The 57,014-nt window shown below is 56.3% G+C and carries 54 protein-coding genes and 1 tRNA gene; 40 read left to right on the forward strand and 15 right to left on the reverse strand.

Translation table 11 applies throughout. The annotated features are described in order from the left end of the window. Window positions 1-332 precede the first annotated feature (332 nt). Entirely contained in the window at window positions 333-731 is a 399-nt protein-coding gene (locus tag ACR0NZ_RS08640) for a cupin domain-containing protein (RefSeq protein ID WP_480518273.1), read from the reverse strand. Between the two features lie 299 nt (window positions 732-1,030). Next, the gene (locus ACR0NZ_RS08645) at window positions 1,031-1,942 is read right to left on the reverse strand and encodes a LysR family transcriptional regulator (protein WP_480518276.1); all 912 of its coding nucleotides are present in this window, start codon (window positions 1,940-1,942) and stop codon (window positions 1,031-1,033) included. Window positions 1,943-2,063: 121 nt separating this feature from the next. Between ACR0NZ_RS08645 and ACR0NZ_RS08650 the strand changes: the two genes are divergently transcribed. The 9 genes from ACR0NZ_RS08650 to ACR0NZ_RS08690 all read left to right on the forward strand — a co-directional run bounded on the left by ACR0NZ_RS08650 (window position 2,064) and on the right by ACR0NZ_RS08690 (window position 11,025). Next, window positions 2,064-3,119 (forward strand): dipeptidase, encoded by a 1,056-nt coding sequence (locus tag ACR0NZ_RS08650; RefSeq protein ID WP_480518278.1) that lies wholly within the window; start codon window positions 2,064-2,066, stop codon window positions 3,117-3,119. Window positions 3,120-3,153: 34 nt separating this feature from the next. Next, the gene (locus tag ACR0NZ_RS08655) at window positions 3,154-4,749 is read left to right on the forward strand and encodes an ABC transporter substrate-binding protein (protein ID WP_480474887.1); all 1,596 of its coding nucleotides are present in this window, start codon (window positions 3,154-3,156) and stop codon (window positions 4,747-4,749) included. Beyond that, entirely contained in the window at window positions 4,750-5,808 is a 1,059-nt protein-coding gene (locus ACR0NZ_RS08660) for an ABC transporter permease (RefSeq protein WP_480518280.1), read from the forward strand. Beyond that, on the forward strand, window positions 5,805-6,716 hold the full coding sequence (locus tag ACR0NZ_RS08665; RefSeq protein WP_480474889.1) for an ABC transporter permease: 912 nt from the start codon (window positions 5,805-5,807) through the stop codon (window positions 6,714-6,716). Before ACR0NZ_RS08660 ends, ACR0NZ_RS08665 begins: the two co-directional genes overlap by 4 nt. After that, on the forward strand, window positions 6,713-7,561 hold the full coding sequence (locus tag ACR0NZ_RS08670) for an ABC transporter ATP-binding protein (protein WP_209506685.1): 849 nt from the start codon (window positions 6,713-6,715) through the stop codon (window positions 7,559-7,561). The genes ACR0NZ_RS08665 and ACR0NZ_RS08670 overlap by 4 nt, the downstream gene beginning before the upstream one ends. A gap of 1 nt (window position 7,562) precedes the next feature. Next, entirely contained in the window at window positions 7,563-8,318 is a 756-nt protein-coding gene (locus ACR0NZ_RS08675) for an ABC transporter ATP-binding protein (protein WP_480518282.1), read from the forward strand. Window positions 8,319-8,527: 209 nt separating this feature from the next. Next, window positions 8,528-9,268, forward strand: coding sequence for an outer membrane protein (locus ACR0NZ_RS08680; RefSeq protein ID WP_480518284.1), 741 nt, complete (start codon window positions 8,528-8,530; stop codon window positions 9,266-9,268). Between the two features lie 416 nt (window positions 9,269-9,684). After that, on the forward strand, window positions 9,685-10,080 hold the full coding sequence (locus ACR0NZ_RS08685; RefSeq protein ID WP_480518286.1) for a hypothetical protein: 396 nt from the start codon (window positions 9,685-9,687) through the stop codon (window positions 10,078-10,080). A 324-nt stretch (window positions 10,081-10,404) separates the two neighbouring features. Next, on the forward strand, window positions 10,405-11,025 hold the full coding sequence (locus ACR0NZ_RS08690; protein WP_480518288.1) for a hypothetical protein: 621 nt from the start codon (window positions 10,405-10,407) through the stop codon (window positions 11,023-11,025). 584 nt (window positions 11,026-11,609) lie between these two features. Here the strand turns inward: ACR0NZ_RS08690 and ACR0NZ_RS08695 are convergent. After that, window positions 11,610-11,699 (reverse strand) — tRNA-Ser (locus tag ACR0NZ_RS08695). Between the two features lie 434 nt (window positions 11,700-12,133). Between ACR0NZ_RS08695 and ACR0NZ_RS08700 the strand changes: the two genes are divergently transcribed. Then, the gene (locus ACR0NZ_RS08700; RefSeq protein ID WP_480518290.1) at window positions 12,134-14,116 is read left to right on the forward strand and encodes a phosphatase PAP2 family protein; all 1,983 of its coding nucleotides are present in this window, start codon (window positions 12,134-12,136) and stop codon (window positions 14,114-14,116) included. 184 nt (window positions 14,117-14,300) lie between these two features. Then, window positions 14,301-15,509 (forward strand): hypothetical protein, encoded by a 1,209-nt coding sequence (locus ACR0NZ_RS08705; RefSeq protein ID WP_480518292.1) that lies wholly within the window; start codon window positions 14,301-14,303, stop codon window positions 15,507-15,509. An 8-nt stretch (window positions 15,510-15,517) separates the two neighbouring features. Here the strand turns inward: ACR0NZ_RS08705 and ACR0NZ_RS08710 are convergent, their stop codons facing one another. Continuing rightward, window positions 15,518-16,459 carry a YcaO-like family protein gene (locus tag ACR0NZ_RS08710; protein ID WP_480518294.1) on the reverse strand — a complete coding sequence of 314 codons (942 nt, stop codon included), beginning with the start codon at window positions 16,457-16,459 and terminating at the stop codon, window positions 15,518-15,520. Window positions 16,460-16,527: 68 nt separating this feature from the next. Between ACR0NZ_RS08710 and ACR0NZ_RS08715 the strand changes: the two genes are divergently transcribed. After that, window positions 16,528-16,839: a hypothetical protein gene (locus ACR0NZ_RS08715; protein WP_480474903.1), complete on the forward strand. Its 312-nt coding sequence runs from the start codon at window positions 16,528-16,530 to the stop codon at window positions 16,837-16,839. A 32-nt stretch (window positions 16,840-16,871) separates the two neighbouring features. Then, window positions 16,872-18,491, forward strand: coding sequence for a hypothetical protein (locus tag ACR0NZ_RS08720; RefSeq protein ID WP_480518296.1), 1,620 nt, complete (start codon window positions 16,872-16,874; stop codon window positions 18,489-18,491). Window positions 18,492-18,497: 6 nt separating this feature from the next. Here the strand turns inward: ACR0NZ_RS08720 and ACR0NZ_RS08725 are convergent, their stop codons facing one another. From ACR0NZ_RS08725 to ACR0NZ_RS08735, 3 genes are all read right to left on the reverse strand, one after another. Further along, a complete protein-coding gene (locus ACR0NZ_RS08725) occupies window positions 18,498-18,881 on the reverse strand; it encodes a carboxymuconolactone decarboxylase family protein (protein ID WP_480474905.1) in 384 nt (127 codons plus the stop codon). Window positions 18,882-19,118: 237 nt separating this feature from the next. Continuing rightward, a complete protein-coding gene (locus ACR0NZ_RS08730) occupies window positions 19,119-20,207 on the reverse strand; it encodes an aromatic ring-hydroxylating oxygenase subunit alpha (protein WP_480474906.1) in 1,089 nt (362 codons plus the stop codon). After that, window positions 20,204-21,091: a MurR/RpiR family transcriptional regulator gene (locus ACR0NZ_RS08735; RefSeq protein ID WP_480518298.1), complete on the reverse strand. Its 888-nt coding sequence runs from the start codon at window positions 21,089-21,091 to the stop codon at window positions 20,204-20,206. Before ACR0NZ_RS08735 ends, ACR0NZ_RS08730 begins: the two co-directional genes overlap by 4 nt. A 68-nt stretch (window positions 21,092-21,159) precedes the next feature. Here ACR0NZ_RS08735 and ACR0NZ_RS08740 point away from each other — a divergent pair, with 68 nt between their 5' ends. From ACR0NZ_RS08740 to ACR0NZ_RS08765, 6 genes are read left to right on the forward strand one after another with little or no spacing between them, the layout of a single operon-like run. Next, complete coding sequence (locus ACR0NZ_RS08740) at window positions 21,160-23,613, forward strand: FAD-dependent oxidoreductase (protein ID WP_480518300.1); 2,454 nt, start codon at window positions 21,160-21,162, stop codon at window positions 23,611-23,613. Continuing rightward, window positions 23,613-24,695 carry an alcohol dehydrogenase family protein gene (locus tag ACR0NZ_RS08745; RefSeq protein ID WP_480518302.1) on the forward strand — a complete coding sequence of 361 codons (1,083 nt, stop codon included), beginning with the start codon at window positions 23,613-23,615 and terminating at the stop codon, window positions 24,693-24,695. Before ACR0NZ_RS08740 ends, ACR0NZ_RS08745 begins: the two co-directional genes overlap by 1 nt. Continuing rightward, window positions 24,692-25,270, forward strand: coding sequence for a dimethylsulfonioproprionate lyase family protein (locus ACR0NZ_RS08750; protein WP_480518304.1), 579 nt, complete (start codon window positions 24,692-24,694; stop codon window positions 25,268-25,270). The genes ACR0NZ_RS08745 and ACR0NZ_RS08750 overlap by 4 nt, the downstream gene beginning before the upstream one ends. Continuing rightward, window positions 25,267-26,373: a mandelate racemase/muconate lactonizing enzyme family protein gene (locus ACR0NZ_RS08755; protein ID WP_480518306.1), complete on the forward strand. Its 1,107-nt coding sequence runs from the start codon at window positions 25,267-25,269 to the stop codon at window positions 26,371-26,373. The genes ACR0NZ_RS08750 and ACR0NZ_RS08755 overlap by 4 nt, the downstream gene beginning before the upstream one ends. Next, window positions 26,370-27,473, forward strand: coding sequence for a mandelate racemase/muconate lactonizing enzyme family protein (locus tag ACR0NZ_RS08760; protein ID WP_480518308.1), 1,104 nt, complete (start codon window positions 26,370-26,372; stop codon window positions 27,471-27,473). Before ACR0NZ_RS08755 ends, ACR0NZ_RS08760 begins: the two co-directional genes overlap by 4 nt. A gap of 1 nt (window position 27,474) precedes the next feature. After that, the gene (locus tag ACR0NZ_RS08765) at window positions 27,475-28,746 is read left to right on the forward strand and encodes an aspartate aminotransferase family protein (RefSeq protein ID WP_480518310.1); all 1,272 of its coding nucleotides are present in this window, start codon (window positions 27,475-27,477) and stop codon (window positions 28,744-28,746) included. A 223-nt stretch (window positions 28,747-28,969) separates the two neighbouring features. On the opposite strand, the gene hemC is transcribed toward ACR0NZ_RS08765, so the two are convergent. Continuing rightward, window positions 28,970-29,935 (reverse strand): hydroxymethylbilane synthase, encoded by a 966-nt coding sequence (hemC, locus tag ACR0NZ_RS08770; protein WP_480518312.1) that lies wholly within the window; start codon window positions 29,933-29,935, stop codon window positions 28,970-28,972. 106 nt (window positions 29,936-30,041) lie between these two features. Here hemC and hemE point away from each other — a divergent pair, with 106 nt between their 5' ends. Further along, window positions 30,042-31,076, forward strand: coding sequence for a uroporphyrinogen decarboxylase (hemE, locus tag ACR0NZ_RS08775; protein WP_480518314.1), 1,035 nt, complete (start codon window positions 30,042-30,044; stop codon window positions 31,074-31,076). An 81-nt stretch (window positions 31,077-31,157) separates the two neighbouring features. Here the strand turns inward: hemE and ACR0NZ_RS08780 are convergent, their stop codons facing one another. Beyond that, on the reverse strand, window positions 31,158-32,246 hold the full coding sequence (locus ACR0NZ_RS08780; protein ID WP_480518316.1) for a CaiB/BaiF CoA transferase family protein: 1,089 nt from the start codon (window positions 32,244-32,246) through the stop codon (window positions 31,158-31,160). A 170-nt stretch (window positions 32,247-32,416) separates the two neighbouring features. Between ACR0NZ_RS08780 and ACR0NZ_RS08785 the strand changes: the two genes are divergently transcribed. The 6 genes from ACR0NZ_RS08785 to uvrC all read left to right on the forward strand — a co-directional run bounded on the left by ACR0NZ_RS08785 (window position 32,417) and on the right by uvrC (window position 39,104). Beyond that, entirely contained in the window at window positions 32,417-33,346 is a 930-nt protein-coding gene (locus tag ACR0NZ_RS08785; protein WP_480474917.1) for an ABC transporter ATP-binding protein, read from the forward strand. Beyond that, entirely contained in the window at window positions 33,343-34,104 is a 762-nt protein-coding gene (locus ACR0NZ_RS08790; RefSeq protein WP_209598717.1) for an ABC transporter permease, read from the forward strand. The genes ACR0NZ_RS08785 and ACR0NZ_RS08790 overlap by 4 nt, the downstream gene beginning before the upstream one ends. 114 nt (window positions 34,105-34,218) lie before the next feature. Continuing rightward, window positions 34,219-35,016 (forward strand): S49 family peptidase, encoded by a 798-nt coding sequence (locus tag ACR0NZ_RS08795; protein ID WP_480518318.1) that lies wholly within the window; start codon window positions 34,219-34,221, stop codon window positions 35,014-35,016. Window positions 35,017-35,187: 171 nt separating this feature from the next. Continuing rightward, window positions 35,188-36,150 (forward strand): calcium/sodium antiporter, encoded by a 963-nt coding sequence (locus ACR0NZ_RS08800; protein ID WP_480518634.1) that lies wholly within the window; start codon window positions 35,188-35,190, stop codon window positions 36,148-36,150. 21 nt (window positions 36,151-36,171) lie between these two features. Continuing rightward, entirely contained in the window at window positions 36,172-36,951 is a 780-nt protein-coding gene (locus tag ACR0NZ_RS08805; RefSeq protein ID WP_480518320.1) for an SDR family oxidoreductase, read from the forward strand. Between the two features lie 290 nt (window positions 36,952-37,241). After that, window positions 37,242-39,104, forward strand: a complete 1,863-nt coding sequence (uvrC, locus tag ACR0NZ_RS08810) for an excinuclease ABC subunit UvrC (protein ID WP_480494396.1) — start codon at window positions 37,242-37,244, stop codon at window positions 39,102-39,104. Here uvrC and ACR0NZ_RS08815 read toward each other — a convergent pair. Then, window positions 39,101-39,985: a DMT family transporter gene (locus ACR0NZ_RS08815; RefSeq protein WP_480518322.1), complete on the reverse strand. Its 885-nt coding sequence runs from the start codon at window positions 39,983-39,985 to the stop codon at window positions 39,101-39,103. The genes uvrC and ACR0NZ_RS08815 overlap by 4 nt on opposite strands. A 174-nt stretch (window positions 39,986-40,159) precedes the next feature. On the opposite strand from ACR0NZ_RS08815, the gene pgsA reads away from it, so the two are divergent. From pgsA to ACR0NZ_RS08830, 3 genes are read left to right on the forward strand one after another with little or no spacing between them, the layout of a single operon-like run. Beyond that, the gene (gene pgsA / locus ACR0NZ_RS08820; RefSeq protein WP_480518324.1) at window positions 40,160-40,828 is read left to right on the forward strand and encodes a CDP-diacylglycerol--glycerol-3-phosphate 3-phosphatidyltransferase; all 669 of its coding nucleotides are present in this window, start codon (window positions 40,160-40,162) and stop codon (window positions 40,826-40,828) included. 3 nt (window positions 40,829-40,831) lie between these two features. Beyond that, the gene (gene moaD / locus ACR0NZ_RS08825; RefSeq protein ID WP_480474923.1) at window positions 40,832-41,077 is read left to right on the forward strand and encodes a molybdopterin converting factor subunit 1; all 246 of its coding nucleotides are present in this window, start codon (window positions 40,832-40,834) and stop codon (window positions 41,075-41,077) included. 3 nt (window positions 41,078-41,080) lie between these two features. Further along, window positions 41,081-41,524 (forward strand): molybdenum cofactor biosynthesis protein MoaE, encoded by a 444-nt coding sequence (locus ACR0NZ_RS08830; RefSeq protein ID WP_480474924.1) that lies wholly within the window; start codon window positions 41,081-41,083, stop codon window positions 41,522-41,524. 54 nt (window positions 41,525-41,578) lie between these two features. Here ACR0NZ_RS08830 and ACR0NZ_RS08835 read toward each other — a convergent pair whose 3' ends face one another. The 3 genes from ACR0NZ_RS08835 to ubiA form a co-directional block, all read right to left on the reverse strand. Next, complete coding sequence (locus tag ACR0NZ_RS08835; RefSeq protein WP_267365430.1) at window positions 41,579-41,899, reverse strand: hypothetical protein; 321 nt, start codon at window positions 41,897-41,899, stop codon at window positions 41,579-41,581. Between the two features lies 1 nt (window position 41,900). Beyond that, on the reverse strand, window positions 41,901-43,820 hold the full coding sequence (locus ACR0NZ_RS08840; protein ID WP_480518326.1) for an OmpA family protein: 1,920 nt from the start codon (window positions 43,818-43,820) through the stop codon (window positions 41,901-41,903). A gap of 64 nt (window positions 43,821-43,884) precedes the next feature. After that, window positions 43,885-44,847: a 4-hydroxybenzoate octaprenyltransferase gene (ubiA, locus tag ACR0NZ_RS08845; protein ID WP_209598711.1), complete on the reverse strand. Its 963-nt coding sequence runs from the start codon at window positions 44,845-44,847 to the stop codon at window positions 43,885-43,887. Window positions 44,848-44,858: 11 nt separating this feature from the next. On the opposite strand from ubiA, the gene ACR0NZ_RS08850 reads away from it, so the two are divergent. The 8 genes from ACR0NZ_RS08850 to pheT all read left to right on the forward strand — a co-directional run bounded on the left by ACR0NZ_RS08850 (window position 44,859) and on the right by pheT (window position 53,521). Further along, window positions 44,859-45,584 (forward strand): 16S rRNA (uracil(1498)-N(3))-methyltransferase, encoded by a 726-nt coding sequence (locus ACR0NZ_RS08850; RefSeq protein WP_480518328.1) that lies wholly within the window; start codon window positions 44,859-44,861, stop codon window positions 45,582-45,584. Between the two features lie 9 nt (window positions 45,585-45,593). Beyond that, window positions 45,594-46,322, forward strand: coding sequence for an endonuclease NucS domain-containing protein (locus ACR0NZ_RS08855; RefSeq protein WP_480518330.1), 729 nt, complete (start codon window positions 45,594-45,596; stop codon window positions 46,320-46,322). Beyond that, window positions 46,319-46,846 (forward strand): hypothetical protein, encoded by a 528-nt coding sequence (locus ACR0NZ_RS08860; protein WP_480474930.1) that lies wholly within the window; start codon window positions 46,319-46,321, stop codon window positions 46,844-46,846. Before ACR0NZ_RS08855 ends, ACR0NZ_RS08860 begins: the two co-directional genes overlap by 4 nt. Window positions 46,847-46,912: 66 nt before the next feature. Continuing rightward, window positions 46,913-48,283 (forward strand): glutamate--cysteine ligase, encoded by a 1,371-nt coding sequence (locus ACR0NZ_RS08865; RefSeq protein WP_480494383.1) that lies wholly within the window; start codon window positions 46,913-46,915, stop codon window positions 48,281-48,283. Window positions 48,284-48,354: 71 nt separating this feature from the next. Next, complete coding sequence (gene pheS, locus ACR0NZ_RS08870; protein ID WP_480518332.1) at window positions 48,355-49,428, forward strand: phenylalanine--tRNA ligase subunit alpha; 1,074 nt, start codon at window positions 48,355-48,357, stop codon at window positions 49,426-49,428. Next, window positions 49,425-49,994, forward strand: coding sequence for a hypothetical protein (locus tag ACR0NZ_RS08875; protein WP_480518334.1), 570 nt, complete (start codon window positions 49,425-49,427; stop codon window positions 49,992-49,994). The genes pheS and ACR0NZ_RS08875 overlap by 4 nt, the downstream gene beginning before the upstream one ends. 494 nt (window positions 49,995-50,488) lie before the next feature. Beyond that, the gene (locus ACR0NZ_RS08880; protein WP_480518336.1) at window positions 50,489-51,046 is read left to right on the forward strand and encodes a CE1 family esterase; all 558 of its coding nucleotides are present in this window, start codon (window positions 50,489-50,491) and stop codon (window positions 51,044-51,046) included. Window positions 51,047-51,124: 78 nt separating this feature from the next. Next, window positions 51,125-53,521, forward strand: coding sequence for a phenylalanine--tRNA ligase subunit beta (gene pheT, locus ACR0NZ_RS08885; protein ID WP_480518338.1), 2,397 nt, complete (start codon window positions 51,125-51,127; stop codon window positions 53,519-53,521). Between the two features lie 43 nt (window positions 53,522-53,564). Here the strand turns inward: pheT and ACR0NZ_RS08890 are convergent, their stop codons facing one another. After that, entirely contained in the window at window positions 53,565-54,449 is an 885-nt protein-coding gene (locus tag ACR0NZ_RS08890; RefSeq protein WP_480518340.1) for a LysR family transcriptional regulator, read from the reverse strand. An 86-nt stretch (window positions 54,450-54,535) separates the two neighbouring features. Between ACR0NZ_RS08890 and ACR0NZ_RS08895 the strand changes: the two genes are divergently transcribed. Continuing rightward, on the forward strand, window positions 54,536-55,168 hold the full coding sequence (locus tag ACR0NZ_RS08895; protein ID WP_480518342.1) for a class I SAM-dependent methyltransferase: 633 nt from the start codon (window positions 54,536-54,538) through the stop codon (window positions 55,166-55,168). A 75-nt stretch (window positions 55,169-55,243) separates the two neighbouring features. Continuing rightward, window positions 55,244-55,693, forward strand: coding sequence for a YtoQ family protein (locus ACR0NZ_RS08900; RefSeq protein WP_480474946.1), 450 nt, complete (start codon window positions 55,244-55,246; stop codon window positions 55,691-55,693). Window positions 55,694-55,740: 47 nt separating this feature from the next. Here ACR0NZ_RS08900 and ACR0NZ_RS08905 read toward each other — a convergent pair whose 3' ends face one another. Then, complete coding sequence (locus tag ACR0NZ_RS08905) at window positions 55,741-56,439, reverse strand: glutathione S-transferase N-terminal domain-containing protein (protein ID WP_480474948.1); 699 nt, start codon at window positions 56,437-56,439, stop codon at window positions 55,741-55,743. Window positions 56,440-56,582: 143 nt separating this feature from the next. Between ACR0NZ_RS08905 and mscL the strand changes: the two genes are divergently transcribed. Next, window positions 56,583-57,011: a large conductance mechanosensitive channel protein MscL gene (gene mscL, locus ACR0NZ_RS08910; protein WP_480474950.1), complete on the forward strand. Its 429-nt coding sequence runs from the start codon at window positions 56,583-56,585 to the stop codon at window positions 57,009-57,011. Window positions 57,012-57,014 lie beyond the last annotated feature (3 nt).

Raw genomic sequence — 57,014 nt, forward strand, 5'->3', positions numbered from 1 at the left:
GTCCATCAAAATGATGATCCCAAGCCAAAAAGGACACAAAAGTCAAAACCGATTGGACGCTCCGAGATCAACCAAGTTTCCACACACCCTCTCCGCTCAGCGGAAGTCTAGTCGTAGAAACTATGAAGTCCGCTTGGCGCTTCAAATCTGACATCTCAATTGCGTTCGGCAACGGTGGTTGTGCCCTCCCGCAACCATTCTTCTAGGCCGAATATCAAACACTTAGCCTCGCAACCCGCGGGGCGTTTTGCATTGGAGCTTTGGCGCTGGAAGCACCGTGGAAGCAATAGGGGTTAGAAAACTGCGCAGCTGGCCCCCAACAGTATTTTGCGTCACCTCGGTACAAGGTCCTCAAGTTCAGGCATTAGAACAACGCTTTCCTGTTCGTTCGGGTCCGTGCGCGCGATAACTGCAACTGCGGGTTCATTCCCATCGTTGAACGGAAGGTGCGGAGTGTTTGCCGGTATATAGATCAGGTCTCCTGCTTGCGTTTCCATAACGTGTTCCAGCCTGTCGCCCCAATACATCTTCGCAGACCCGGAAATCACATAAATCGCGGTTTCATGTGTCTCATGTTTATGCGCCCTGGCGCGCCCTCCGGGCGGGACCGTAAGCAGATGCATGCAGATAGCTTGGCTTCCTACCGTCTGTCTGGCGATGCCTTCGAAGTAATCGAACCCCTGTTTCCCGGTATAGGTTTCGCCGGGGCGCAGTTTCACACAATCCGCCATTTAGGTATTCCTTCCTAAGACTTGAGCGAGATAATGATACGCCAGCTTCGCTACGAAACGTAGGGAAATCACAGGCGGGTTGCGGGTAGAGGAACTTAAGAGCCAAATAAACGAACCGCATGCCGGGGGATACGGCCTGAGATAAATAAGGACAAAGAAAGCCATATTCGCGGACGTTACTCATACCAAACTGTGCACGTAGCCATTTCAGGTCTGCACCTCGAACAACCCCCTCCAAAATCATCCCTGTTGGGCGGCCACATGGAGTGTTGCCAGTGAAGAACCTTGGAAAGATTTCATTATCTCGGGTCAGAAAAAGGGTCCGGAGGGGTGTTCAATCGCAGATGCCGCATGAATGCCCGTGCGATCCTTGGAACCGGTTTTTGATCCGAGACCACAAAATGGCCCCGGTACCGCATTGGAGATTCAAATCGGACAAATGCCAGATCGGGAGATCGGTAATGGTAGACGGGAAAGGGATTGATAACAGACAGCCCCAATCCTTCGCGCGCCATGTCGGCAGCGGCAAATGAGGTTGAAACTTCGGCAACGATCCTCGGTTTAGCGCGCACCTGTTGAAGCAACCGGTCCAGCTGCCCGCGCCGCCCGTGTCGATATGTCAGTGCGATCAACTCTTGCTCATGCAAGTCTGAAGGCGTCAGAACGGTGCGTTCAGACAGAGGATGTTCAGGGCGCATGACGCAAACGGCTGGTGACTCGCGAAATGGAATAAGTTTGATGCCAGCGCGGCTTTGTTCAATCCCGGTCACGGCAAGATCAAATCGATTCTCAAGCACGCCTAGCGTGACCATATCTGATGTTGTCACCTCAAGGTTTACGAAAAAACCGGGATTCCCGCGAATGAAACTGGCGATGAGGGAAACGATGTATCGATGAGCGTAGCTGGGTGGTGCAACGAGACGCAGTGTTTCTTGCACTGTTTCGCCCGGGCCATCGATCCTGTCCAAAGCCTCGAACAAAGGATCCAATCGCATATTCAGCCTTACGGCTTCTTGCGTCGGTCGCAATCTGCCTGCATCCCGTTCGAACAGTGTTCTACCCAACCGATCCTCCAGGCTGCTGACCGAGCGACTGACCGCAGACTGAGACAAGCCGAGCTGTCGTGCGGCGGCTGCTGTTGTTCCAGACTGCATGAGCGCACGGAGCGCCTGGTATTCCGGCAAAGAATGCCAGTTGCGAGGTTTCTTCATTGCTGGGCACCCGCATGATTCCGACTAGCTCTATGAGTAAAACTCATCAAGATTTTTTACAATTATGATGATTACGTCTGTTAGCGTGTGTCGAAATGACACTAACCTGGGTAAAGTGAGTTTGAGCACCTCCCCTCTTATCTTTGATGGGCACAATGATGTTCTGTCAAAACTGGCCTCGTCAGGTGGTCTGCCCGAAGCGGGCCGTTTCCTGACCGGGCTCGAAGGTGCGATTGACTCTGTTAAATCCAAGGCCGGTGGATTTGGCGGAGGCTTCTTTGCCGTTTGGGTGCCTTCGCCTATCGATGCCGATGCAAAAATGGAAGAAATGGTCCAGCCCAGCTATGACCTGCCGCTTCCCAATCATATTGACGCTGAAGATGCTCTGCCTTCAGCGCTGGGGCAGATTGCGATCCTGCTGGAACTGGAACGTTTGGGGGCGTTGAAAGTGGTTCGATCGGTTTCGGATATCCGGAACAGCATGGCGCAAGGCCAGATGGCGGCCATTTTTCACATTGAGGGTGCCGAGGCGATTGATGCCGATCTGCATTCGCTTGACGTGTTTCATGCAGCGGGGTTGCGATCGCTTGGGCCAGTGTGGAGCCGACCCAACATTTTCGGCCATGGTGTGCCGTTTAGATATCCATCGGGGCCGGATACTGGCCCTGGATTGACAGATCATGGACTGCGGCTTGTTCAGCGTTGCAACGCGCTGGGGATCATGCTGGATTTGTCGCATCTCAATGAAAATGGTTTCTGGGATGTAGCGCGGTATTCGGATGCGCCTTTGGTCGCCACGCATTCGAATGCCCATGCCATCTGTCCGCACGCGCGGAATCTGACCGATGACCAGCTTCGCACCATCGCGGAAAGCGACGGGATGGTCGGGTTGAATTTTGCCACTGCGTTTCTGCGCGAGGATGGTCGGATGCTTTCCGATGTGCCGTTGACGCAGGTTCTGAAGCACCTTGACCACCTGATCGGGATAATGGGTGAAGACCGGGTCGGGCTTGGGTCCGATTATGACGGGGCAGTCGTGCCGGACGACGTGAAGGACGTCTCGATGCTGCCTCGATTGAGGGATGCCATGGTGACCCATGGATACGGCGAAGAGCTCATCAAGAAGCTCTGCCACGAAAACTGGTTGCGTGTTCTTGAGAAGACCTGGGGATCGTAACCGTTAGTGAAGACTTGATGACAGAGAGGACAAAATGAACGCATTTAACAGATTGCTTACCGGTGCGGCGCTGGGATTGGCGCTGGCCGTGACCTCGACTTCGGCAATGGCCGAAACGCCGCCGAACATGCTGGTTATTGCGCATCGTATCGACGATATCACGACGCTGGATCCGGCCGAAAGCTTTGAGTTTGCGGGTTCGGATGTCAGCCGGAATGTCTATCAGAAGCTGGTGAACTTCGACCCGCTCAATCTGGATGCCGGCTATCAGCCCGACATCGCTGAAAGTTGGGATGTGTCTGAAGACGGCAAATCGATTACCTTCAATATCAGGGAAGGACTGACCTTTCATTCCGGGAATCCGGTGACGGCCGAAGATGTTGAATTTTCACTGCGTCGTGCGATCATTCTAAACAAGACCCCGGCATTTATCCTGACCCAGTTTGGGTTCACGCCGGAAAATGTCGAACAAACGATTGTCGCGGATGGCAACACTCTGACAATCACAACGGACAAACCCTATGCGACATCCTTCGTTCTGAACTGTCTGACCGCTACCATCGGCGGCATTGTCGATAAGAAGACGGTGATGGAACACGACAAGGATGGCGATCTGGGCAACGAATGGCTCAAGACCAATACTGCTGGATCTGGTGCTTATAGCCTGGTCAGTTGGAAGCCCAATGAAAGCGTAACACTGAAGTCGAACCCTGATTTCTACTTGGGTGCTCCGGCCATGGAGCGTGTGGTTGTCCGCCACGTTCAGGAAAGCGCCAGCCAGCGCCTGTTGCTGGAACGTGGTGATATCGATGTCGCGCGCAACCTGAACCCAGAAGATGTTGCCGGCGCTTCATCTGTTGCCGGCGTAAAGATCGCAGACGAGCTTAAGGGCCGCCTGATGTATGTTTCGCTGAGCCAGAAACACCCCGAGCTTAGCAAGCCTCAGGTTCGGCAGGCGTTCAAATACCTGGTTGACTATGAAGGGATGCGTGACAGCTTCCTGAAGGGGCAATACACGATCCACCAAAATTTCCTGCCCCAAACCTATCTCGGTGCCTCTGACGAAACGCCGTTCAGCTTTGATGTTGAAAAAGCCAAGGCACTGCTGGATGAAGCAGGTGTAAGCGGGCTTGAGATTGAAGTTGGTGTACGTGAAGCGCAGGAACGGATCGAAATCGCCCAGTCGCTGCAGAATGCGCTGAGTCAGGTTGGCATCACGATGAACATCACCGTGGGAACCGCCAAACAAATTCTGGCGCGGTATCGTGCGCGGGAACTGGATGTTTATCTTGGCGCATGGGGGCCGGACTATCCCGACCCGCAGACGAACGCAGGTACCTTTGCCTATAACCCGGATAACTCGGACGAAGCCAATGCCACAGGATTGCTGGCATGGCGGAATTCTTGGGATACCGGCGGGCTGACCGACAAAACGGACGCGGCTGTTGTCGAAAACGACACCGCGAAACGCGCTGACATGTACAAGGAAATCCAGGCCGAGTTCCGCGAGACTTCGCCGTTTGTCATCATGTTCCAGCAGATCGAGCAATCGGCCCTGCGTGAAAACGTGACGAATTTCTCAACCGGTCAGGCGATAACTTCGGCGTCGTATTGGCAGGTGACCAAGTAAATGGCACTGGCCGAAAGACCAACTGAGGGGCGCCGCTCGGCGCCTCTTATCCATTGGATCAAGAGTATCCTGAAAACTATTGGCACCATCGCAATTACAATGCTGGGTCTGCTTTTCGTGACCTTCATTATCGGTCGCGTGATGCCGATCGACCCGGTGCTGGCAATCGTCGGTGAACGCGCATCGCAATCGACTTATGATGCGGTCTATCAACAGCTTGGTCTTGATAAGCCGCTGTTGGTTCAATTTGGATATTACCTTTGGGATGTTCTGCACGGTGATTTTGGCGATTCACTTCTGAATGCCCGCCCGGTTTCTCAGGATATTGCCCGCGTCTTCCCTGCCACGCTGGAATTGGCGACTTTGGGCGTTCTGATTGGAATCTTTCTGGGTGTTCCGCTTGGTGTGATCGCCGCAGTCAAGCGCGGATCATGGATCGATCAGATCGCCCGTGTGGTCGCGCTTGTCGGGTATTCAATGCCAATCTTCTGGCTGGGGCTCATGGGGCTTCTGGTCTTCTACGGGATACTCGGCTGGGTCGGTGGCCCGGGCCGCCTGGATATCTTCTACGAGGACATAGTGCCCTCACGCACTGGGCTGATTTTGGTAGACAGTGCCTTGGCCCAGGATTGGGATGTCTTCCGCAATGCGTTGTCCCATATCATCCTGCCCGCAGCTTTGCTGGGGTACTACTCGCTTGCCTACATCAGCCGGATGACCCGATCCTTCATGCTGGAACAGTTGTCAGCCGAGTATGTCATTACCGCTCGCGTTAAAGGGCTGTCTGAAAGACAAGTTATCTGGCGCCACGCCTTCAAGAATATCCGGGTGCAGCTGATCACAGTGATCGCACTCAGCTATGCCAACTTGTTGGAAGGATCAGTTCTGACCGAGATCATCTTTAGCTGGCCGGGGATCGGCAGCTATATCACGACGGCCTTGCTGAGCGCCGATATGAATGCCGTTCTTGGAGGAACCGTTGTGGTCGGGCTGATCTTTATCTGCCTGAACATATTCTCGGATCTTCTTTACCGTTTCTTTGATCCGAGGTCGAAATGAGCGACATGACCCTGCGCCAGTGGCTGCTGACCGACGAGCCGACTTCGCGCCGCCATGCCAGATTGGCCAGCTTCTACAAAGGCTGGCTGACTTTGCGATCAAACTCGATGGCAATGGTCGGGTTTGCGATCCTTGTAATCCTTGTTCTGACAGCGGTCTTTGCGCCTTTTCTCGCGCCGCATGATCCCTTTGTTCAGAGCCTGTCCAGCCGTCTTCTTCCCATCGGGGCTGAAGGGCACTTGCTGGGAACCGACAGCCTGGGGCGGGATATTCTGTCACGCCTGATTTATGGGGCCCGAATTACGCTGTACATCGTAGCGCTTGTGGCGCTCATCGCACCGATTGCGGGGCTTCTGGTCGGGACGGTTGCGGGATATGTGGGGGGATGGACGGATGTAATCCTCATGCGCATCACGGATATTTTCCTCGCTTTTCCACGACTTGTTCTGGCGTTGGCGTTTGTCGCGGCGCTTGGGGCAGGGATTGAAAACGCGGTTCTGGCAATCTCGCTCACGGCATGGCCGCCCTATGCGCGTATGGCACGTGCAGAAACCCTGACCATCCGGTCAACCGACTATATCAACGCGATCCGCCTTCAGGGTGCCGGGCCGCTGCGCATCATCACCCGGCATATCTGGCCACTGTGCATCTCATCTTTGATCGTGCGGGTCACGCTGGATATGGCCGGGATCATCCTGGCCGCCGCCGGCCTTGGTTTTCTGGGGTTGGGGGCACAACCTCCAAGTCCGGAATGGGGTGCCATGATATCCGAGGGTCGACGTTTCATCCTTGATCACTGGTGGGTGGCAACGGTGCCGGGGCTAGCAATTTTCACGGTTTCGCTGGCCTTCAACCTATTGGGTGATGGCCTGCGGGACGCGCTTGATCCAAAGGACGGTGGCCAATGAACTTACTCGACATCGAAGATCTGTGGGTTCGTTTCCCAACCCGTCAGGGCGTGTTTGACGCCGTGCGTGGCGTGTCGTTTTCGCTCGGGCGCGAGCGTCTGGGGATTGTCGGCGAAAGCGGCTCGGGCAAGTCGATGACGGGACGGGCCATTCTGCGCCTGATCCGAAATCCGGGTATCGTCGAGGCCAAACACATCAATCTGGAAGGCCGAGACCTAATGAAGCTCAGCGAGCGCGAGATGCGTGAGGTGCGAGGCAAGCAGATCTCGATGGTGATGCAGGACCCCAAGTTTTCTCTGAACCCGGTGGTCACGGTTGGCGAGCAACTTATGGAGGCATACCTCCAGCACAATTCCGGCTCTAAGGCCCACGCGAAAAAGATGGCTATCGAGATGTTGGATAACGTCTCAATCCGTGATCCTGAGCGGGTGATGCGAGCATACCCGCATGAGGTGTCTGGGGGTATGGGGCAGCGCATTATGATTGCGATGATGTTGATTCCCAATCCCAAGATTCTGATTGCCGACGAACCAACTTCGGCGCTTGATGTCAGTGTTCAGCGGCAGGTGCTGAACATCATGGATGGATTGGTCAAGGAACGGGGGATGGGCCTGATATTCATCAGCCACGACCTGAATCTGGTGTCTGAGTTCTGCGACCGTGTCCTCATCATGTATTCTGGTCGGATCGTCGAGGTTTGCGAGGCTGACAAGCTGCATCAGGCCCAACATCCCTATACCCAGGGCTTGCTAAACTCGCTGCCGCGCCTTGATGAAAAATGCACCCACCTGAGTGTTCTCACACGCGATCCGTCTTGGTCCGAAGCCCCGAGCGTGAGGGGCTGAAATGAAGGCACTGGAAATCAACCATCTGAATGTCTGGTTTGGTCACGCGCACGACCGGGTCGATGCAGTGAAAGACGCAAACCTTGAAGTCGCGCAGGGCGAGAGTTTTGGCCTTGTGGGCGAAAGCGGGTCCGGCAAGTCGACAATTCTGAGGGCAATAACGGGGCTTGCACCGCAATGGTCGGGCACAATCCGCGTAGAAGGTCTGGCTATATCCGGGTCCCGGCGGGATCGGTCATTCTTTCGGACCGTCCAGATGGTGTTTCAGGACCCCTACGCGTCTCTGCATCCGCGGCATACTGTTGATCAGGTCCTCAGTGAAACAATTCATCTGCATGGGTTTGGAGATATCGATAAACGCGTGAGCGATTTGCTCAACGACGTCGGACTTGGGCGAAGATTCCGGTTTCGGTATCCACACCAGCTTTCCGGTGGTCAACGACAACGCGTGGCAATCGCAAGGGCGTTGGCAGGTGAGCCGGACATCTTGCTTTTGGACGAACCCACGTCAGCTTTGGATGTCAGCGTTCAGGCCGAGGTGCTCAACCTGCTGACTGACCTGCGCAAACAGCGCGGATTGACCTATCTTATGGTATCTCATGATCTTCCGGTTATCGCACATATGTGCGAGCAATTGGCAGTTATGAGAAATGGTGAAATTGTTGAGGTTATGTCCTCTGAAACTTTGCGTTTGGGGAACCCAAGCCACGAGTATTCCAAGCAATTGTTGACCGCCTCTGTTGCCCCAAACCAGTAGCGACTTCGTTAGAAGCGGGATTTATCCTTCGTATGATCAGTTCGGGTGACGCGCGACAGCGGCCTTTAGCATTTCCTGTGTGAACGCATCCTGTGATTGATAAGGACCGTGTTGGCGGTACAGCGATCGAGATATTGGAAAAGGCTACAAATTGTGTAACCGTGAAGTATGCAAGGAATGCAATATAAATTCTGGCAACGAGGTCACTGATGAAAAGCAAGGTGCAATACTTGGCGATAGCGTTTGCGTTACTGATCGCACCGCCTATTTCAGCCCAGCAATCTGACTGGTCTTTTGCGGGGACCGCTTACCTGTTCATGGCCGAAACGGATATTTCCCTTAGAACACCAAGTGGAACAATCGACGGCACGTTGAGTTTTTCAGACGCTCTCGAAAACTTGGATTTTGCGTTTATGGGCGGCATTTCCGCGTCTAACGGGCGCTGGTTGTTGCTTGCTGACTATAACTACACCGATTTGGCGTTCAGTAATTCAACTCCCGGCCCGGCGTTTTCGAATTTGGACACCTTCGCCACCACGCAATTTCTCAGCGGCTATGTCGGATACCATGTTTATGAGACACCCGCGATCAGCGTGGCCCTTGCCGGTGGGTTCAGGTGGTTCAGCACGGAAACCACATTCCGATTGCAACCGGGGATCGTCGCCGGGCGAAGTGTGACGATCGACGACAACTGGACTGATCCGGTCGTCGCTGCCCGCGCACGAGTTCGGATTTCTGACAAATGGTCAGGGACCGGATTTGTGGATTACGGTGGATTTCGGAGCGGTAGCGAAACCTGGCAAGTTCTGCTGACCGCGGATTATGAAATCAATGACAGATGGCTGATCCGGGGCGGCTACCGCTATATCTCCTTTGATCATGAGATCAACGGCAATGATTTCAGGTTTGACCAGTCAGGCCCGTTGCTGGGGGCAACATACAGGTTCTGAAGATAACGTCAGGCGCATCCTTTGATACTAACCTGTTACGTGTTGGGGGTTGGACGATGACTTGGGGAAACGGATGGCGCTCGGATGGTGCCTGGCCATTGCGGATCGTGTTGACCAATTCTATGGGCCTGTCACGGAATTGTGCCGACCCTTTTACTTGGTATTTTGCCAAAATGGCGTGACATCATGGCATCAAAACCAACTCCGCAATTTCGCGCTGAAGCGGTGCGTGTAGCATTGCCGTTCGAATGTCAAAAAAGTGTTCGACAGCGGTGTTCCGTTGGCACCTGTGTGGAATAACCCCGTCAAATTAGTAGCCCAATAAAGGTTCTGGAAAAAAGTATGAGAACGAGATCGAAGTCGAAAAATTCCTAACAGTGTTCAGCGCAGATAAGTGGAATTGGCTTTGGCGACAAATGACCAATATGCAAGGGGGCGGTCCGAAAAATTGGGTTGCAGGTACTTTGGAAGCAATGCTTGGGTCGCAGCAATTCTACTTTCCTGAGGTCGCCCACATTCCGGCAGAACGCGATTTGGGGGAAGGCGCTACTGGTTTCAAAATCCGGAACGAAAAGACACTCATTGATGAGTTAGCGGAACTCCAGAGCCCGGATCATGATCAACGTGAAGACAGACTGTTGTTTGACAAGATAACCAGCTTCGTTCGGGTTGTGACGGGAAAGGACGACGTGACGATAGAGGTACCTCACGATAGAAAACACATTCTGGTCCACATCGACAACAAGGTGCTTCCACTGTTTCGGCTTGGGACAGGTAGCCACCCTGTTTCCGCAAGACACGCAATCCCGTGAATTCTGGCTTAAGGAATTTTACCCATTGGCCTCCATTGGGAATGACAAGGCTTATTCAGGGCCAAAGAAGAAGAAGTCCAAGAAGAAGGCCAAAAGGCTTCCTGAACAAATCATAGCCAGCTTGGAACCCGCTGTGTGACCTTCGATTTTCCATTAGACCGATTAAAAGCACAGTTAGATCGCACGGTTGGTCCCGCACCTGCCATCTAGCGTTCATTCGCAACCACCCCAGAACTACCATTTCGGGCGACCCCTTGGATGAGCGGACATAGCTTGTTCGTGTAACGGTTGCCCACTTTTCCACAATTCAAAGGAAACCAAATATTGACTACCTCTACAGTCGTAGTGTGTCCGCACTGCGGCGAACAATTCACACGTAAGCGTTCGAATAAGAAATACTGCCAAACAAAGTGTCAAAAGGCGGCACACCAACGGAAAGACAGACAGGCTAATCCTGTCAATGCTGCATCAAGCCCAAATAAGAAAAGAAGCCAGCTAGAGTTGTTTGATTCTGCTCATAGGTTAGCAGAGATGTTATATTCAATCCCGGTCGAAAAAAGGCTTGGCTTCGTAAAGGACTTGATCGACTCTGCCAGAGACGGAAATCAAATGCTTCGCAACATTCTGACCAACAAGTACCTTCTATGTGCGGGCAATTCAGATATGATCAAGAAGTTGTCTCGCCCACATTTGGTTTTTCACAGCCAGATGATGTTGAGAAATACAGTTACTGGAAAGCTACTGCCTGTGCAGGATGATTTTGACCCGTCTCTATATTGGAGAAAAAATCCATCCTATCCCAACATTACGCAAGTGGCGGAACTGTACTGTCAGAGATATTGGGGCGTATCCACTCAGCCAGTTGTTTATGGAAAGACACCTGAACCAGACACAGGCGAAGTCTTAGAAACGATGGATTTCTTGAGCAACAGAGTAGCCGCCTGAAACATCCTCACCATATATAATATACCCAGAGATTGCCTAGGATCGGTCTTAGGGTGATTACATAAAATGGCTACCTAAGATACTGACTTGTATTGCGAGGGTGTTAGCCCCATTACCCTAGGTAGCTCACCTTAACCCATGCTTCTGGGTTTACTTTACCAATGTCAAAACTGGCCTAGGTCGAGGATCAACCGTCAATTCGGAACCAAGATCACTTAGAAGTCGCCACAGGCGGTTCATGTCGGACATATCCAGCATTCCGCCTTTGGACATCACGTTTTCAAGCATCTGAAACATTTCCCGGTTCACTTGGTTTTCTGAATTCATTGTCTTGTGCCTTTACCTATTCAGTTCTTGCTTTGTTTTCATGACGCAAGTGTATCCCGGCATCTTCAATTGCCCCACTTCGATATCAAACTCCAACAATCTCAAGCTGTGTCTGTATGTTTACCGATTCACGTAGCCCGTGTTTGACCTTCCCTAAAATGTATGGGGAGAACGTGTGGGGGAAACGTGTGGGGTATCTTTACGTTGCCCTGACTTAAGTCGTTGTTTTATATGTGCTTTATTCTAGTCTTGGTGGATGGCGGAGACGAAGGGATTCGAACCCTCGAGACCCTTCCGGGCCTACTCCCTTAGCAGGGGAGCGCCTTCGACCACTCGGCCACGTCTCCGCCGACGGGTATATCCGTGCAAGCAACGGAAATACAAGGTCAATTCCGCAGTGTTTGGTTTTTTTTACAGATCCATCCGAACTCTTTGAAATAGAACGGAATCGCACCGGTTTGCATCCACCATTGGTACGAACTGGTTCACTTTCTTCCGGACTGATGCAGTTCGCAATGTCTTTAGAATCGCGGGCCTTGCCTGTGGCATCTGGCCTGATTTGCGAGAATCTGAGACGTGGCAAGTCTACAGCGGCGTTCAAGTGCTCGGTTGGCTTTGCAATGTGAAATCGGGTCACGTTTTTTTTGCGTGATAGCGTTGTGTACGCCGGCGCGAAGCTAGCAACTGATTGAAAAGATGTAGAAAACACATTCCCTTTTTGGAAGTCACGATCCGGTAACGCCGTGATGCGATTCGTTCTGGTGTCGATGAGGAGAACATCATGTCGCAACATACCGTTCCGTCTGAACCATGGCAGAACCCTTATGAAGCCCATCAAAAGGTAGGCCGGGGTCGACGCCGTTTGAGTGTGTTGGCGCGCTCCTCTCAGGAGGTTTTCAAGGATCACAACGGTGAATCGGACCTTTTTGAAGGAACATGGCCCACGAATTTCTCGAAGGGGTTGCGTCATGACGTAAACGGAATTGTCGACGCGCAGGTCTATACCGAGTTTCTGGAAGAAGTGGCTGATCCGACCTGCACCGACAATTTTGGCAATCGGTTGGCGTTGTTCGACATGCCAGCCTATTCCGGGCCCTTCCGCACCGCGCCATCAGAGGGTGGTGAATTTAGGTGGCGTGCGTGGGAAGGGCCAATCCTGGGCCACCGGCTTGGTCTCAACGGATGTGACGCCGGGGGTTTGGGTATTGCCCCCGCGCCCCGGCTTGGCTCGGATGAGCTGGCGGCGGAGATGGCCGAGATCTACGCGATGGCCATTCTGCGGGATGTACCGTTCGAATCCATCAGGGATGGTGCCGGTGATGCGGCCAACGTGGCTGGTGCCCTTGGTCAGTTGGAATGGTTCCGGCGCGATGGCAGCCCTCGGGAAGCCGATGGCGCTGAGATTGGAAAGGTTTCGGCGGCGCGGCGGGTTCGGGATGGTGGCGGCCTGACCCCTCAAACCCTGTTTCGTGGTTGCTCGCAGGGCTGTGCGCAGGGGCCGTATCTGTCGCAGTTCCTGGTACAAGGCCACGATCCACTGACAGCAGATCAAGCGCGCCGGCAGAAGCATAAGCTGACGCAGGCAATGGCCGCCGGGCCTGTTCCCTTCGGCGCTTTGAGGATCGACCAGAAGATCTTGCCGCAGGCGGCGGGCGTGGACTATCTGCGGGATTGGGCTGAGTGGCTGGACGTTCAGAACGGGGCGGACACGACGGCCGAACAAGCCTTTGAGAGCGACGGAACGAAATTCATTGAAACACCGCGCGACCTTGCCTCTTACGTGCATTTTGACAGAATTTATCAGACTTTTTTCAATGCCTGCCTGCTGATGCTTGGACAGGGCACTCCGACAGACGAAGGTCTGCCTGACGATGGATATGCCGGTGTGCGTGATCCTGGCTCTGCCTGGGGCGGCGCGCATGTTTTGTCCCTGCTGACGGAAGCCGGAGCACGGGCCCTGAGGGCCGCGAAACGTCAGACGTTTCAGGTGCACAATCGTGCCCGGCCTGAAAAGCTGGGCAGTGTGACGAGTTTGATGGCAAACGGTCACGGCGCAACTCTTGGCGCGGCCGAGCCTTTTGCCGCGGCTCATCTGAGTAAACTCGAAGCTGCGGCAAGCGAAGGTTTCAGTCTTATGGATGCAATCGCCGCCTCGCCTTCGGTTAAGAGGTTTGCGCATAACGCCATTTCCCATAAGGGCCTGCCGCGAAATGACCGTAACTTGCTGCTTCCGGTTGCTTATCCCGAAGGGTCGCCAATGCACCCGTCTTATGGGGCGGCTCATGGTGCCGTTGCCGGGGCGTGCGTCACTGTGCTCAAAGCTTTCTTCAGAACGCACGCTTTGGATGGATCACGGGTGTCTTTGGCCTCGGCCGGTCTGCCTCGGGTCCTTGTGCCAGCTGCGGGGGGTAAGACCCTGATCGGCTCGACCCGACCGGAAGACAGTGCAGACTGCCTGACGCTAAATGGCGAGTTGAACAAGCTCGCTGCGAATATTGCACTTGGGCGCAACCTGGCGGGCGTTCATTTCTACAGCGATTATTTCGACAGTATCCGGATGGGTGAGCGTATCGCGGTCGGCATTCTGGCAGAACATATGGCAAAATCACCGACGTCATCGAAAGTGTCGCTTGAGACTTTTGACGGCGATCATCTCAGCATCTTGGGTAATCGGTCTTCTGGCAGTGAAATCCACGTTGCCAATAGTTCGCCTGAATTGTGGTGGACCCGCCACCTGCCAGAACAGGCAGGTTGGGGCGGATGAAGTTTCAATTTTTTTCGGAGGGAGATTTTTCATGATGCTTCCGTGCCCGTCAACGATGATGATCTCTCGAACCAGGCTGGAACTGCCGTGGCAATTATTGATGGCAGATCAGCCCTGCATTTCAGATACGGATCGGTGTTCGGTGATGGCTGTTTTTCAATCGCCAGGTTGCGCCGATAGGGGGGTGAGTGAAGCTGCCCTGTCGGATTGGAACTCGAGAATTGAAGGGATGTTCGATGGCAATGGAGTGAGCCCGTTCTTGGTCATGGACCCAGACGACATCGTCGATGGTCAGATATCGACGGGGTTCAAATGGTCTGCCAACCCGCGCGAACCCCGGGATTGTCTGGGCGAGGAACTGGCCGCCAGTCTTTCGGATCAGGGATGGGCAAGCCGGGCTGAACTGCACAATGAATTTTTGGAATATGCGCTGATTTTACGTCCCGATTCCGACGGCAAAATGCGGCCGAAGCGCTTTGTCGCCACGACCGAACTGATGGAGTGGTGGAGAACCATGGCAGTGTTCGATCTGAATCACTTCCTTTCGGTCGTCGAAACCGTATCCAGATGTTCATATTCCTGCGAAGAGCTGTTCGAGGTTTCGCGAGCAGATTGGTGCGAGATGGATGTGCCTCAACGCATCGCTCGTTTTCACAAAAGACTGGTGGGAACAGATTTTGCCCATCCACCAGAGCATCCGTTGAATATCGAACATGCTTTGTTCATGACCACAGAGACAAACAGCCTGAGCGACCTGATCGCCACAATGCATCTTTCCTCATTTCCCTATGTTGTCGGCCATGGTGAAAACAGAAGGCCCGCGCGGCTTTGTGAGGTGTTACATTTTGCCAACCGACAGGATCTGTATTGTCGCCATGCGGGATCTGGTTTGGCGGGTGAAGCCCTTGATCTGGCCTTCTCCAAGGGCACGGCGACACCGACAGGGCGCGCGATGGCATTCGTGAATCCTCTGGGGCTTTATTTTCGGGCGTTTCACATTTCCGAACTCTTCGTGGATGCGGTGAATGTGCCGACAGATTGGGTGCGTTATCAGCGCGGTGAAGCTGGAATGCCCATGCGCCTTGAGTTCGGGCCGGGCGACGATGATCCCCGGTTTCTGGACGATATCACCATGGGAACTGGGCCAACCGCACGGCCTGTGTCGGGTTACGCGCTTGCCAGCCTGATCGAAGTTGGCCCCTTGATAACAGTAGCGGCCAAACCACGCGCGATCACAAGGGTCGAATTTGTTGAAGTCCCGCCTGTTGATCCAGGCGACATCGTTTGTGGACTTCCAGAAACCCAAAGATGCAAACAGATCTCTGAATTTGTGGACCGGACCGAAACCGAGGTCATTGGCAACGTAGCGCTAACTCGCCAATTCAGTCACTGACAAAGGTTTCAAACCGGCACGGCTTTGACCACGGGCAAAGGTATTTCCGGCGCCGTCATATCGAATATGGCAATCGGATGCCCGGCAGCGTTGGCCGCCGCTGTCAATACAGCCATCAGCGTCGGGTCGGGGCTTTGCCAGGCATCCACATCGAAAGAGGATGCCGGAGTTGCCGGGCGATCCTTTCGCGCGCCGCGATACAGTCGAAACAAGCGTGCCTGTTCCTCATTCATCGAGTCATCTGTCACGCCGGTGTGGTCAAGCGTCACCATATTGCGCCAGGACACAACCGCTTCGCATGCCGCGTGCCAGACACCTGTCGCCAGATCGGCGGAAAAAGCCGTTCCGTAAGTTGGCCGCCCGCCATCCGCATCGGCGCAGACCGCACGCAGTAGCAAGCCGACCGCCGGAACCACGCGAAGGTGAACGCTCAGATTGCGCAGGTAAGTGTTCAGCCAGCGGGTCAGATCGCGCGGCAGCGCTGTTTCGGGCAACACTTGGTCGAACCCACGTGGTCCAAGCGCGTGTTCCAGACATTCAAGCGCGGCCCATAGCGCAGCGGCCTCATGCGTTGGTCCCGCTGCGGCCCCCTTCGACGTGATCTGCCCGTCGCTGCCCGGCGCACCCAGAGCAAGGGCATCACGTGGCAGAAAATGCGTGGCACCGTCCGATGAAATCAGGCTCTCGCGGGTTTCAGGCGAATCCGCGCTGTATTGCAGCGCATAACGTTCGATCGCCTCGAAACCCGAAAGCCGCGCGGCTTCGTCCCGGTTACGCGCAGTGCCGAAGGACACGCGATGTTTCATTGCGCCAGCGGGTGGCACTGTTCCGTTTCGCAAATTGATCATGCGAAAGGCGGTGTGGATCGGAGCACCTTTGGGAAATTCAGCAAAAGAAGGTCCGGAAATAAGCCCTGCGTTTTCGGCCAGTTCAATCAGCGCGTCGGTCATTTTTGTTTCCGGATAGGTATGTAACGAGTTATACAAATGGTTGTGGTTGTTAAGAAAGGACTTTTAGTATGGCTCGTTTGACTATTAATCCGAAATACACACTTAAGGATCTTGGGTGTGAAGTTTTGAACGCCGCCCGGAGCAACGCGCTGGGGTCGCCAGAAGATCGCGATGCGGCTGAGCAGAAGATACATGACATCCTTTCGGATGTCGGTAATCCTGCGGTGGAGTTCGTCTATGATTCCAAGGACAGGGTTCACATTGTCATCCCCGATCTGAGCGAAAAAGAGCCAGACCCAAATCCCGATCACCAGTCATGGTGCTGCAAGCTGGCCTATGAAGCGATGGGTGGCATTGTCGTTTATGGCTGTGGTTCCTGACCGCAGTGTCTGAACTTGCCTGAGGAGTTTATTTGAGTAAGGCAAAAACCAAGATATTCCTGACCGGTCCGTTTCAGGTGATTTGCGACGACGGCCAGGATGCAACACCACGCGGCACCAAGGCGAAAGCGCTTCTCGCCTTGGTGTTGTTGTCTAAAAATGCTGTTCGCAGCAGGGCCTGGCTGCAAGACAAGCTTTGGAGCAAAAGCTCACCCGCACAGGGTGCGGCATCGTTGCGCAAGGAACTTAGTGTCTTGACCAAGCATCTGGCCGGGTTCGGTCTGGGGTTTCTGGACATCGGGCGCGAGAATGTCTCCATCGACCTGAAAGCGCTTGAAATTGATTTGTTTGATGAACCGCTTCAACCGGATCGCGCCGAGCTTCTGGAAGGGTTGGATGTTGCAGACCCGGAATTTGAAGACTGGTTGGCCGTTGAACGGCAAGCTTATTGGGATGTTGGTTTTGATGAAAACGCGCCCGTTCCGGTTGGCGCGCGCTTTCCATCCCATTGGGGGCGCCAGAGACCAGCAATTGTTGTCGAGCCGTTTGAAGTAATTGGTGACGATAACAACATCAACGTGGCGGCGGCCTCGATCCGGGACGAATTGCTTTTCCTTTTGGGCACGTTGTCGGATGTCATTGAATTGCGCGATGCGCGAAGACAGGAAGGGCCTGTCGACGGTTATATGCTAAGCGGCAGCGTGGTAGGGGCCGAAGGGCTGCGCGTGGCAGCACAATTGACGTCAACTGTGGATCAGGTGTGCCTGTGGACCGAACGTTTCCGGTTTCGGGAAAAGGATACGTTTGACGCCGTTGAAGAAATCGCAATGAAAGTTGTCGAAGCGCTTCAGTTGCGGCTGCGGGATGGTCACTGGTCCGATATCTGGTCAGCACACGCTACATCCACCGAAGTTTGGACGGCATTTCAGAATGGCCGCATTCAGGAAAGCCTTACGACCAAGGACGGCCTGTTTCGTGCCATCCGCCAGTATGAGGTCTGTTTGCGGCGCGATCCGGACTATCTGCCTGCGCGGATCGCTGTCGGATTCTGCCGCCTGGATCTGATCCGGTTGGGCATGGAAGATTCGCCGGAACAAACGCTGGCTCTGGTCGAGGCCGACTGCGCCATCATGCGTGAAAAACACCCGGCGGATCCCTATTGTGCCGCGCTCGAAGCGTTTACCCAAAATGTTGCTGGCCATTCTGCCAAGGCTTGCCAGCTGATGCGCAAGGTTCTTGAGCGGTTCCACAGCAGCCCCGAATTGCTGGGCTATTATGGTGTCTTGTTGATGTATGACGACCGGCTTGAGGACGGAATAGCCACGTATCGGCAAGCTCTTGCGTTAACTCCGCACCCGCCGATCTGGATCGAGGCGAACTTGTCAATGACCCTTGCCCTCTCGGAAGACAAGGCAGCATGGCAGCACGCGCATAATGTCTTGCGAGTGGACCCCGGCAGCGTGCGGGCGCGGGTCGTGTTATGCATGTTGTCCGCTGCGGCAGGCAACCAGTCACTGGCACGTCGGCACGCCCGTCGCATCCTGGAATTGCAGCCCGGATTTACGGCCGAGCGCTGGGCCTGGCCCGGCTGTTTCAAAAACAGAAAATACTATGACGAAGGCGCGCGACTGTTGGCCGAAGCTGGTCTTTGATGGCGTTTATTTGTCTTCCAGCACTTTACGGGCGACGCGGAAACACTCCAATGCTTGCGGAACGCCGCAATAAATCCCGACCACGTGGATGATGGCGCGTATTTCTTCTTTGGTGACCCCGTTGGTGATGGCGCCGCGGCAGTGGATTTCCCATTCATGCATCTTTCCCAAAGCGCCGATCATGGACAGGTTCATCATCGACCGCGTTTTTGCGTCGATCACGTCATCCCCCCAGCCAAAACCCCAGCACCAGGCGGTCATGGCTTCCTGAAACGGGCGGGTGAAATCGTCAGCCGCTGCAAGGTTCTTTTCTACATACTCTGCGCCCAGTGTATTCTTCCGTTGTTCCAACCCTTTCAGGAACAGGTCTTCGTCAAATAAGTCGGCCATTGTGGGTCTCCGGTTTGTCAGCGTGTCAGGCGGTGTTTGTATGCAGGATCGTAGTGCGAAATTATCAACTGGTGCATCTGTTTTAACCGGTGTGGCTGGTCCACTATGTCGTTATACCTGCGTGGCTTTAGGCCAGGGCCGGTCGATTTCGCAAGGGTGCCATTCCTTGAGCATCAGCGTGGTTGATCTATCCGCTCAAGGGCAGGGCAAACAGGTTATGTCTGCCAAGGGCGGGTTTCATTCCACGGCCTCGCGCATCCATTGTTGCAACTTGGCGATTGAGTGTTCGGACATCACACCGCAACCCGGATCCAGCACCAGCGGGCCGGGGCGGTAACCGCGAGATCTGAGGCCGCGATGGACGGATTCCACAAGCCGGATGTCTTCTTCGACCGTTGTTTCCCTGTCCTGAACGGCCAGTTGCCGGATCACCGCGCTTTCCGAACCACCTTCAGTGTACCAACCGCGCCAGACGGTGCAGTGATCCGTGTCACTTGCGTGCCAGTGATATGTGTTCAGCACATTGCCCGGGTAGCACTGGAACGAAAACATAGGCCACAGGAACCAAGACTGGTAATCGCCCGCATGAGGCACCGACAGGTCGATAGGGTAAGTCATCTTGTCGAGACTTTGACATTCGGTCGTGTGGCGCAGCACGAAACCGCCGCCTGCATCGGGTTGGATGTCGTAGGTTTCGGGCTTGACGACACCTTCAGCAAAAGTCGGGTGGTTGGTCGGGCAGTGATAGCATTCCGAATAATTCTCGACGCTGACCTTCCAGTTGCAGTGTTCAGGGATCTCGACCCATTCCAGCGGCTCAAGCTCGTCGATATGTGGGACAAATGTACGGATTTCCTGCCGCACTCCGGGATACCAGTCATCCATCGGGGCTGCGTTTTCGTCGAGATTGACGAAGATGAACCCATTGAAGATTTCGGTCCGGACCGCCGTCAGGCAGATTGCACTGCGGTCAAATCCGGGGACGGATTTGATATTTGGACCCGCGCGCAGCTGGCCGGACAACTCGTAAGTCCACGCGTGGTAAGGGCAGACGACGACGCGGGTGTTTCCTGCGCCCGAGACCATTTCGTGCGCGCGGTGCTGGCAGACGTTATAGAAAGTGCGAATTTCGCCATCGCGTCCGCGAATGCAGAACAGGTTTTGCCCGGCGATCTCAAAAGCAAAGTAATCCCCTGTTTCCCGAACCTGCGCGACATGGCCTGCGAACTGCCATGTTCGGGCCAAAAGCCCCTGCATCTCCTTCTCGAAAATGGCGGGGTCGGTATAATATCGCGCGTCCAGTGAGTGGGTCAGCGGTACGTTCATTCGGGTTCCTCCGCATAGATTCCAAGCTGATGGCGACGACGATGGAAACGTTCGACCCGTTCGACGATCTCGTCGCTGGATACCGCGATCACGAAAGACAGCAGCGTTTCCAGCAGCGCGATGGTCGAAACGGATGATGGGAAAAACTGCGGCGTATCTGCTGCGACGACAAACCCGTGATGGGCGTTCCGGATCACAGGGCTGGCCGGGCTGTCTGAGATACCTATGACAGTCAGGCCCTGCTGACGTGCCAGTTTGACTGCCTCGATCACTTCGGTTCGGTAGGGATGACAGGTGATCGCAATCAGCACGTCCTGTTCATCCGCCCATGCCAGATCGTCTACCGGGGTTGAACCGGGGCGGGGGATTGCATGAAACTGCTTCATCCCGGTCGAAGCCAGATAGGTAAAGTTGCGCGCGTTGGAATTGTTGACGCCCACGCCGAGTGTGAAAATCTGGCGACAATTCCAGATGACTTCGGCAGCAGATTTCAGGCGGTTCGCGTCGATCCCTGCAAATGTTTCCTCGATATTCCGGATCGCGGCGCCGATCATATCGGCATACAGGCCGCCCAATTCACCGGATTTGCCGATGTCCTGAAGCCATCTGGCACGGTCTGGAAACGACACGCGCCCTTTTCGGATCGCGTCGCGAAAGGGTTCGCGAAAATCTTCGTACCCTTCAAAACCCACTTGCCGTGCCATGCGCACGAATGTGTTGGGTTTGACCTTTGCCGCCTCGGCAATTTCGCGCACGGTTGAGACCCCTACATCCGTAGGGTTCTCCAGAACGTAACGCGCGGCTTTCTGCGCCTCAGGGGTCAGGGCGTCCCACTCTTCGGTCAGGCGGTCCAGAACAGTTGATGATACATTTGTGTCATTCATGATTGACGATGGTACAAATGTGGAATTAGCCTGTCGAGCAGAAAAGCGACTCGGGAAGAGGAAAAATCATGTCCGGGAATGAACTGCCGTCACACGCACGTGTGGTCATCGTCGGAGGCGGCGTCATGGGCGTTGGTCTGGCCTACCATCTGGCCCATGAAGGCTGGGGCGAAGAGACTGTTCTGCTGGAAAAGGCCGAGCTGACCAGCGGCAGTACATGGCATGCGGCAGGGCAGATTACGCATTCAACCTCAAGCTTTGGTCTGGGCAAATGCGTCGATTACAACATCAGTTTGTATTCCGGCCTGCTTGAGGCCGAGACAGGTCAGCCTGTCACATGGCATGGCTGCGGCTCGTTCCGTCTCGCATATACCGAGGATGAGATGGATTGGCTGCGCCATACCCTGTCGGTGGGCCGGTCGCTGGGTTTCAATATCGAACTTGTCGGTCCCGAGAAGGTGGCTGAACTGCATCCATTCTATAACCTTGATGGTGTTCTGGGCGCGCTGCATACACCGGATGACGGGCATGTGGATCCGACCAATGTGACCATGGCGATGGCAGCCGGGGCACGCCAGAAGGGCGTGCGCATCTTCCGCAGCTGCCGGGCGACGAACATCACGCAGGGCGCAAACGGCGAATGGATTGTTGAGACCGAACAGGGCACCATCATCTGTGAGCATGTGGTGAACGCGGGCGGCACCTACGCGCGCCAGATGGGCGAATGGTCCGGGCTGCAACTGCCCATGACGTCAATGACGCACCATTATTTCGTGACTGAGCCAGTGCCCGAATTCCAGAACTTGGACAAGGAACTGCCGGTGATCCGCGATGACCGCAAAGTCTCGGGCTATATCCGGATGGAGCAGCAGCGCGGCCTGATCGGAATATACGAGAAAGAGAATCCGAACTCGGTCTGGCATGATCATTGCCCTTGGGAGTACGAGAACTGGTTGTTCGACGCGGATTATGACCGGGTAATGCCATGGCTAGAGGAAAGTCTGAACCGGATGCCGATTTTTTCCGAACTGGGCATTCAACGTGATGTGCATGGGGCGATATCACATCCGCCGGACGGCAACCCCTTGATCGGTCCTGCGCCGGGTGTGCGAAATTACTGGTGCTGTTGCGGAACGCAGATCGGCATCGGCTGGGGGCCGGGTCTGACCCGTGAACTGGCCCGCTGGATGGTGCATGGGGCTGCCGATATCTCGATGCGGGATTTCGATCCGCGCCGCTTTGGCAGCTATGCCAGCAAAGACTGGCAGGTGATCAAGGCCGAGGAAGATTATTGCTTACGTCACGAAATCCCGTTTCCACACTTCAATCGACTTGCAGGGCGTCCGATCAAGCCGTCGCCACTGTATGAGTTGCTGAAGTCCAAGGGCGCGGTACATGAAGAGGTCTATGGCTTCGAACGCCCCCGCTGGTTCGCCCGCGATGGCGCGGAACAGCGCGATCACTATTCCTTCCGCCGCACTCCTGCCGACGACATGGTCGCGGCCGAGGTCAAGGCAGTGCGCGAACGTGTCGGCATCATGGATGTCACCGCCTTCACCAAAGTCGAAGTATCGGGGCCGGATGCCTATACCCTACTTGATCGGTTGACTGCTAACAGGATGCCGCAAAAGGTTGGCTCGATCACGCTGACCCATATGTTGAACCGCCGTGGCCGGATCGAGTTGGAGACTACGATTGTCCGCATCGCCGAAGACCGCTTCTATCTGGTCTGTGCGGCGTTCTTCGAACAGCGCTTGCTTGATCACCTGGCGCATCAGCGTAAGGGTGAAGTTGTGCAGATCACCGCGCTGTCTTCTGATTGGTCGGCCTTGTCGCTAAACGGCCCCAGATCACGCGAAGTTCTGGCGCGCTGTACGGATACCGATCTGAGCAATGCCGGGTTCCGCTGGCTGTCGGCGCAAGAGGTCACGATTGCCGGTCATAAACTCTGGGCGTTTCGCATGTCTTATGCGGGCGAACTGGGTTGGGAACTGCATATGCCTAACGCTGCCTGCCTTGATGTCTACAATGCGCTATGGGCTGCAGGCGAGGTGTACGGCATCGCAGACTATGGCAGTTTCGCCATGAACGTGATGCGGATGGAGAAGGGCTTCAAAGGGGCAGGTGAGCTGACCAACGAGGTCACGCTGGCCGAAGCTGACGCGCTGCGCTTTGCCCGTACGGGCAAGGACTACCTGGGCAGGGACAAGACGCTGAACACCGATTTGCCATGGATATGTGCCTATTTGCAAATCGAGCCGGATGGCGAAATTGACGGCCATGGAGGCGAGGCGGTGATGCTGGACGGGCGTGTCATAGGCTCGACGGCTTCGGTCGCGTTCGGTCACACGGTCGGTAAGATATTGGCCTTTGCATACATCAAACCCGAAGCAGCAAAAGCGGGAACCGAATTGGAGGTCGTGATTCACGGCAAGCCGCGTCCGGCCCGAGTACTGGATAAGCCCGCCTACGATCCAGACAGCCTGCTGCCCCGCATAGACGCAGTAGTGGAGACCGCCTGATGAACCTGCCCACCACAATGAAAGCCATGGTCACGATGGGCCATGGAGGTTTAGAGCAGATAGTTTGGCACGATAACTGGCCGCGTCCTGAACCTGCGGAGGGTGAAGTGCTGATCAAGGTTGCGGCATGTGGGCTGAACAATACGGACGTCAACACGCGATCAGGTTGGTACTCCAAGACGGTCACAGCCGCGACGACCGGTGGTGCGTTTGAAGAGGTTGGCGAAGATGATCCCACCTGGGGCGGTAATCCGATCACCTTCCCGCGAATTCAAGGGGCCGATATCTGCGGGCATATCGTTGTCGTCGGCGAAGGTGTTGACCGGGGGCGTATTGGAGAGCGTGTTATCACGGATGGCTGGCTGCGCGACCCGGTGGAACCCGACAATATGGACAAGACTGGCTATTTCGGCTCGGAACGGGATGGCGGATTTGCCGAATACGCGACAACTCTGGCGGTGAACGCTGTGGCAATCACCTCGGACCTGACGGATGCTGAACTGGCAACTTTTTCCTGCTCTTACTCCACCGCCGAAGGCATGTTGACCCGTGCCAATGTGACCGGCGAGGATACGGTTTTGGTTCCAGGTGCTTCCGGCGGTGTGGGCGGCGCGCTTGTGCAACTGGCCAAACGGCGCGGTGCGCGGGTGATCGCGATGGCATCCGAATCCAAACACGCGGACGTGGCCAGACTTGGCCCCGACGTCATTCTGCCACGCGCACCTGCGAACCTGCGCAAGGTGCTGGGCTCGGAAAAGATCAGTGTGGTTGCCGATGTCGTGGGCGGGCCATACTGGCCGAACCTGATCGACATATTGGAACGGGGTGGCCGTTACACCTGTTCGGGCGCAATTGCAGGCCCGATCGTCGAACTTGATCTGCGCACATTCTACCTGCGCGACCTGACCTTCACCGGTTCGACCGTCATTGATCCTCAGGTCATGAAGAACCTCGTAACATACATCGAGGCTGGTGAGATCAAGCCAGCGCTTGCCGCGACGTACCCGTTGGAGGATCTCCGAGATGCGCAAGCCGCGTTCATTGCGAAAGAGCACACCGGCAACATCGTGGTGATGCCATGACGCTTGACGATGTTCTTAAAGCTGCCCGGCAAATGCACCATGCGCATCCGGATCTGGCTGCGTTCGCGCCTTGGCCGGGTGATCTGACCCCGACGGGGTTGGATCCCGCACCCATTCTTGCAACGAGACTGGTGGCAGCCTTCGATCTTCTTGAAGACGCGCCAACCCGTGATCTGATCACGGCGGTCAAAGCGACGGCGCATCTGGGACATTGGAAACACACCTACACCGAAGACGAAGTTGGTGCGGATTTCCTGAACCGATACGGCTATTATGAGCTGTTCGGTCCAACCGGACATTTTCACTCGACCCTGCTGCGTGGCTACATCGCGTATTGGGGGGCTGGCCTGAATTACGATTGGCACAGCCATCAGGCCGAAGAACTTTACCTCGTTCTTGGCGGAGGTGCGTTGTTCAAGGTCGATGGGGACGAAACTTATATTGGTGCCAATCAAACGCGCTTGCACGCAAGTTGGCAAAGTCATGCCATGGTCACCACAGATCAGCCGATCCTGACCTATGTCCTGTGGCGCGGTGAAGGCATGGGTGACTTGCCCCGGATGGATATCGCATGAAGATCAAAGCTATCACTGTATATCATATCGATCTCCCGCTTGAGCATCCATATTGGTTGTCTGGTGGGCGGCTGAAATTCGAAACCCTTGACGCGACACTCGTGAAAATCGAAACCGATGCGGGGTTTGTTGGCTGGGGTGAAGGGACCCCATGGGGCCATACCTATGTGCCCGCGCATGGACCGGGTATCCGCGCCGGAATTGAAACGATGGCGCCGTTCATTCTGGGCCTGGATCCGCGACGGGTTTTGGAGGTGGAACGGGCGATGGATCTTACCTTGCCCGGGCACCTTTATGCCAAAAGCCCAATTGATATGGCCTGCTGGGATATCGCGGGTCAGGCGGCGGGTGTGCCGATTGCCGATCTGATGGGGGGTGGATCGCGGACACCGCGCCCGATTGCGTCCTCGGTCGGGGCGAAATCCGTCGATGAAACGCGCGCGGTCATAGAGCGGTACCGCCAGCGGGGCTACATCGCCCATTCCGTGAAGATCGGTGGTGACGTTGAAAGGGACATCGCGCGTGTTCGCGATGTCGAGAGTATTCGGCGACCCGGCGAGATCGTTCTTTATGATGTCAATCGTGGCTGGACGCGTCAGCAAGCGTTGCGTGTGATGAGCACCTGCGCGGACCTTAATGTCATGTTCGAACAACCTTGTGAGACGCTGGATGACATTGCTGCAATCTCGGGGCTTCATTCGTCGCCCGTTTCAGTGGACGAAAGCCTTGTGACTTTACAGGATGCGGCCCGTATCGCCCGCGATGGTCTGGCTCAGATTTTCGGGATCAAGTTGAACCGCGTCGGCGGGCTGACCAAGGCTGCGCGCATGCGGGATATCGCGTTGGCCCATGGGATAGACATGTTCGTAATGGCCACTGGCGGTACGGTTCTGGCCGATACCGAAGCATTGCATCTGGCCGCGACCATCCCGGATAACAACTGCCTTGCCGTATGGGCCTGTCAGGACATGATCGCGGTCGATATTGCCGGGGGACGTGGGCCTCGGAATGTTGATGGCCACTTGCACCTGCCAGAAGAACCTGGGCTTGGCGTTCATCCGGATGAAAGCACATTAGGTGATCCAGTGGGAGTATACGCTTGAAAATCAACAAGATAACGCTCTGGTCTGTCGATCTGACAAGTCACGAAACGTACCACATGGCTGACGGCAAGACTTGTGCCACTGTGAAATCCCATATTCTGAGCCTTGAAACGGATACCGGTCACAGGGGATGGGGTGAGGTCTGCCCGATCCCGCATTACCTGCCGGCCTATGCGGATGGGGTGCCGGGAGCCATTGCTGAGATGGGGCCTGAAATCCTCGGGATCACTCCTTTTGGTATAGACGCCCCTATGCGCAAGCTGGACGGGTTTCTGCAAGGGCATCAATACGCGAAATCGATCGTCGATATCGCGCTTTGGGACCTGTTCGGTCAGGCGGCAGGGTTGCCGGTTTATGCGGTGTTGGGTGGGCGAACGCAGGCGGATATGCCGCTCTATCATTCGATCACCTGCATCGCACCGGACGAGATGGCGCGTATTGCCAAATCCGCTTTTCAAACCGGAATCCGGCAGTTTCAGGTCAAGCTGGGCGTCGAGGGAGATTGGCAGGCGGATGCCGAGCGGCTGATCAAAGTGCGCGAAGCCGTGGGAACCGGGCCGTTGGTATATGGTGACTGGAATTGTGGAGCATCGCGATTGCAGGCGACCCGTACCGGGCGTGCGGTGGCACATCTAGACGTGATGTTGGAACAGCCCTGCAAAACGCTGGAAGACTGTGCCGCTGTCCGTCAGGCTACTGGTCTTCCGATGAAAATCGACGAGAGTGCCTTTGATCTTGCCTCGCTTTTGCGTGCGTATGAACTGGGTTGCATGGATGCGGTGGCGCTTAAACTTTCGAAATTCGGCGGATTGTCAGCAATGCGTCGTGCACGGGATCTGACCGTGCATCTGGGTGCCGAGATTTGCGCGGAATGCACATGGGGGTCTGACATTATTACTGCGGCTTCACTTCACTTTGCGGCGTCGACGCCGAAAGGTTCTCTGATGAACACGTGCGACTTGTCGTCTTACGTGGCCCCGCGTCTGTGTCCTGATGCACCAATTCGTGAAAACGGCCGGATTGCTCCGCCCGAAGGTCCGGGTTTAGGTGTTGTGCCGGACCTCGATATCCTTGGCACCCCAATTCTGGAGATCGACTGAGATGCTGAAAATCCAATCACAATCCGAATGGATTGCTCGCGCGAACGAAGTTCTACCCGCCGGGGGGTTTGGCAACTTTGATCCGGGCATCATCATCGCCCGTGGTGAAGGCAGCCGTGTCTGGGACGAGGATGGCGACGAATATGTCGATTACCTGATCGGGTCGGGTCCGATGCTGCTGGGTCATGGCCACCCTGAAGTGATGGAAGCCGTTTTGGAACAGCTGCCCAAAGGGATGACGTTTTTTGCCAACAACAGAAAAGGAATCGAACTGGCCGAGGCCATCATCGACGCCGTTCCCTGCTGCGAGCAGGTGCGCTTTGTCGCGTCGGGAGGCGAAGCCGACATGTATGCGATTCGCCTGGCGCGGGCTTATACCGGGCGCAGCAAGATCCTGAAGTTTGAAGGCGGTTACCACGGTATGAGCGCCGAGGCGCAGATGAGCCTTGCCCCAAGCCGCAGAGTTAATTTCCCGCAGGCTGTTCCCGACAGCGCCGGTATCCCCGACAGCGTGGCCGAGCAAATGCTGATCGCGCCCTTTAACGATCTGGAAGCCGTCGCTGCTTTGCTGGATGAAAATGACGACGTTGCCGCGATTATAGTCGAGCCTTTGCAACGGATCATCCCGCCAATGCCGGGATATTTGCAGGGCCTCCGAGCTCTGTGTGATCAACATGGTGTGCTGTTGATCTTTGATGAGATCGTCACCGGATTCCGGCTGGCTTATGGCGGGGCGCAGGAACGATACAGGGTCACACCGGATATCTGCACTTTGGGAAAGATCACGGGCGGCGGCTTCCCTCTGGCTGCGCTTGGTGCCAGCGTCGAGATCATGAAGCATTTCGATAAGTCGAAGGTCGGGGAAGAAGGTTGGCTGATGCAGTTGGGTACCCTCTCGGGGAATCCGGTCGCCTCGGCCGCTGGGCTGAAGACGATGGAGATTTTGCGGCGTGAAGGCGCGTATGAGCGTTTGCGCGCAATTGGAAAACACTTGCAGCAGATTCAGTCGGACGCCTTGAATGAAGCGGGCATCGCGCATCGGATTTGCGGTGACGAGACTTTGTTTGACATCTATTTCACCAACGCCGAGTGCCGTGATTATCGCAGCGCAAACCACGATGATCCACAGCGCAACGCCACTTATAATGCGGTGCTGCGCGCCCATGGAATCTTCAAGTCTCCGGGCAAGCTTTATCCGTCGCTGGCGATCACCGATGCGGATCTGGAACAGACACGCATCGCCGTCCGTCACGCGGTTGATGCCATTTCCTGAAGGTTGGATGTATACAACGTAAACGGGTCGCGGTTGAGTTCAACAGCGACCCGCTACCTTTGGAAGTCGGGGGTCAGCCTCGCCCCCTCGAATACTGATTAAATCACCGGCAATCTGAAAACTTTTCGATACTTTCGAGACTGACCCGACTTCCTCATCGGTATGTCACTTTAATGCCCGAGAATCTCGGTGGCCACAGTGATCAAGTTCACACTGCCTTAAATTAATTTGAATTTTTCCAATCAAAAAAACCTGGACCCGCCTGTTCCAACAGTTCCGCAGCCATCGTGCGGGCCATTTCCGGCCCGTCTTTGACAGAACCGGTCACTTCTCTGTTCACGATTTCCGACCCATCTGGGCGCAGGACTTCACCGCGCAGCCTTAAGTTGTTTCCATCCAACTCTGCCAGGCCAGCGATCGGAGTTTCGCAAGACCCGTCCAGCGCGGCCAGCAAGGTGCGTTCGGCGGCCAGCCGCCATCCTGTTTCCGCGTGATGAATCGCTTCAAGCATTTCGGCCGCGCGCATATCGTTGCTGCGCCGTTCGATGCCAATGGTACCTTGTGCAATCGCGGGCAGCATGTCATCCGGAGAAATGGCGTTGGCTGGAACCTCGTCCATGCCCAGACGGCGAATGCCAGCCATGGCCAGAAAAGTGCAATCCGCGACCCCGGCTTCCAGCTTTTTCAGCCGCGTCTGCACGTTCCCGCGAAACTCGACCACTTTCAGATCCGGCCGCCGGTTCAGCAGCTGTGCCCGACGCCGCAATGACGAAGTGCCCACAACAGCCCCTTCGGGCAGATCGTGGATTGAGTTAAGGCGCGGCGAGATGAAAGCGTCACGCACATCCTCGCGCGGAAGGAATGTGTCCAGAACCAGCCCTTGGGGCTGTTCAACAGGCATGTCTTTCGTTGAATGCACGGCGATATCGATTTCGGCGCGCAACATCGCCTCTTCGATTTCCTTGGTGAACAGGCCCTTGTTGCCGATTTCCTTCAGCGGGCGATCCGCATCGATCATGGCGCGATTGTCGCCGGTTGTTTTGATCACGACGATTTCAAAGGCCGCTTCGGGCAGATCAAACGCATCGCTCAGGCGTTGGCGGGTTTCATAGGCCTGAGCCAGAGCCAGCGGTGAACCACGGGTGCCAATTCTGAGGGGCGATGCGGGTGTGGGCAGGGTCAAAGTCATGTGCACAGCTTTAGTCGCGTCACATTGCCCTGACAATGGGGGCTGAGCTTGACAAATTGCCGCCGAAGGACGACCCGTTGCCAAAACCGGAAGATTGGGGGCGAATATGGCCGAGACAAAGAAGCTGCTGCGGGCGCTGGCGGGTGAAGTACAGGATGTGCCGCCAATCTGGATGATGCGCCAGGCGGGCCGGTATCTGCCGGAATACCGGGCCACCCGTGCCCAGGCCGGAGATTTTCTGTCTTTATGCTATAACCCGGAACTGGCCGCCGAAGTCACATTGCAGCCAATCCGGCGCTATGGGTTTGACGCTGCGATCCTGTTTGCCGATATCCTGCTGGTGCCGCAGGCGCTGGGTGCAGATCTGTGGTTTGTGACCGGCGAAGGCCCACGTTTGTCGACTATCACGCGGCAAGCCGAGTTTGAAGCGCTGAAGCCGGTGGACGCGATTCATGAGACATTGTCGCCCGTTTATGAAACGATTCGGATCCTGTCGCGAGAATTGCCGTCTGAGACCGCGCTGATCGGGTTTGCCGGCGCGCCCTGGACGGTCGCGACCTACATGATCGCCGGGCGTGGAACACCCGATCAGGGACCAGCTCACGCTCTGCGAGAGAGCGATACTGCTTTATTCGAGGCGCTTCTGGATCGCATCACGGAGGCAACAATTGAGTATTTGTCAGCTCAGATCGACGCTGGGGCCGAGGTGGTCAAGATTTTCGACAGCTGGGCGGGTTCCCTGAAAGGTGACGCGTTTCGCAAATACGCGGTGGAACCGTGTCGTGTGATTACACAGGCCATCAAGGAGCGTCACCCCGGCATCCCGGTGATCGGTTTCCCGCGCGAGGCGGGGGAGGGGTATGTCGGGTTTGCCAAGACGACGGGTGTGGATTGCGTCGCGCTGGACAATTCGGTGTCGCCCGATTGGGCCGCCAGACATGTACAGGTTGATGGTTGTGTACAGGGAAACCTGGCCTCGTCGCATATGGTGACCGGTGGGCAGGCTCTGGTGGATGAGACGCGGCGGATTGTCGAGGCGTTCTCTAAGGGACCGCACATCTTCAACCTGGGACATGGGATCACGCCGGATGCCGATCCTGAGAATGTTCAGCTGATGATCGATACGGTACGCGGGCAGTAAGCAGGTTAAAGGGGGCCAGCCCCCTTCTTGGCCTGAGGCCAATCCATCCCCCGGGATATTTTGGGCCAGATGAAGTGCGGATCAGCGCAGGCCGTCGAGCTCTGAGAGGATCTCTTTAGTATGCTCGCCGCGCATGGGGCTGGATCTCGGGACCCAATCATGGCCTGAAAACCGTGGGGCGGCGGCGGCCTGAAATGCACCGTCAAAATCCTGCCAGCTGTTGCGATGGAGGTTCATCGGGTGTGAGCGGGCTTCGTCCGGGCTGAGGACAGGAGCAACGCAGGCATCTGTTCCGCGAAACAGGGCCTCCCAATGGTCGCGCGGTTGACTGGCGAAGATGTCGGTCAGACGGCGTGAAAGCGAAGGCCACAGAACACGGTCGTATTGCCGCTGAAACTCGGTATCGTTTGTGAGGCCCAGTAAGTTCAGAAACTGCTTATAGAATTTTGGTTCGAGGCATTGCACGGAAATAAAGCCGCCACAGGCGCAGGCGTAGGTGCTGCTCCAGTGGGGACCGTCCAACAGGCTTTGGCCCCGGGTTTCAGACAGGTTGCCGGTTTGGCGCATTGTCATAAGCAGGTTCATCATATGGGCTGAGCCGTCATAGATTGCCGCATCAACGACAGTACCTGCGCCAGTGCGCTGTGCATTGATCAGCCCGGCCAGAATGCCCGCCACAAGATACATGGCCCCACCGCCGATATCACCTACCAACGTTGGCGGGGTCTGCGGTGCATGGCCGGGATGTGAGGCATACCAGAGCGCACCGGACAGGGCGATGTAATTCAGGTCATGCCCCGCCGTGTCGGCCAGCGGGCTATCCTGCCCCCAGCCCGTCATGCGCCCGTAGACCAGTTTTGGATTGCGGGTCAGGCAGACATCCGGGCCGAGCCCCAGTTTTTCCATCACACCGGGGCGGAATCCTTCGATCAGCGCATCGGCTGTGTCGATCAGGCGAAGCGCGGTATCCAGATCATTGGCGTCCTTCAGATCAAGCGCGATGGATCTTTTGCCCCGGTCCAGCAGGGAACGTTCCGGCATACCCGGTGTCGCGGCGCCCCCTTTGCGGTGGATTGTTATCACGTTAGCGCCCAGATCTGCCAGTAACATGGCACCAAACGGGCCGGGGCCCAGACCTTCGAGTTCGACAACACGTATTCCGTTCAGCATCAGGACCCTCCGTTCCCGGCAGAGTTTGCTGGCTGGTGTCGGGATTGCAAGCCGGATGATTGCCGACGAGGACGGTCTTCCTTTTGGCAGTTGTTCATCACATGGTACGGAATGGGCCTGTTATCCCTGTATTCGGGGCGATAGGGTCTGTGCCAGAACGGGGAGCGGATATGACGACCATTTTATCCATCAGAGATCTGCGCAAATCTTACGCCGATGGGTTCGAGGCGCTGAAAGGTGTGTCTCTGGACATTGAAGAAGGCGAAATTCTTGCGCTTCTGGGGCCGAATGGGGCGGGGAAAACCACTCTGATCTCGACGATCTGCGGAATAACCACGCCAACATCCGGTGCGGTTTCAGTCGGCGGGCACGACATTCAGTCGGATTATCGCGCAGCGCGCAGGATGATCGGGCTTGTCCCGCAAGAGATCGCGCTGGAACCGTTTGAAAAGGTCTGGAACACAGTTAGGCTGTCACGCGGGTTGTTTGGGCTGGGCAAAGACAACGCCCGGATCGAGGACATTCTGCGCAAGCTCTCTCTATGGGACAAGCGCAAGAACCCCATCAAGGAGCTGTCGGGCGGCATGAAACGCCGCGTGCTGATCGCCAAGGCTCTGGCGCATGAACCACGTGTTTTGTTTCTGGATGAACCGACGGCAGGTGTGGATGTCGAGCTGCGCAAGGATATGTGGGAAATCGTAGCCGAGCTGAAACGGGACGGTGTCACCATCATTCTGACAACCCACTATATCGAAGAGGCCGAAGCCATCGCGGATCGCGTCGGCGTCATTGACAAGGGTGAGTTGCTTTTAGTGCAGGACAAAGACACGCTTATGGCGCAGATGGGCAAAAAGCAGATTGTCGTCATGCTGACCGAGCCAATCGCCAAGATTCCCGATGATTTGGCCAACCACAATCTGACCCTCAATGGCGCCGGGGATAGCCTGATCTATACCTACGATACCCATGCGGATCGCACAGGAATTACGACCCTTTTAAATGACGTGTCGCAGGCCGGGTTGGTGTTGCGCGATGTGCAGACACGGCAATCGAGCCTGGAGGAGATATTTGTCAATTTGGTTTCCGGAGAGGCGGCATGAACTGGACCGCAATTGCTGCAATCTACCGGTTCGAAATGGCCCGCTTCTTTCGCACCCTGGCGCAAAGCTTCCTGTCGCCGGTTCTTTCCACTTCGCTGTATTTCGTGGTGTTTGGCACCGCCATCGGCAGTCGAATTCAGGAGGTCGAGGGCGTATCCTACGGCGCGTTCATCGTGCCGGGCTTGATCATGCTGTCTGTAGTGATGCTGTCGATCTCGAACGCGTCTTTCGGAATTTATTTTCCCAAGTTTCTGGGCACCATCTACGAGCTGTTGTCGGCACCGGTGAATTTTATAGAAATCGTGATTGGGTATGTCGGTGCGGCGGCCACCAAAGCGCTGTTTGTGGGGTTGGTCATTCTGGCCACGTCGACCTTCTTCGTCGACATACGGATCGAACACCCCTTTGCCATGGCGGCGTTCTTGATCCTGTCATGTCTCAGCTTCTCGTTGCTAGGGTTCATCATCGGGATATGGGCCAGTAATTTTGAACAGATGTCATTGGTGCCGCAGCTTGTGGTCACGCCACTTATCTTCCTTGGCGGTACGTTTTATTCAATCTCGATGCTGCCGCCTCTGTGGCAGACGATCACGTTGTTCAATCCGGTCGTCTATCTGATTTCGGGGTTTCGCTGGTCGTTTTTCGGGCTTGCCGATGTGCCCATAGCCCTGAGTTTGCTGGCCATCATAGCCTTTACCGGGGTGTGTCTGGCGGTCATTGGCTGGATCTTCAAAACCGGCTGGCGCATTCGCAGCTAAGCCGCGCCGGGGCGTTGCATTTTTGCCGGTCGAGTGTGTGAATTTGGGTCACGTCGCGTTCAAGGTTCGAAGAGTCCCTTGTTTACGGGTTGGTGGCACTCTACATCGGCACCCATGAAGCTCAGCCTGCCGTTCGTCAAAAATCACCCATGTGTGGCCATCGTCCGCCTGTCCGGCGCCATTGGAATGGCCGGGCGCGGATCTTTGAACGACGCAACGCTTGCACCGGTTCTCGAGAAAGCATTTCGCAAGGGAAAACCTGCGGCCGTGGCGCTTGAGATCAATTCACCGGGCGGATCCCCTGTCCAAAGTTCAATGATCGGTGCGCGCATTCGGCGGTTGTCCGAGGAACTGGACGTGCCAGTTTTCGCTTTTGTCGAGGACGTCGCTGCATCCGGTGGATATTGGCTGGCCGCCGCAGCGGATGAGATCTGGGCTGATAACAGTTCCGTACTGGGATCGATCGGTGTGATCTCGGCTGGATTTGGTGCGCATGTCTTTCTGGCGCGGCAAGGGTTTGAGCGGCGGGTCCATACCGCCGGGAAATCGAAGTCCATGCTCGATCCGTTTTCACCGGAAAAGAAAGAGGACGTGGCCCGCCTGCAAGGGTTGTTAGGTGATATCCACGAGAATTTCATTGCGCATGTCAAAGATCGGCGCGGGGACAAGCTGAATCAGGAAGCTGATCTGTTCACGGGCGAGGTTTGGCTGGCGCGACGCGCGCAGGAATTGGGGTTGATCGACGGCATCGCACATCTGAAGCCAAAGATGCAGGACCGTTTCGGCGACAAGGTCAAATTTCGCCGCTATGGCGTGAAAAAACCGATCTGGACCCGGTTTGGGGCCAGCTTGGCGCAGGACGCCATCGCAGGGTTAGAGGAGCGGGCAGCCTACGCGCGTTTCGGTTTGTGACGTGATCGTAAAGGCTGTCACTCTTTTTCTGATCGCAATGGGCGTATTGGCAATGTTCGGCAAGTTGCGGTTTCCCGGGCAGAAAAGGCTAAGCTCGGCAAAATGTCCGCGATGCGGTCGGTACCGCATCGGAAAGGGCCCCTGTGCCTGTGAAAAAGGAGGCCGGGCTTGATCACAACGTGGCTGCTGTCTGGTCTTGGCCTGTTGATCCTGTTGCTGGCAGGCGATGCCTTGGTGCGGGGCGCAGTGAACCTGAGCCTGCGTTTGGGTGTCCCAGCCCTGATCGTCAGCCTTACGATTGTGGCCTTCGGCACGTCAGCGCCCGAGTTGCTGATTGCTATCAGCGCCGTCAAGGAACACGCACCGGGTATCGCGCTGGGCAATGTTGTCGGATCAAACACGGCCAATATCCTGTTGGTTCTTGGTCTTCCAGCGATGCTGGCAACGATCCATACCAGCGAATGCGACAGCCGTAGGAACTATGCCTTCATGCTGATGGCGACGGCCCTGTTCATAGGGTTGGCGTTTTGTGGAACATTCACCGTCGTCAGCGGCCTGATCCTGCTGGCGGCTTTGGGCCTGGTTCTGACGAATGCCTTTCGTGAAGCAAAGGCGCACCGCAAGGCCTGTGGCGAAGCCTGTGCGGATGATGACGATCTAGACGGCCTGGAAGAAGCCGATCCTGACATGCCTTACTGGAAGGTATCGGTTTACCTGATCCTCGGGCTTGTGGGTCTTCCGATGGGGGCGCACCTGCTGGTGGAAAATGCGACGGTCATCGCCCGGAACTATGGTGTCAGTGAAACGGTTATTGGTCTGACCTTGATTGCGGTCGGAACGTCATTGCCCGAATTGGCAACGACTGTCATGGCCGCTTTGCGCCGGCAGGCTGATGTGGCCCTAGGCAACGTGATTGGCTCAAACATGTTCAATCTTCTGGCCATTATCGGGATCGCAACCTGGTTCGGGCGTATCCCGGTCGATCCCGGTTTCCTGCATTTTGACCTTTGGGTCATGTTGGGCGCATCACTGCTTCTGGTTCCCTTTGTTGTCTTCAAGCAGGATATCTCTCGCGTTTGGGGTCTGGTGCTGACCCTCCTTTATGCGCTTTATGTCACTGTATTGCTGGTGTGATCTGACGAAACGAGGTGAAGCATGACCCGAGCTTTAGTGACCGGTGCCGGTATTCGTCTGGGTCGGGCCATGGCGCTTTATCTGGCGGGTCGTGGATATGATGTCGCCGTTCATTTTGCGTCCTCAGAACGCCCCGCGCACGAGACCGTGGCGGAGGTACAGGCATTGGATCGACGGTCGGTGGCATTGCAGGCCGATCTGCTGGACGAGGCACAGGTGCAGGACCTGCTGCCCAAAGCAGCCGAGGCTCTGGGTGGGCCGATCACCTGTCTGGTAAACAACGCATCGATCTTTGAATATGACAGCGTTCACACCGCGACCCGCCAAAGCTGGGACCGCCATCTCGACAGTAATCTGCGGGCACCGTTCGTTTTGACCCAAGCCATGGCCGGGCAGGGGCTGGCCCCGGACACGGACGAAAATGGCGAACCCCTTGCGACCGGTCTGATCATCAACATGGTGGACATGCGTGTACGCAAGCTGACACCCGAGTTCATGTCTTACACCATCGCCAAAATGGGGCTATGGACGCTGACCCGTACCTCGGCACAGGCGCTGTCCCCTGCAATCCGGGTCAATGCCATCGGACCCGGACCAACGGTACAGGGGCATCGTCAAAGCGCTGAGCATTTCCAGGCGCAACGAACGAATACTGTTCTGGAACGCGGGTCAAATCCGTCGGATATCACCGCCGCTTTGGGATATTTTCTGGATGCACACGCAGTAACGGGGCAACTGATATGCGTGGATGGCGGCCAACACCTGGGGTGGAAAACACCGGATGTTCTGGGAGTTGAATAAGCAATATCGCTGCAAGTTTTGCACCGCGCACGTTTGTGTTACCTGCGTGTTACAAAAATGTCTTTTTTTTCATACACTTGCTAAATGTGTGAAAAAATATCGTTAAAAATCAGCGTCTTGATAATGTGCCTATTTTTTGTGCATGTTAATGAAGTGGTAATGAAACAAGGGAAATTCTAAGGCTGTGAAAACTTATCTTCACACTTATCCACAGGAATCGTGGATTTGTTTTCTCTTGATCTGAAGCCCGCAAGATTGCAGCCAGTAAAAGAGAATCATATCGGAATCCCATGACTACCCACAGTGAATCGTCCCTGACCGGTTATGCCTGCATTCAGCGTTATGCAAAGACGCTGGACAGCTCACCCGGGGTGTACCGGATGCTGGATGCCGACAGTCGGGTTTTATACGTGGGCAAGGCGCGAAACCTAAAGGCGCGGGTGTCGAACTATACAAGGCCGGGTCACTCGGGCCGGATCGAGAAGATGATTTCCTCGACCGCTTCGATGATGTTTCTGACCACAAGAACGGAAACCGAGGCGCTACTGCTGGAGCAGAACCTGATCAAGCAGCTTAAACCGAAATACAATGTGCTGCTGCGGGACGACAAAAGCTTTCCCAACATCCTGGTCGCCAAGGATCATGACTTTCCGCAGATCAAAAAACACCGTGGGGCGAAGAAGGAAAAAGGCGCCTATTTCGGACCATTTGCCAGCGCGGGCGCTGTAAACCGCACATTGAACCAGCTGCAAAAGGCATTCCTGCTGCGTAACTGTTCGGATTCCATGTTCGACAGCCGCACGCGGCCCTGTCTGCTTTATCAGATCAAACGGTGTTCCGGGCCGTGTGTCGGTTTGATTTCGGAGCAGGATTACAGTGAAAGCGTCAAGGATGCAGAACGTTTCCTGTCGGGGCGCTCGACCAAGGTGCAGGAGGAACTGGCTGAACAGATGATGGCCGCGTCCGAGGCTATGGAGTTCGAACGCGCCGCCGGTCTGCGCGACCGCATCCGGGCGCTGACGCAGGTACAGACCGCGCAAGGCATCAACCCTCGTGGCGTGACCGAGGCGGATGTGATCGGCCTTTATATGGACAGCGGGCAAGCCTGTGTTCAGGTATTCTTCATCCGTGCCAACCAGAACTGGGGCAACAAGGACTTTTATCCGCGTGTTGGCCCGGATGTATCACATGCCGAAGTGATGGAGGCTTTCCTTGGCCAGTTCTACGACAACAAGGAACCACCACGGCAGTTGATCTTGTCGGACGGGATCGAAAACGCCGATCTGATGCAGGAGGCTTTGTCCGAGAAAGCCGGGCGCAAAGTCGAAATCCTTGTCCCGCTGCGGGGTGAGAAACAGGAACTGGTTGCAGGTGCCTTGCGCAATGCGCGAGAGTCTCTGGCCAGGCGCATGTCGGAAAGCGCCACGCAGGCCAAGTTGCTGCGCGGGGTGGCAGAGGCGTTTGATCTGGATAGTCCACCGGGACGGATTGAGGTCTACGATAACTCTCATATCCAAGGCACTAACGCGGTGGGTGGTATGATCGTGGCAGGGCCCGACGGGTTCATGAAAAACGCCTATCGCAAGTTCAACATTCGTGGCGACGACCTGACGCCGGGTGATGATTTCGGCATGATGAAAGAGGTTCTGAACCGTCGCTTCACCCGCCTGCAAAAAGAAGACCCGGATCGGGATAAGGGGCTTTGGCCCGACCTGCTGCTGATCGATGGCGGTGCCGGGCAGGTCAGCGCTGTGCACGAGATCATGCAGGCTCACGGGGTCGAAGACATTCCGATGGTCGGTGTTGCCAAAGGGGTCGACCGTGACCACGGCAAGGAAGAGTTTCACCGGATCGGCCAGCGCCCCTTTGCCCTAAAACGCAACGATCCGGTCTTGTACTTTATTCAACGGCTAAGGGACGAGGCGCACCGTTTTGCCATTGGCACCCACCGTGCGAAACGCGCCAAGGCTGTTGGTGCCACGCCGCTGGATGAAATTCCGGGCGTCGGGGCTGCACGCAAGCGCGCCTTGCTGACTCACTTCGGCAGCGCCAAAGCGGTAAGCCGGGCCAATCTGGCAGACCTGAAAGCGGTCGAGGGAATCTCGGCCGGGTTGGCTCAGAAAGTCTATGATTTCTTCCACGACAAGGGTTAGACCTGTCGCCCCCGCCACAGGATATAGAGGCCCGAAGCCACAATAAGCGCGCTGCCGACCCACATAGTACGGTCCAGGCTTTCGCCGAACAGGGCGATACCCAACCCGATACCGAACAGCAGTCGCGTATAGCGGAACGGGGTCACGGCAGACACTTCACCCGTGCGCATTGCGTTCATGAGCGCGGCATAGGCCATGACGCCCATCAGAACCGCGCCCGTCAGATGCAGGCTGGTGTGCAGGCTAACCGGTGCCACGGGCGCGCCTTCCCACATCCGATAGGCAAGGCCCGCGACGATAATGCTGAGGAAACCATAAAACCCCAGTACTTCGGTTCCAAGGGTCGCAGGGGCCGCGCGGCTGGCCAGATCACGCCCTGCGAACCCTAACATACCCAGCACGGCCAGCATCGACAGTAGTGAAAAACTGTCCCCGGTCGGTTGCAGAATAATGACGACTCCGATCATACCGACAAAAATCGCGCTCCATCGCCGCCAACCAACCGCTTCACCAAAGAATAACGCCGCGCCTGCGACCACAACCAAAGGCGTTGCTTGCAAGATCACGGTGGCCGAGGACAAGGGCGTCAACGCGATGGCGAGCACATAGAACAGCCGACCAAAGACTTCGAACAGCACCCGAACTTTCATCGGGCGGGACAGAACGTCTGGGTGTATCAGACGTTTTCCACGAGCCGACGCCAGCGCGGCAAAGATTACGGACCCGCCAGTCCCGAACAGAACCAGAACCTGCCAGATCGGAAGCGCGGTCGATGCTGCTTTCAGCAACGCATCCTCCAACGCAAAGCCCGCCATTGCGGCCACCATCCACAGGCTGCCGATCATGTTCGACCGGGCGTCGGTTTGAATATGCGCTGTCATCCTGTACGTTCCGCTTTGCAGTCGACGGGCAATCTGACTGCAAAGACGTGAAACGCCAAGTGCACGAGGCGCAAAGCGTCGGACCTGCGGCGCTTTGACCAAGCTGTTGTGAGTGATGTAGTTTTTTACCGGTTTGTCTTTTCTGTCTTGAACCGGCGATATAGGGTCCAAGCCATGAAGTGGAATTTGCCCAATATCCTGACGGTTCTACGCCTGCTGGCTGCGCCCGGTCTGGCCGTTATGTTTTTGTACTTCACGCGGCCCTATGCGGACTGGTTCGCTTTGATCCTGTTCCTGTCGGCGGCGATCACCGATTGGTTTGATGGCTATCTGGCCCGTGCGTGGAAACAGGAAACCAAGATGGGTGCGATGCTGGACCCTATTGCCGACAAGGCAATGGTGGTGATCGCGCTGATGATTCTGGTTGGCTATTCGACCGAACACTGGACGCCATGGCTCGTGCTACCCGCCACCGTAATCTTGTTCCGCGAGGTATTTGTCTCGGGTCTGCGCGAATATCTGGGCGATGTTGCGGGGACGCTGAAGGTTACAAAGCTGGCTAAGTGGAAAACAACAGCGCAGATGATCGCCATTGCCGTGCTGTTTTCGCAGGGTATCTTTGAACACTATGCCGTGATGGCGAGTTTCGGCATGGACGCTGCGCTGGTAGAACAGGTCATCGCGGGCCAGGTTGAAGATGTGAACCACCTGCGCTGGAACATCCATGGCATGTTTTGGGCGGGCCAGATCGGGCTGTGGTTGCTGTGGATTGCGGCGACGCTGACATTGATCACCGGCTATGATTACCTACGTAAAGCCATGCCACATCTGAAGGAGATCTAAGGGATGGATGTGCTGTATTTTGCATGGGTTCGCGAGCGTATCGGCTTGCCAAAGGAAAAGGTCGAGACGCAGGCAGTCACAGTCAATGACCTGGTGGCCGAGTTGAGCGCGCGGGAAGATCGCTATGCCGCGGCATTTGCCGATTTGTCCGCCCTGCGCGTTGCACTGGATCAGGAGTTGTCGGATTTCGACGCCTCGCTGTCGGGCGTTCGGGAAGTGGCATTTTTTCCACCAATGACAGGCGGCTGACCCATGCGGATCGCTGTTCAGCAGGAAGCATTCGATCTGGGGGCCGAGGCCAATGCTTTTGCCGCCGGGGATGATGCCAACGGAGCCATTGTCACCTTCACTGGCGTTGTGCGCGACTTGGCAAGCGGTGATCTGGACGTGATGGAGATTGAATACTATCCGGGTATGACGGAACGGGCCCTGACCAAGATTGCCCGGGAAGCCAAGGAGCGGTGGTCATTGGGTGACGTCCTGGTGATTCACCGTCATGGCCGACTGGCCCCGGGGGACAGGATCATGATGGTGGCCACCGCTGCGCCGCATCGTAAAGATGCGTTTGAGGCAGCGGAATACTTGATGGATTATCTGAAGTCTCGCGCACCCTTCTGGAAGAAGGAAATCACCCACTCTGGTGCGGAATGGGTCGCAGCCAAAGACGAAGACGAAGACGCGCTGACCCGGTGGTAGTACTTAGCGACCGTTTATTCTTGCAAACTTCGGCGACGGCGCAAGGTCGTGCGCTTAATCCGCGTTGTTGATCCGTCCGCGCAGTTCTTCGGCCTCCTGACGCGCGGCCCGCAGGCCATCCATCGCGGCTGCCAGCTCGGCCTCTGTCTGGGTTAGCTGGTTCGTCAATTCGGCCTCACGTTGCTGCAAATAGGTGATGGCCTGATCGCGTGTTTCCTCGGCCTCGTGCAACTCCTGACTCATCCGGTCCAGATCAGCGACATCGCTTTGACTTACGCGGGACAGGCGGTGCGCCAGCCAGTTGGCAAACCAGCCCATGCAGAAGGCCGCGAACAGGATAATGGCAGTGACAATGACGAATTCTGTTCTGTTCAACTTACTGGTCCCTTGCATCCGCATCAGGTGCGGTCGTGTCGGTTTGGTCCTCTGTGGATGTCGCAGCCTCGGTCTCAAGCGCTTCAAGCCCTGTTTTGGTACTTGCAACAGGCTCAGGGCGGATCAGACGGAACTCGATCCGGCGGTTTTCTTCCCGGCCCTCTTCTGTGTCGTTGTCAGCGATGGGTTGCGTTTCCCCATATCCCACAGCGGTGTAGCTGCTGGTAGGAATGCGCCGCCCGCGCAATTCGTTCAGAATGGATTGTGCCCGCGCCTGGCTGAGTTGTTGGTTCATCTCTTCCCGGCCCTGACTGTCAGTGTGGCCCTGAATCTCCATACGGATCGGACCGCAGTCGCGCAGGATATCCGCAATCTGGTTCACCACATCGCGCGAGTCTGATGCAATCGTGGCCGATCCGGGCTCAAAGGCGATCTTACCGGTGGCCTGAATTTCGGCGATCTGGGCCTCGCAGACTTCCGGGTCGGGCAGGGCGTCCTCGGGTTCCCGTGGGGGCTGATAGGTGATGGTCAGGGTGTATTCCTGCCCCTCGCCCAGCTTGTCGGACAGTTGACCTGCGATACGGGCCTTGGCGTCTTCTTCGTGGCTGAGGCCGATCAGTTCGACCGTATCGGGTGTTACGGTCAATACGCCGTTGTGGAGCTGACCCAAAGCCTCCAGACCGGCCAGTACACGTACTGGCCAGTCCGCCGGAAGATCCGAAACGATGCGGGTGGCGGTGTAAACCTGATCGGACCCAAAGGCCGCGCGCGCGTAGCTGTCGACCATGTCGCGCAGAGTTTCATCACCCAGCCGTCCGCGCAATTGCACCAGCCCTTCAGGGCTGCGGGTGGCCGAGAACTCGACCGGGCCGTTTGGGTTTGTTGTCTCAGGCTCTGGCAAAACGGCGTGCAATGCGAAGACCGCAGGCAGCTCGGTTTCAAGCTCGCCCACAACCAGGTCGAACACCGCAGGATCGGTGCCCTCGGCAGCAATCAGGGTAATGTCTGCGTCTGACATGGTGACCGAACCCCAGCCGATCCTGAACAGCGCCTGAATGCTTTTCTCGGCTGCTTCTGGCCAGCGTGGCGACGGCTCGCCCAGTGCGACGGTACAGGAATAAGACCCCGTCAACCCCGCGTTTTTCGCGGCGGCCACGATACGGTCACGTGCCTTCTCATCCTGGGCGGAACAGGCGTCAAAATGCCCACCTCCTTCGTCGATCAGGTAACGCAAAGTAAAAGGCGTGACGACCGGGCGAGGTGCTGAAATTGCCAGCCCAACCCGCAGGCTGGGCGGTGCCGTACGGGTCAGGTCGCGTTCCAGTTTTTGTTTTTCTTGCTGACTGTTGGCAATTGCCGTGATCCTGACCAAATCCGGGTTGGCGGAAATTTTGGCGCGGGGCAGGTGGGTTAGGGCCTCTAACGCGTAAGAAATTGCGGCATCCCATCCTTTGGGCTTTGGATAATCCGCTGTTTCCATCAGGTCCGACACGGCAACGGATCTGTCCAGATTGCCCAGCCGTTGGATCAGCTTGTCCCTGTTCTCACTGGCCGGGATCAGACCAATCACCGAGATTCCACTGTCATTGCGCAGGATTTCTACCGAAAAGCGCGGTGCTGCGAGGGCAGAAGTTGCGATAACCTCCATTTCATCGATTACGCGAGATGTATCAACTTCGGTTCCCGCGGCGGTCAGAGCGTTAAAGCGGGTCGCCTCATCCGGCGCTGTACCGGTCAGGACCACCCGCAAACCATCGGCCTCGACCTCGGCCCAATCATGTCCTTTTAGGTCCAGCGAGCGCCGTACAGCCAGTTCTGATGATTCTTCGATCTCGGTAACAGCATAGCTGGCTGCCAGAAGCGACAGGCCAGCTGATACGAGAAAGATCAGGGAAACAGCAATAAAATACGGCAGACGCATGTTTGGGTTTGACACTCCTCAGGCGTTTGCGCCGATCTTTACAGGCCCCGTTCAGCAGGTGCAATCAGAGCAGCAAGGCGACGCAGAGGAAGATCAGCGGAATAAAGCCGGTATCGCGGTTGGCCCGAAACAGCAGCAGCAGCTTGGCGTTGTCTTCAGTATCAAGCCCGCGCAATTGCCACATCATGTGCCAGCCCATGGCCCAGGGACCGCAAAGCGCGATCCCCAACGCCAGAATCGACGCGTCAGGCACCCCGGCATCAATAATGGCCAGTCCCATCAGCGATACTGTTGCGACCAGAAAATACTTCAGCCATTTCGCCGTGTCGGTGCCGAACAGGCGCGCGGTGGATTTGATGCCGACCAGTTCATCATCCTCGGTATCCTGATGTGCATAGATCGTGTCATAGAACAGGGTCCACGCGATGCCGGACAGGTACAGCGTGACAGCAGGCCAGCCGAGCGACCCGCTATGCGCCGTCCAGGCCAGCAATGCGCCCCAGTTGAAGGCCAGACCCAGAAAAACCTGAGGCCACCAGGTAAACCGCTTGGCAAACGGATAAACGGTCACCGGCAGCAAAGATAACACACCCATGGCAATGGCCGCCTGATTGAAGCTGAGCAGAATGCCAAGCGCCAGAAGACTTTGCAGGATCATCCAGGCCGCAGCTTGCCGGACACTGACTTGCCCCGACGGTATCGGGCGCGAGCGCGTGCGTTCAACCTGTGCGTCGAATTCCCGGTCTGTAATGTCATTCCACGTGCAACCGGCACCTCGCATCAAAAAGGCTCCGAATGCGCAGCCTAGGGCAATCCACAGATCTTCCCAACGCGGTTGGCCGTCATGCAGGATGGCCAGCGCCAGCCCCCACCAACATGGAAGCAGCAACAGCCATGTGCCGATGGGCCGGTCCGCGCGGCTGAGGCGCAGATACGGACGGGCAAAGGCTGGGGCATGGGTGTCGACCCAATTGCCGGTGACGGCATCGGCGACTTGACCATCTGGTGTTGGGGCATTGCCTTGCATATGTAGGTCTCATGAGTGCGAAAATCAGACTGTATGTAGAGCAGCCCTTGGGTCAGGGGCAATCGGTTCCTTTGACGCGCGATCAGGCGCACTATCTGTTTGGCGTCATGCGACTGCCGGTTGGCGGAGCAGTGGCGCTGTTTAACGGCAAAGATGGAGAGTGGCTGGCCGAGGTGGCCGAGTCCGGAAAACGTGGCGGCGCTCTAAACTGTATCAGGCAGACCAAACCTTTGCAGCTGCCCCCCGATCTGTGGTTCCTGTTTGCGCCGATCAAAAAGGCGCGCACCGATTTCATTGTTGAAAAAGCCGCTGAAATGGGCGCGGCTCGCATCCTGCCAGTTCAGACCGAATTCACCAACGCAGACCGTATCCGGCAGGACCGGCTTCAGGCTCATGCAGTCGAAGCAGCTGAACAATGCGGTGGAACCTACGTGCCCGAGGTGGCAGACCTTCAGCGGCTGGAGCGTGTGCTGAATACCTGGCCTGAAGGTCGGCAGTTGATGTTCTGCAACGAGGCCGAAGTCGGCTCGGCCCTGCGGCTGGCAGCGAATGAAAAAGGGCGCCCCTGGGCTATTCTCATCGGCCCGGAAGGCGGGTTTTCCAACGCTGAGCGCGCACGGCTATCGGCTTTGCCCTATGCGCATGTGGTCAGTCTTGGCCCGCGTATTCTGCGGGCGGATACAGCGGCGGTGGCCGCGTTGACCATGTGGCAGCAGGCATTGGGGGATTGGACTTAAGGAATCGGTATGGATAAAAATTATCATGATTGGCTTGTTTCGGAAGGGTATGCCGAAAACACCTGTATCGCCCAGATTCATCGTGTGCAGAAAGTGGAAGAGCACTATGGTTCATTAGATGATGCCTTTAACGCTGGAAAGCTGCAGGACGTTGTTTTAGGCTTGAATTATTCCACCGCAGACGAGCGCAGCGGTCGAAAGAACCCTTCTCGAATTCCAATAAACGGCAATTTGCGAAATGGACTTCAGTCTTACAAAAACGCGGTTCAGCGTTACGCTCGATTTCGGCGCGAAGCTAGTTCGCAAAACAAAGAGGCACCCGCGAACGATCCTGCCGCCCCAATAGAAGCTCTGACCTCTGAGCGCCAGAGATTTGCGCTCGAGCGGGATATGCAGTCTGCCCTGCGACGAGAGATTTCTTTGTTAGATGGAAGCCTGTCAATCATTGATGATGGCGCCGAACGCGCAGTAGTCTCTGGTTTTATTGATATTTTGTGTCGAGATGTAGAAGGCGGCTTAGTAGTTATTGAGTTGAAAGCGGGAAGGACGGACCCAAAGGTTGTGGCTCAGATCTTGGGCTATATGGGCGATCTTTTGGAAGAAGGTGAGGATGAGTCAATCCGGGGCATCATTGTCGCCCACGACTTCGACAAACGCACAGTATCGGCTGCAAAGGCCGTGCCAAACCTGAAGCTTGTTCGCTATGCGGTGTCATTTTCGTTTGAGGCGATGGCATGAGTTTCATCCGACCCGAAGCAAAACTGGCGCTTTGGCGTTGGCGTGAGGTTCTGGTCGCGGCTTTTGTCCTGATCCTTGGTCTGAGCTGGATCAGCGGGCCGGGTGGGCTGTTGGCCTGGGTAGGCTGGTTTCTGATTGTCGTGTCAGCGGCTTTGGCTGTGATCGGCATTCAGCGCGCGCGTTTCAGAACAGGGGCGGGTGGGCAAGGTGTCGTGACGATTGATGAAGGCCAGATCACTTATCTGGGTCCCTTGGATGGCGGCATCGTCGCGTCCCGCGAAATTGAGCGTCTGGCCCTTGACCCGACCTCCGACCCCGCACATTGGGTTCTGGATCAGCCGGGCCAGCCAGCGCTTCACATTCCTGTGAATGCAGAAGGAGCCGAGGCGTTGTTCGACGTATTCTCAAACCTGCCGGGCCTCAAAACCGAGCAAATGCTGTCGGAACTCAACGGCAAATCGCAGCATCCGGTCGTTATCTGGGAACGTACACCGTCGCGCCCGGCGCATTTGCCGTTGCATTGACACTGGCGCCATTTACGACCACCACTTGACCTTCAAAACAGACACAGCAGGATCGGAGCACGGTTCATGTCCATCCCTCAGTCCGGCGGCGGTCCGATCGAACGCCATGAACAACTGGCCGAATATCTGGAATCGGGTTGCAAACCCAAGCAAGATTGGCGCATCGGCACCGAGCATGAGAAATTCGGCTATTGCAAGGACACGCTGAAACCTCTGCCTTTTGAAGGAAAGCGATCCATTGTCGCCGTGTTGGAGGGGTTGCGGGATCGCCACGGCTGGGGAGAGGTCCGTGAATCCGGTCATCTGATCGGTCTGGAAAAGGACGGCGCAAATGTCAGCCTTGAACCGGGTGGCGCGCTGGAGCTGTCGGGCGCCCCTCTGGAGACGATCCATGAAACCTGCGATGAGGTGAACACTCACCTGCGCGAGGTGAAGGATATCGCCGATGAGATCGGCGTGGGATTCATCGGTCTGGGCGCGGCGCCGATCTGGACGCATGACCAGATGCCGCTGATGCCCAAGGGGCGGTATCGGCTGATGAACGATTATATGGAAAAAGTCGGCACCATGGGCCGCGCCATGATGCGGCGGACGTGTACCGTTCAGGTCAATATCGACTTCGGGTCCGAGGCCGACATGGTACAGAAACTGCGCGTGGCGCTGGCGTTGCAGCCGGTGGCGACGGCGCTGTTTGCCAATTCTCCGTTCTTCGAAGGCAAGGTGAACGGCCAGAAAAGCTGGCGCAGCCATATCTGGCGACATCTGGACGATGCGCGCACGGGCATGTTGCCCTTCGTGTTCGAGGATGGCTTTGGATTCGAACGCTATGTCCAATACGCGCTCGATGTTCCGATGTATTTTGTCTACCGCAATGGTCAGTACATCAACGCGCTGGGCATGTCGTTCCGCGATTTCCTCAAGGGTGAATTGCCTGCATTGCCGGGAGAAACGCCGACCCTGTCGGATTGGGCCGATCACCTGACGACGGCCTTCCCCGAGGCGCGGATCAAGAAGTTCATGGAGATGCGCGGCGCGGATGGTGGCCCTTGGCGACGACTTTGCGCCTTGCCGGCCTTCTGGGTCGGGCTGACCTATGACCAAACCGCGCTGGATGCGGCGTGGGATCTGGTCAAGGGCTGGGATGCCGAAACGCGCGAGGGGCTGCGTGTTGCGGCGGCTAAAGACGGGCTTCAGGCGCAGGTTGGCAACGTCAACATGCATGATCTGGCGCGTGAAGTCGTGGCGATCTCCGAGGCGGGCCTGAAAGCCCGCGCGCGCCCCGGTGCTGGTGGGCTGGTCCCGGATGAGACGCATTTCCTGAACGCGCTGAAGGAAAGCATCGACACCGGCAAGGTTCCGGCAGATGAGTTGCTGGAACACTACAATGGCGACTGGAATGGCGACCTGACCCGGATTTATCCCGAATACAGCTATTGATGCGCACCGTCCCGCTTGCATTCGCGGGGCGGGGCCGATAGCAGGTTCTCGACCAAATTCAGAGGGCCGTCATGGACGATCTTAAGGCAAAGTATCTGGGCCAAATCGCAGAGGCAGGCGACGAAAACGCGCTTGAGGCGATCCGCGTCGCGGCTGTTGGCAAAAAAGGCGAGGTCGCGTTGAAGATGCGCGAGCTGGGCAAGATGACGCCCGAGGAACGTCAGGTCGCAGGCCCGGCGCTGAATGCCCTGAAGGATGAGATTAACTCGGCGCTGTCCGCCAAAAAAGCCGCGCTGGCCGATGTTGCACTGGATGAGCGCCTGCGGACCGAATGGCTGGACGTCACCCTGCCGACCCGCCCGCGCCGTCAGGGGTCAATCCACCCGATCAGCCAGGCGACCGAGGAACTGACCGCGATCTTTGCTGAACTGGGCTTCTCGGTGGCCGAAGGGCCGCGTGTTGAAGACGACTGGTACAATTTCGACGCGCTGAACATCCCCGGTCACCACCCCGCACGGGCCGAGATGGACACGTTCTATATGTACCGCGCCGAGGGTGATAACCGCCCGCCGCACGTGCTGCGCACCCATACCTCGCCGGTACAGATCCGGTCGATGGAAAAACAGGGCGCGCCGATCCGCGTGATCTGTCCGGGCGGCGTGTACCGCGCCGATTACGACCAGACCCACACGCCGATGTTCCATCAGGTCGAAGGGCTGGCCATCGACAAAGACATCTCGATGGCGAACCTGAAATGGGTTCTGGAAGAATTCGTGAAAGCGTTCTTCGAGGTCGACGATGTCGAACTGCGCTTCCGCGCCTCGCATTTCCCCTTCACCGAGCCATCGGCCGAGGTCGATATCCGCTGTTCCTGGGATAACGGTCAGCTGAAGATCGGCGAGGGCGACGACTGGATGGAGATTCTGGGTTCCGGCATGGTCCACCCCAAGGTGATCGCCGCTGGAGGGATCGACCCCGAGGTCTATCAGGGTTTTGCATTCGGGATTGGCATCGACCGTCTGGCGATGCTGAAATACGGCATTCCGGATTTGCGGGCGTTCTTTGATTCTGACCTGCGCTGGCTGCGCCACTATGGGTTCGCGGCGCTGGATATGCCGAACCTGCATGGTGGTTTGTCGCGGTGAGCGAAATTGAGGTGATCACGGCGTGCGAGAACGTGTGCCGTGATTTCCATTGGATCGTAAGTCTCGACCCTCGAGTTATACAAGGGATCCTTACTCTACTAGCGGCGCTTGTTGCGGCTCTAACGGCACTACACATCGCTAAGAAAATCTACCCTATTCAAAAAGATAAAGACCGTGACATTAAGATCGATGAAGAAGAGCGATCAGTTTATCGGGGCTATCTCAAAAGCGTCGATCTTATCGTCAATCAAAGACTTTACGAGAGCCAAAATGATAAACTCAAGGCATTTGCAGATTGTAAATCAGCTTTAAACGAAGTTCTGATTTTTGCTGACCAGAAAACAGCGGCAGCAATGTGGGCGCTATACAAGTCAGCTTCAATTCTCGCGAATAAAATGTCCGAAAAGCACGAAACAGACGATGTTAGTGTCGATGAGTTTTCAGATGTAATTCGGGCAGCAAACAGAGATTTTCAGCTTGCTGTAAACGCCGCGAGAAGTGAACTTAACGGGGAAAAGCTGGGCTTCAATTTAGACCTCGCGATTTTGGCTAGCAAACGCAGTTAGATGTCCCGGCGCGGAGCAAAGGCCGATAGGCCACCGCGCTATCGCCAGACCACCCGCACGGGTTGGCGATTTGTCCCCGACAGTGCAACGCTCGAACAGCGCTCGGATTTGGCCCGCATAAACTGCCCACCACAACCCAAGGATCGCCATCCCGCGGTCTGCTCATAGCGCGGCTTGATGTTTTGACCTTATGTAGGGCGGGCTTCAGCCCGCCATGTGCGATGGGTGGGTGCCGGGCTGAAGCCCGGCCTACGTTCGGACCACACCGATATGTTAAGTGACAGGGCGGAATGCCCCGTTAGGGTCGGGCGCATGATCTGTCGATTGCTCTGCCTTCTCCTGCTGATGGCCTCGCCTGCCTTTGCCATGGGTCCCTGGAAAACCGAATGCCACGGCGATATTGCCTGTGATCTCGGTGACCGCTCGTATCACGTTCTTGAACCTGATGGCTGGGATGGTGAAACACCTCTGCCGGTGCCACGAAGCGTCGGGGTGTGCTGCTGGTGGCCCCGAACGGTTTGGGCAAAAGCTGGGATTTCTGGTCCGCAAGCTCGGATGATGTGCCTTTTGCCGACCGGGTGCTTGAGGATATCGCCAGGCGCTATCCGATAGACCCGACCCGCATCTATGTATCAGGCTATTCCTTTGGCAGTGCGATGGCGTGGCGCTTTGTCTGCGAAACCGGCGATGATATCGCGGCACTGCTGGGTGTGGCGGGAACACTCCGCCAGACCGAGACCTGCCCGCAAGCCCCGCGAGAGGCGCGGCATGTCCATGGGACAGATGACACGGTAATGGATTTCCCGTTTGGTCCGGGTGGCGACATGACATACCCGGTGGCGCTGTGGCGTGAGAAATATGGCTGCGGTGCAGCGACTCCGCGCGGTGATTGGAGTGTGGAACCGTTCCTGACGCTCAGACGAGTGGAATGGACCGATTGCGCGCAGGGGCTGGTGACGCTGGACACGCATCCCGGTGGGCATTTCATCCCCCATGGCTGGATCGGATGGCAGCTGGATGAGCTTTTGGGCCGCACCCCCACCTATCCGTGACGCGCAGAGCTTGCACCCCGGCGCATTCTTTGCCATTGCCTGTGCCGACTGAATGTTTGCCAAAAAAGGCCCCGTGCAATGAAATTCACTCTGTCCTGGCTGAAAGACCACCTCGACACTGATGCTTCGGTTGATGAAATCGCCGAGGCGCTGACCGATCTCGGGCTTGAGGTCGAAGAGATCGTGAACCCGGCCGAACGGCTGGCAGGCTTTACGCTGGGCTGTGTGAAACACGCCGAAAAACACCCTGACGCAGACAAGCTGCGCGTTTGCAAGGTCGATACAGACGAGGGCGAGCTACAGATCATTTGCGGTGCTCCCAATGCGCGTGAAGGGATCACGGTCGTGGTCTGCAAACCGGGCATGTACATCCCTGGCCTAGACCTGACCATCAGCGTCGGCAAGATCCGCGGTGTCGAAAGCTTTGGCATGATGGCGTCCGAGCGTGAGCTGGAACTGTCGGATGAACATGACGGCATCATCGAACTGCCCTCGGGCGAAGTGGGTGATACATTTGTGGACTGGCTTGCAGAAAACGACCCTTCCAAAGTCGACCCGATGATCGAAATCGCGATCACTCCGAACCGCCCGGATGCGCTGGGGGTTGAAGGGATTGCGCGCGATCTGGCCGCGCGTGGAATTGGCACGTTGAAGCAGCGTGACTATACGCATGTTCCGGGTGATTTCGATTGCCCGATCAAGGTGACGATCGACGAAGACACGCTGGATGGCGCGCCACATTTCACTGGCCGTCTGATCCGTGGCGTGAAGAATGGCCCCAGCCCGCAATGGCTGCAGGATATGTTGAAGGCCATAGGTCTGCGTCCTATCTCGGCGCTGGTGGATATCACCAATTATATGACCTACGATCACAATCGCCCGCTGCACGTGTTCGACGCCGACAAGGTTCAGGGCAACCTGCGGGTGCACCGCGCCAAAGGCGGCGAGACGCTGGTTGCGCTGGATGAAAAAGAATACACGCTGCAACCCGGAATGATGGTGATTTCGGATGACAAAGGTCCGGAGTCGATTGCGGGCATCATGGGCGGTGAGGAAACCGGATGTACCGAGGAAACGGTAAACGTCTTCCTTGAAAGCGCGTTCTGGGATCATGTTCAGATCGCTCTGACGGGCCGTGCGCTCAAGATCAATTCCGACGCGCGCTATCGGTTCGAGCGCGGTGTCGACCCGGAATACACCCGCGAGGGGCTGGAACACGCGACCCAGATGATTCTGGATATCTGCGGCGGAGAAGCCTCCAACGTGGTAGAGGCGGGCAAAGCACCGAACCATGCGCGCGCCTACAAGCTGAATGCGGAAAAGGTGCAGTCTCTGGTCGGGATGGATATTCCCGAAAGCGAACAGCGACAGACCCTGACCCGTCTGGGCTTTCGTCTGGAAGGTGAGATGGCCCATGTCCCCAGCTGGCGCCCGGATATCCTGGGCGAGGCCGATCTGGTGGAAGAAGTCGCGCGGATTGCTTCCTTGACAAAGCTGCAAGGCAGGCCGCTGCCGCGCGTGACCGAGGGGATACCGAAACCGGTAATGACCCCGACACAACGCCGTCAGTCCATGGCGCGCCGTACCTGCGCGGCGCTGGGTTACAACGAATGCGTCAGTTATACGTTCATTGATCAGGCCTCGGCGGCTTTGTTCGGTGGTGGCGATACTACAACCATGCTCGAAAACCCGATTTCATCCGAGATGAGCCATATGCGCCCCGATCTGCTGCCTGGCTTGTTGCAGGCTGCGGCCCGCAATCAGGCGCGCGGTTTCGCGGATGTCGCCTTGTTCGAGGTCGGCCCGGTCTTTCACAATGGCGAGCCCGGCGATCAGAAAACCCAGATCACCGGCCTGCTGGTAGGACGTTCGGGCCCCAAGGATTTGCACGGTGCTGCGCGTCCGGTGGATGTGTTCGATGCCAAGGCTGATGTCGAGGCTGTACTGGCCGCCATTGGTGCGCCCGAAAAGGTTCAGATTTTGCGCGACGGCGATCCATGGTGGCATCCGGGTCGCCATGGCAAAATCTGTCTGGGTCCGAAAAAAGTACTGGGTGTCTTCGGAGAGCTGCATCCGCGCGTTTTGCAGGCGATGGACATAAAAGGTCCGGCAATGGCGTTCACCATCTGGCCGGACGAAGTGCCTTTGCCCCGCAAATCCGGTGCCACTCGCGCTGCGCTGGAACTACGCGACTTGCAGGCGGTCGAGCGTGATTTTGCCTTTGTCGTCGATACCGATGTCGAAGCGCTGACGTTGGTGAACGCAGCCGCGGGTGCCGACAAGGCGCTGGTCGTGAGCGTGCGTGTCTTTGACGAATTCATCGGCGGCAGCCTTGGCGAAGGTAAAAAGTCTCTTGCCATTACCGTGCGCCTGCAACCGACCGAGGCGACGCTGAAGGAAAAAGACATCGAAGCCGTGGCCGAGAAGATCATTGCCAAGGTCGCCAAGGCGACGGGCGGAGTTCTGCGCGGTTAGAGCTCTGAGGCTCCAATGGAAAGCGCACCTTCGGGCGCGTTTTTTATTTGGACAGGAACTTGGTCAGTAAGTCATAGACCAGCCGGATGCGGCGGCTGGTGTGCAACTCGCGATGCGTGGTCAACCAGATCGGAAATGTGATAGCCTCCATCCCGGGGCATACACGCTCCATACCTGGTGTCGCATCGCCGACGGTCTGCGACATGGGCGCGATGCCAAAGCCTTGTTTGGCGTATTCCCAAGCCACTATTCCGTTCTGAGACCCAAGCCGGAAATTCTCGTTGGTCAGGTGAATGCCAAGCGGCTTCAGATAGGCGATCATCTGATTGTTGTCGCCAAAGCTGATGAACTCATGCCGTGAAAGGTCCTGCTTTGATTTTGGGCGTCCCGCACGGTTGAGATACTCTGTGGTTGCATAGAAATGCCCCGACGCCTCCTGTACCAGCTTGGCGATTAGGTCGGGTTGATCAGGACGGACATGGCGGATCGCGATATCTGCCTCGCGCCGCATAAGATCCTGAATATCGTTTGAGGCAATCACGTCAATCCGCAGGCGCGGGGCTTGCGCCCGGATTTCGCGCAGCAGGTCGGGCAAGACATAGGCCGACATCACGTCACTGGCGGTGATGCGAACCCGGCCTTCAATGGATTGTGCCTGTCCGGATGCCGTCAGCGCGATGCGGTTGGCGACGTCCCCCATTTTGCGAGTATGATCCAGCAGCTCCAATCCGGCCTGAGTGATCTCAAGGCTTCTGCCAACCCGTTCAAACAGCATCACGCCCAAGTCCTGTTCAAGCGCTGCTATCTGGCGACTCAGGGTAGGCTGCGTTTGCCGCAGCTGCCGTGCCGCCGCGGAAAATGACCCAGTTTCAGCCGTCGCCAGAAAGGCCCGGATGTGGTTCCAATCAAAATCGCCAAAATCATTCATACAAAAATGTATAGTAAACCTGCAAAATTCGGCAATTTATATTCGGTCTGCGCATGAATAAATTCTCGCCGAAAGGAGACTCCTCAATGACCACCACTGCGAAATTCTGGGATGGAGTGGCCGAGAAATATGCCCGCTCGCCCATAAAAGACATGGCTTCGTACGAGCATACGCTGGAACGGACAGCGTCTTACCTGAAGAAATCCGATGATGTTCTGGAACTTGGGTGCGGCACAGGCATGACTGCGCTGAAGCTGTCCGGATATGTAGGATCTATCACTGCAACCGATGTGTCCCCCGGTATGTTGGCCGTTGGACGTCGAAACGCCGCTTCGCAAAGCATCGAAAACGTCACCTTTACCGAGGCTGATGCAAATCGACCGCCTGAGGGTTCTTTTGATGCGGTGCTGGCATTCAATCTTTTGCACCTGGTCGAAGATCTGGATCTGACATTGAGCCGAGTACATTCGGTCCTTAGACCCGGCGGACTGTTTATTTCGAAAACATTTTGCCGACCGTCCAGCGGAGCGAGCCTGAAGTATTACGCTATTCGTCTCGCGCTTCCGATCATGCAGTTCTTTGGTAAGGCTCCGTTTGTGCGATTCCTGTCTGAGGCGGATCTTGATGCGGCCATTGAACACGCCGGGTTCCGCATCATCGAGAGCGACAGTTTCCCCGTACGTGACGCTCGCCGATTCCTAGTGGCTCGTAAAATGTAAGCGTTTTTCCGGAATCCGCGTTGGGCTTTGGGTGTGGGACCCTTAAATTGGTCGGAAACAACAGCGGAGTTTGCCATGGGCCTGAACGTTTATCTTTCCGGAGAAATCCACACTGACTGGCGTGAACAGATCATCGATGGGGCGCAAGGCTTGGACGTGACCTTCAACGGCCCTGTAACCGATCACGCGGCCAGTGATGATTGTGGTGTGGCCATTCTTGGGGCCGAGCCGAACAAGTATTGGCACGACCACAAGGGAGCGATGGTCAATGCGATCCGGACCCGCAAGGGGATTGCGGATGCGGATGTTGTCGTCGTCAGGTTTGGCGACAAATACAAGCAGTGGAACGCCGCCTTTGACGCGGGTTATGCTGCAGCATTGGGCAAGTCGATCATCGTTCTGCATGGCCCGGATCACCAGCACGCGCTGAAAGAGGTTGATGCCGCCGCGTTGGCTGTGGCGGAAGAACCCGTTCAGGTGGTCGAAATTCTACGTTACGTGCTGACAGGCGCTCTGCCCGGCTGATCGATAAAAGGGGCGCCGGTTTGGCGCCCCATTTCTTTTAACTGTTATCAGTCTCGTGCGGGTATGGCTTTGCCGCGCTGAACCGCTGGGCGTTGGAAGAAACGATCGACATAAGCAACGACATTGGAATAACCGTCCCAGTCAACAACATCCTTAGCACCATAGAAATCCAGTGCATTCAGCCACGGAGCAAGAGCGATATCCGCGATGGAATACTCGCCCGCGATCCAATCCTGTCCTTCCAGTTGCGTATTCACCACGTTCAGCAGGCGCTTGGCTTCGTTGGTGTAACGCTCGCGCGGGCGCGGATCTTCTATCGCGCTGCCTGCGAATTTGTAGAAAAAGCCTAGCTGGCCAAACATTGGCCCGATGCCGCCCATTTGAAACATCAGCCATTGTGTGATCCGGTGCTTGTCTGCCGCGTTTTGGCCAAGAAACTTACCTGTTTTCTCGGCCAGATACAGAAGGATGGCACCGCTTTCGAACAGGGCCAGCGGCACGCCATCCGGACCGTCGGGGTCGATTATCGCCGGGATCTTGTTGTTCGGGTTCAGCGACAGGAACTCGGAGCTTTTGACATCCGCATCTGCCAGTGTCACCAGATGCGCCTCATAGGGCAGGCCGGTTTCCTCAAGCATGATCGAGGCTTTTACGCCGTTTGGCGTTGGATAGGAGTAAAGTTGAAGGATGCTGGGATCCTTCGCAGGCCATCTGTCGGTTACGAAAAAAGGCGTAAGTTGAGACATGAAACCTCCTGAGTAATGCCGTTTGGGGAAAAGTAGGGTGGCTTTCCCCTAAAAAACATACCCTTCTTCATGCGTTTAACGCACAATTCCTATGCGCTCATGCGTGAACAGAGGCGTGGACTTAAAAAAACAAGAGGGATGCTATGCTGGAAGAATTCAAGACTTTCATTGCCAAGGGCAATGTCATGGACATGGCGGTCGGGATCATTATCGGTGCCGCGTTTACCGCAATTGTTACCTCGTTGGTGGGCGACCTGATCAATCCGCTTATTGGATTGTTCACAGGGGGTATCGACTTTACGAACAACTACGCCGTTCTGGCAGGCGATGTGGCCGAAGGTGCCAGCCTTGAAGCGGCACGTGAAGCAGGCGCATCCGTCTTTGCCTATGGTGCTTTCATAATGGCGATCATCAATTTCTTGATCATCGCCTGGGTTGTCTTCATGCTGGTAAAAATGGTGAACAAGGTCAAAGACGCTGCCGAAGCAGAGGAAGAAGCGGCTGAAGAAGCCCCCACAGGTCCTAGCGAATTGGACATCCTGATGGAAATCCGGGACGCTTTGAAGAAGTAGGCC

This window comes from Ruegeria sp. AE3, from assembly GCF_056542225.1.

Bases quoted from the DNA above. Each gene is read 5' to 3' on its own strand.
- ACR0NZ_RS08750 (WP_480518304.1), top strand. From the start codon at position 24,692: ATGACGCTTGACGATGTTCTTAAAGCTGCCCGGCAAATGCACCATGCG.
- ACR0NZ_RS08715 (WP_480474903.1), top strand. From the start codon at position 16,528: ATGGCTCGTTTGACTATTAATCCGAAATACACACTTAAGGATCTTGGG.
- ACR0NZ_RS08785 (WP_480474917.1), top strand. From the start codon at position 32,417: ATGACGACCATTTTATCCATCAGAGATCTGCGCAAATCTTACGCCGAT.
- ACR0NZ_RS08790 (WP_209598717.1), top strand. From the start codon at position 33,343: ATGAACTGGACCGCAATTGCTGCAATCTACCGGTTCGAAATGGCCCGC.
- ACR0NZ_RS08765 (WP_480518310.1), top strand. From the start codon at position 27,475: ATGCTGAAAATCCAATCACAATCCGAATGGATTGCTCGCGCGAACGAA.
- hemC (WP_480518312.1), bottom strand. From the start codon at position 29,935: ATGACTTTGACCCTGCCCACACCCGCATCGCCCCTCAGAATTGGCACC.
- ACR0NZ_RS08655 (WP_480474887.1), top strand. From the start codon at position 3,154: ATGAACGCATTTAACAGATTGCTTACCGGTGCGGCGCTGGGATTGGCG.
- ACR0NZ_RS08850 (WP_480518328.1), top strand. From the start codon at position 44,859: ATGAGTGCGAAAATCAGACTGTATGTAGAGCAGCCCTTGGGTCAGGGG.
- ACR0NZ_RS08865 (WP_480494383.1), top strand. From the start codon at position 46,913: ATGTCCATCCCTCAGTCCGGCGGCGGTCCGATCGAACGCCATGAACAA.
- ACR0NZ_RS08640 (WP_480518273.1), bottom strand. From the start codon at position 731: ATGGCGGATTGTGTGAAACTGCGCCCCGGCGAAACCTATACCGGGAAA.
- ACR0NZ_RS08780 (WP_480518316.1), bottom strand. From the start codon at position 32,246: ATGCTGAACGGAATACGTGTTGTCGAACTCGAAGGTCTGGGCCCCGGC.
- ACR0NZ_RS08795 (WP_480518318.1), top strand. From the start codon at position 34,219: ATGAAGCTCAGCCTGCCGTTCGTCAAAAATCACCCATGTGTGGCCATC.
- ACR0NZ_RS08840 (WP_480518326.1), bottom strand. From the start codon at position 43,820: ATGCGTCTGCCGTATTTTATTGCTGTTTCCCTGATCTTTCTCGTATCA.
- ACR0NZ_RS08725 (WP_480474905.1), bottom strand. From the start codon at position 18,881: ATGGCCGACTTATTTGACGAAGACCTGTTCCTGAAAGGGTTGGAACAA.
- ACR0NZ_RS08755 (WP_480518306.1), top strand. From the start codon at position 25,267: ATGAAGATCAAAGCTATCACTGTATATCATATCGATCTCCCGCTTGAG.
- ACR0NZ_RS08895 (WP_480518342.1), top strand. From the start codon at position 54,536: ATGACCACCACTGCGAAATTCTGGGATGGAGTGGCCGAGAAATATGCC.
- ACR0NZ_RS08680 (WP_480518284.1), top strand. From the start codon at position 8,528: ATGAAAAGCAAGGTGCAATACTTGGCGATAGCGTTTGCGTTACTGATC.
- ACR0NZ_RS08805 (WP_480518320.1), top strand. From the start codon at position 36,172: ATGACCCGAGCTTTAGTGACCGGTGCCGGTATTCGTCTGGGTCGGGCC.
- ACR0NZ_RS08830 (WP_480474924.1), top strand. From the start codon at position 41,081: ATGCGGATCGCTGTTCAGCAGGAAGCATTCGATCTGGGGGCCGAGGCC.
- mscL (WP_480474950.1), top strand. From the start codon at position 56,583: ATGCTGGAAGAATTCAAGACTTTCATTGCCAAGGGCAATGTCATGGAC.
- ACR0NZ_RS08660 (WP_480518280.1), top strand. From the start codon at position 4,750: ATGGCACTGGCCGAAAGACCAACTGAGGGGCGCCGCTCGGCGCCTCTT.
- ACR0NZ_RS08855 (WP_480518330.1), top strand. From the start codon at position 45,594: ATGGATAAAAATTATCATGATTGGCTTGTTTCGGAAGGGTATGCCGAA.
- ACR0NZ_RS08735 (WP_480518298.1), bottom strand. From the start codon at position 21,091: ATGAATGACACAAATGTATCATCAACTGTTCTGGACCGCCTGACCGAA.
- ACR0NZ_RS08815 (WP_480518322.1), bottom strand. From the start codon at position 39,985: ATGACAGCGCATATTCAAACCGACGCCCGGTCGAACATGATCGGCAGC.
- ACR0NZ_RS08665 (WP_480474889.1), top strand. From the start codon at position 5,805: ATGAGCGACATGACCCTGCGCCAGTGGCTGCTGACCGACGAGCCGACT.
- ACR0NZ_RS08900 (WP_480474946.1), top strand. From the start codon at position 55,244: ATGGGCCTGAACGTTTATCTTTCCGGAGAAATCCACACTGACTGGCGT.
- pheS (WP_480518332.1), top strand. From the start codon at position 48,355: ATGGACGATCTTAAGGCAAAGTATCTGGGCCAAATCGCAGAGGCAGGC.
- ACR0NZ_RS08675 (WP_480518282.1), top strand. From the start codon at position 7,563: ATGAAGGCACTGGAAATCAACCATCTGAATGTCTGGTTTGGTCACGCG.
- ACR0NZ_RS08740 (WP_480518300.1), top strand. From the start codon at position 21,160: ATGTCCGGGAATGAACTGCCGTCACACGCACGTGTGGTCATCGTCGGA.
- ubiA (WP_209598711.1), bottom strand. From the start codon at position 44,847: ATGCAAGGCAATGCCCCAACACCAGATGGTCAAGTCGCCGATGCCGTC.
- hemE (WP_480518314.1), top strand. From the start codon at position 30,042: ATGGCCGAGACAAAGAAGCTGCTGCGGGCGCTGGCGGGTGAAGTACAG.
- moaD (WP_480474923.1), top strand. From the start codon at position 40,832: ATGGATGTGCTGTATTTTGCATGGGTTCGCGAGCGTATCGGCTTGCCA.
- ACR0NZ_RS08745 (WP_480518302.1), top strand. From the start codon at position 23,613: ATGAACCTGCCCACCACAATGAAAGCCATGGTCACGATGGGCCATGGA.
- ACR0NZ_RS08670 (WP_209506685.1), top strand. From the start codon at position 6,713: ATGAACTTACTCGACATCGAAGATCTGTGGGTTCGTTTCCCAACCCGT.
- ACR0NZ_RS08645 (WP_480518276.1), bottom strand. From the start codon at position 1,942: ATGAAGAAACCTCGCAACTGGCATTCTTTGCCGGAATACCAGGCGCTC.
- ACR0NZ_RS08700 (WP_480518290.1), top strand. From the start codon at position 12,134: ATGTCGCAACATACCGTTCCGTCTGAACCATGGCAGAACCCTTATGAA.
- ACR0NZ_RS08890 (WP_480518340.1), bottom strand. From the start codon at position 54,449: ATGAATGATTTTGGCGATTTTGATTGGAACCACATCCGGGCCTTTCTG.
- pheT (WP_480518338.1), top strand. From the start codon at position 51,125: ATGAAATTCACTCTGTCCTGGCTGAAAGACCACCTCGACACTGATGCT.
- ACR0NZ_RS08905 (WP_480474948.1), bottom strand. From the start codon at position 56,439: ATGTCTCAACTTACGCCTTTTTTCGTAACCGACAGATGGCCTGCGAAG.
- ACR0NZ_RS08685 (WP_480518286.1), top strand. From the start codon at position 9,685: ATGACCAATATGCAAGGGGGCGGTCCGAAAAATTGGGTTGCAGGTACT.
- ACR0NZ_RS08730 (WP_480474906.1), bottom strand. From the start codon at position 20,207: ATGAACGTACCGCTGACCCACTCACTGGACGCGCGATATTATACCGAC.
- uvrC (WP_480494396.1), top strand. From the start codon at position 37,242: ATGACTACCCACAGTGAATCGTCCCTGACCGGTTATGCCTGCATTCAG.
- pgsA (WP_480518324.1), top strand. From the start codon at position 40,160: ATGAAGTGGAATTTGCCCAATATCCTGACGGTTCTACGCCTGCTGGCT.
- ACR0NZ_RS08710 (WP_480518294.1), bottom strand. From the start codon at position 16,459: ATGACCGACGCGCTGATTGAACTGGCCGAAAACGCAGGGCTTATTTCC.
- ACR0NZ_RS08860 (WP_480474930.1), top strand. From the start codon at position 46,319: ATGAGTTTCATCCGACCCGAAGCAAAACTGGCGCTTTGGCGTTGGCGT.